Origin of the sequence: Sphingomonas sp. ABOLE (genome assembly GCF_003950455.1) — a bacterium.
Lineage (GTDB): Bacteria > Pseudomonadota > Alphaproteobacteria > Sphingomonadales > Sphingomonadaceae > Sphingomonas > Sphingomonas trueperi.
In genome coordinates, this window is sequence record NZ_QQWY01000001.1 from 1 (window position 1) to 56,964 (window position 56,964).

Consider the following 56,964-nt stretch of genomic DNA (forward strand, 5'->3'; position numbering starts at 1 on the left):
ATACGCAGGCTGGGCGAATCATCGACGGTGAGGATCGAGGCGGTCATTGGGCACGTTCTCCGTGAAACCAGAAGTCGAGATCTTGGGGGGTGGCTGCGGCGAGAAAACCGGCACGCTCCAGCAGCGCAGCAACCGCCGCAGGGGCGGGGCTGCGCAGGCGAACCTCGCGACCCGTCTCCGCCGCGGCCGTGCGCAGCGCGCAGAGGATCTGGACGAAACTAAGATCAGCGTCCGTTACGCCTGCGACATCAATGTGGATCGTGCCTTCTTCTGCCAGTGCATCGATGCATTGCTGACGAAGATCGGCAGCACTGCGCATGACGGCGGAAGATGCGACGTGGAGTTCTATTTCCATTTATCCCCCGGTAAGATTTCTTAGCGCGAGCTTCATGGTCCGCACCGGCGGTCTTGGATCCAACCGCGACATGGGAATTATAGGCAGAATACCGGAGGAACGTTCTGTTCAGGGAGCAAAAAATTCGCAGGATCCGGTCGTTCCCGCGTGTTGCTGCCGCCGATCGCCCCGCCGCGACCGCACTTTTTCAAAGACGCACTAGGTAGTTACACAGGGGGAACAAACCTTTGCACCGATCGCTTTTGGCGCCGCGCTATGGCTGGCCCTGACGCGCCGCATCGGCTAGGCGCTGGCCGATCATGCTCAATCTGACCGACATCACGGTGCGCCTGGGTGGCCGCACGATTATCGACGGCGCCACCGCCAAGCTGCCGCCGCGCGGGCGCATCGGCCTGATCGGCCGCAACGGCGCCGGCAAGTCGACGCTGGTGAAGGTGATCGCCAGCCAGCTCGAACCCGATGGCGGCAGCGTCGACATGCCGCGCGGCGCCAAGCTCGGCTATATCGCGCAGGAAGCCCCCGGCGGCACCGCGACGCCGTTCGAGACGGTGCTCGCCGCCGATCTCGAGCGCGCCGCGCTGCTCGAGGAAAGCGAGACCAGCCACGATCCCGATCGCATCGGCGAGATCCACGAGCGGCTGATCGCGATCGACGCGCATGCCGCGCCCTCGCGCGCCGCGCGCATCCTCGTCGGCCTCGGCTTCGACGAGGAGATGCAGCATCGCGAGCTGGAGAGCTTCTCGGGCGGCTGGCGGATGCGCGTGGCGCTCGCCAGCCTGCTCTTCTCGCAGCCCGATCTGCTGCTGCTCGACGAGCCCTCGAACCACCTCGATCTCGAGGCGGTGCTGTGGCTGGAGGACTTCCTGAAGTCGTACCCGGCCACGATCGTGCTGGTCAGCCACGAGCGCGACTTCCTCAACAATGTCGTCGATCACATCCTGCACCTGGAGCGCGGCAAGCTGACGCTCTATCCGGGCGGCTATGACGCGTTCGAGCGCCAGCGCGCCGAGCGCCAGGCGCAGCTCGCCGCCGCGCGCGCCAAGCAGCAGGCCGAGCGCGAGAAGCTGCAGGATTACATCGCCCGCAACTCGGCCCGCGCCTCCACCGCCAAGCAGGCGCAGAGCCGTCAGAAGGCGCTCGCCCGGATGCAGCCGATCGCCGAGCTGGTCGACGATCCCTCGCTCAGCTTCGACTTCCCCAATCCGGACGAGCTGCGCCCGCCGCTGATCACGCTCGACATGGCGAGCGTCGGCTATGGCGACACGCCGATCCTCCAGCGGCTCAACCTGCGCATCGATCCCGACGATCGCATCGCGCTGCTCGGCCGCAACGGCAACGGCAAGACCACGCTCGCCCGGCTGCTCGCCGCGCAGCTGACGCCGATGGACGGCGCGATCAACAGCAGCGGCAAGATGAAGGTGGGATACTTCACCCAGTATCAGGTGGAGGAGCTCGACCGCGACGACACGCCGCTGCAGCACATGACGCGCAACATGGCGGGCGCCAGCCCCGGCGCAGTGCGCGCGCAGCTCGGCCGCTTCGGCTTTTCGGGCGACAAGGCGACCACCAAGGTCGGCAAGCTTTCGGGCGGCGAGCGCGCGCGGCTTGCCCTGGCGCTGATCACCCGCGACGCGCCGCATCTGCTGATCCTCGACGAGCCGACCAACCACTTGGACGTCGATGCGCGCGAGGCGCTGATCCAGGCGCTCAACGGCTATTCGGGCACCGTGGTCGTGGTCAGCCACGATCGCCACATGCTCGAGATGACCGCCGATCGGCTGGTGCTGGTCGACCAGGGCACCGCGAAGGAGTTCGACGGCAGCCTCGATGATTATATCGCCTTCGTGCTCTCGAAGGATTCGAGCGGCAGCGGCAAGGGCGGTGCCTCCAAGGCGGATCGCAAGGAAGCCCGCCGCGCCGCCGCCGAGGCGCGCGAAAAGGGCACCGCGCTGCGCAAGGCGGCAAAGGCGGCGGAAACCGAGCTCGCCCGGCTCCAGGCGCAGCTTTCGGCGCTGGAAAAGGCGATGTTCGATCCGGCCAATGCCGATGCGGCGCTCACCAAGCTGACGATGACCGATCTGATGAAGCGCCGCGCCGAGGTGAGCGCGCAGATCGAGACCGCCGAGCTGACCTGGATGGAAGCGAGCGAGGCGCTGGAAGGGCTGGGGGGCTGATAGCCTGAAGTCCTTCCCTCCCCCTGGCGGGCAGGGCTATCGCATTTGAACCCGAAGGATATCGGTGCATCGAAAACCATCGTCATCCCGGCTTCCGCCGGGATGACGGGAGTCCTTGGCCATATGCGATTGCCCTCCCCTGGCTGGGGAGGATCTCAATCTTGCCTCACGCGATCGTGGGCACGATTCCGCCTTCGACGCGGATCGCCGCGCCATTGGTGATCGCCCCCAAGGGACTCGCGAGCAGCGCCACCTGCGCGGCGATCTCCTCGGCCTCGATCAGCCGGCGGATCAGCGACAGCGGGCGCAGCTTGGCGAAGAACGCGGCCTCGCGCTCGGCTTCCGGCGCATCCCTGTTGTCGACCACCGAGCGGATGAACTCGACGATGCCTTCCGAACGCGTCGGCCCCGGCAGCACCGCATTGACCGTCACGCCCGTGCCGCGGGTCTGCTCGGCAAGGCCGCGGGAGATGGCGAGCTGCGCCGTCTTGGTCATGCCATAGTGGATCATCTCGCTGGGGATCACGAGCGCGCTTTCGCTGGCGATGAATAGTACCCGGCCCCAATCGCGCGCCAGCATCCGCGGGAAATAATGCCGCGCCAGCCGTGCGCCGCTGACCACGTTGACCTCGAACAGATGGTGCCAGTCTTCGTCGCTGATCTCGGTGAAGGGCTTGGCTTCGTAGATGCCGAGATTGTTGACGAGGATGTCGGTGTCGGGAACCGCCGCGATCAGCGTCGCCGCGCCTTCGGCCGTCGCGGGGTCGGCGAGGACGGGGTTTACGGTGCCGAGCTTGGCGATGCGCGCGGCGGCCTCGTCGAGCTTGGCCTGGCTGCGGCCGGTGATCGTCACCGCCACGCCTTCCTGGGCGAGCCGTTCGGCGATGGCGAGGCCGATGCCGGCGGTGGAGCCGGTGACGAGGGCGGTCTTGCCGGTAAGCTGCAGGTCCATGGGAGTATCTCCTTCCAATGTCGGAACGAGAAGTAGGCGTCGCCCGCATTGCTGAGTAGATTGCCAGGCAGCATCACAGAAGTGCATCGGAATCATGGATGGACAATCGGCTTGGCGAGATGGAGATGTTCCTGGCGGTGGCGGCCGAGGGCAGCCTTGCGGGTGCCGCCAAGGCGCTGCGCATCACCCCCTCCGCCGTCAGCCGCGGCATGACCCGGCTGGAAGCGCGGCTCGGCGTCCAGCTCGCCACCCGCACCACCCGCGCGCTGGCGCTGACCCCCGAGGGCCAAGCCTATCATGCCCGCGTCGCCGGGCTGATGGCGGAGATCGACGCGATCGAGCACAGCTTCGAGCGCGACCAGGTCCCGCGCGGGCCGCTCCGGGTCAATGCCTCGGTGCCGCTGGGCATGCAGTTCCTGATCCCGATCCTGCCCGCCTATCTGCGGGCGCATCCGGGGGTGACGGTGGACCTCACACTATCCGACGCGCTGGTCGAGCTGGTCGAGGAGCGTGCCGATGTCGCGATCCGCGTGGGACCGTTGCGCGATACCGGCATCAAGGCGGCGAAGCTCGGGCGCAGTACGATGGTGGTGGTCGCGAGTCCCGACTATCTCGCGCGCTGCGGCACGCCGCGGCACCCGAACGATCTGGATGCGCACACCTGCCTGCGCTTCAACTTCCGCCGCTCGATCGACAGCTGGCCGTTCCGCATCGACGGCGCCGTGGTGCAGCGGACGATGGACGGGCCGTTCCTCGCCAATTCGGGCGAGGCGGTGCGGCTGATGGCGCTGGCGGGCGGCGGCATCGCGCGCATGGGCCGCTTCCATGTCGCTGCCGACCTTGCCGCCGGGCGGCTGGTCGAGCTGCTCGCGGCGTTCAACCCTGGGGACGGGGAGGACATCCATGCGCTGTTCGTCGGCCATGCGCGGCTGGCGCTGCGGGTGCGTTCGTTCGTCGATTTCCTCAAGGCGGAACTGGTGCTCTGAGGCACGCCTAACCCGCTGTTAACCTTGCCCCTGTAAGCCGCAACGGCCCTGCCGGGCGTGGTGCAAGGACCGGCCAGTTGAACGACATTCGCGTACTCGACAATTTCCTCGGCGATGCGCGCCGCCAGCGCGTCTGGGACTATCTCGACCAGCCGGGCTGGGCGCACGGCGCCTATTCCTCGGGCGCGCCCGATGCGCCGCGCTATTTCTACAAGCATTTCGCCGGCTATCAGAAGAGCGCGCAGGAGGATCGCGATCCCAATGCGATCGGCAACGAGCTCCAGGCCGCCGCGCCGCTGATCGCCGAGGTGTGGGACATGCTGCTGCACAAGCCGCTCCGCGCCCAGCGGCTGTCGCGCTGCTATGCCAACCGCATGCCGGCGGGGGTCGGCGGCGGCGTCCATCTCGATTCGGACTGCAAGGAACACCTCACCGCGATCTATTATCCCCAGGCGGGGTGGAACGCCGACCAGGGCGGGGAGACGCTGTTCTTCAACCGCAGCGGCAGCGAAGTGGTGAAGGCGGTGGTGCCCAAGCCCGATCGGCTGGTGATCTTCCCCGGCACCATTCCGCATGCCGCACGGCCGATCTACGCCGCCGGCCCCGATGCCGCGCGGATCACCCTCATGTTCAAGACGCTGGGGCGTCGCGCCTGACAGATTGCTCCCCCGTGCGACTCCTGTAGAAGCACAGCGAGACAGGCGGGGGACATAGAGGATGGCCGACGAGGTTTGCGAACCGAGCGCCAGCGAGATGCGGATGGTGATCGGCGCGTCGTCGCTGGGCACCGTGTTCGAATGGTATGACTTCTTCATCTGGGGCACGCTGACCGCCACCGGTGTCCTCGGCCGCACCTTCTTTCCCTCGGGTAACGAGAATCTCGCGACCCTGCTCTCCTGGGCGACCTTCGCGATCGGCTTCGGCTTCCGCCCGCTCGGCGCGGTGCTGTTCGGCTATCTCGGCGACCGGATGGGGCGCAAATATACCTTCCTCGTCACCATCACGGTGATGGGGCTGGCCACCGCCGGCATCGGCCTGATCCCCGGCTATCGCGAGATCGGGGCGACCGCGCCGATCGTCATCCTGGTGCTGCGCATCGCGCAGGGGCTGGCGCTGGGCGGCGAATATGGCGGCGCGGCGATCTTCGTCGCCGAGCATTCGCCCGAGGGGCGGGCGGGGCACTATACCAGCTTCATCCAGGCCAGCGTGGTCGGCGGCTTCATCCTCAGTCTCGCGGTGGTGCTGCTGTTCCGCTTCGCCGCCGCCGGCGTGTGGGAAAGCTGGGGCTGGCGGCTGCCCTTCCTCTTCTCGCTGCTGCTGCTTGCCATCTCGGTGTGGATGCGCGTGCGCCTCTCCGAAAGCCCGGTGTTCAAGGCGATGAAGGAAGCGGGCGAGACCGCGCGCAACCCGTTCGTCGAGAGCTTCACCTATCCGGGCAACAAGAAGCGGCTGCTCGTCGCCTTGTTCGGCATCGCCGGCGGGCTGACCGTGGTGTGGTACACCGCAATGTTCTCGGTGCTCGCCTTCCTCTCGGGCCCGATGCGGCTCGACCAGACCGCGGCGCAGCTGATCACCGGCGCGGGCGCGGTGATCGGCGTGGGCTTCTTCATATGGTTCGGCAAGCTGTCGGACCGGGTCGGCCGCAAGCCGCCGATCGTGATCGGCTATGCGCTGACCCTGGTGCTGCTCTTCCCCTGTTTCTACGTGATCGGCAGCGCCGCGAACCCCGGCCTCGCCAAGGCATCGAAGCGGGAGCCGGTGATCGTCGCCGGGCCGCGCTGCGCCTATGACCCCTTCGCTACCACCCAGGCCGACGAATGCTGGCGGATGCTCGACCATCTCTCGCGGCTGGGAGTCAGCTACAAGACCGCCGAGGCGCCCACCGTGGTCGTCACCATCGGCGGCCAGGTCGTCGAGAGCAACGACCCCAAGGCGGTGACGGCCGCGCTCGAATATGCCGGCTATCGCTTCGATCGCATCGTGCCCGAGCCGATCGACATCGCGATGATCCTGGTGGCGATGACGGTGCTGATGGCGCTGTGCGGCGCCACCTATGGTCCGGTCGCGGCGCTGCTGAGCGAGATGTTCCCCAGCCGGATCCGCTATTCGTCGATGTCGATCCCCTATCATATCGGCACCGGCTATTTCGGCGGCTTCCTGCCCTTCATCAGCCACTACATCGTCGCGCGCACCGGCAACCCCTATGCCGGGCTGTGGTATACCTTCGCGGTGGTGGCGATGGCGCTGGTGGTGACCGCGTTCGGGCTGCGCGAGACGGTGGCGCTTCGCGCGGCGCGGCGCTAACCGACGGGGGATGACCGACTCCCCCCTCCGCCTCCGCCTCGATGCTGCCGCCCTCACCGCCAACTGGACGCTGCTGTCGCACCTGAGCGGTGCGGCGGCGTGCGGCGCGGCGGTGAAGGCGAACGGCTATGGGCTGGGCGCACGCGGCGTGGTCGCGCGGCTGGCGGCGGCGGGCTGCCGCGACGTCTTCGTCGCCACCTGGGCCGAGGCGCGGGACGTCGCCGGTCTGGGCGTATCGATTTCGGTGCTGCACGGCGTGCGCGCCGAGGACCTGGCCGAGCGCCCGGCCAACGCGCGGCCGGTGCTGGCGAGCGTCGAGCAGGTCCGGCGCTGGCGCGACGCGGGCGGGGGCGCGTGCGACGTGATGGTCGATACCGGCATGAACCGGCTGGGCGTGTCCCCGCAGCACGTGGCGGACGGGCTGCTCGACGGGCTGACGATCGACACGCTGATGAGCCACCTCGTCTCCGCCGACGAGGACGTGCCGCTCAACGCCCGCCAGCGCGACAGCTTCGCTGCGCTCGCCGGGCGGACGTCAGCACGACGGATGAGCCTCGCCAACAGCGCGGGCATCGCCTTGGGACCGGACTATCATTTCGATCTCACCCGCCCCGGCATCGCGCTCTATGGCGGCCGCCAGCGGCAGGCGCATGCCGGCATCCGCCAGGTGGTCACGCCCGAGGCGCAGATCCTCCAGCGCCGGCGGGTGCCGGCCGGCGAGACGATCGGCTACAACGCCACCTACACCGCGCCGCACGACATGGAAGTCGCGATCCTCAACCTCGGCTATGCCGACGGCTATCTGCGCTGCTTCTCGAACAAGGGGGGCGCGCACGCTGGAGACGCTGTGTTGCCGGTGGTCGGCCGCGTCTCGATGGACCTGACCGCGCTCTGCGTCGATGCCGCGCCCGATCTCGCCGAAGGCGACTGGGTGGCGATGGACTATGCCCTGCCGCAGACCGCGGCGCTGAGCGGATTGTCGCAATATGAGCTGCTCACCGGGCTCGGCGCGCGGTTCGATCGGGTCTGGGCCTGATCAGCCCGCGGCGAGCGTCCAGGGATCGACCGGCGCCTGCCGGATCCAGCGCGTCGCGATCCATTTCGCCCCGGCTCGGACCGGCTCGCCGCTGTGCACCAGCTGCGGATCGGGTGACCCATCCGGCAGCAGCGTCTCGAACAGGATGGCATCGCCCGCACGCGGCTGGACGGTGACACCGATCGCCGGGAAGCTTGTCTCGCCGCCGGCAAAGCCCTGGTTGAGATAGAGGATCAGCGTCGCCATCCGCTGGTTGGCGGCCCCGGCGATCGTATCGAGGTGGCGGCGATATTGCTGGCCGGGCGCATAGCGCAGCACGGTCAGCGGCTCGCCGTTCTGCACGTCGGTGCCGGTTGCCGCCGCGATACGCAGGTTGATGGCGCGCACGACCAGATCCTCGCGCGTCGGCCCGATCGCGCCGCCGTCCGAGGTGCGGATCGGGTGCGGCATGGGCCGCCCGCTGCGCGGATCGAGCACGAAGGAAGGCTCGAGCAGCGGCTGCGCCGTCGTGGCGAGGTGGGCGCATTCCTCGGGGGTGAGCAGCCTTGGGAAGCGCTGCAGCCGGGGCGCGTCGTGGAGTATTTCGCCGACGGGTGTGGCCAGCGGGGTACCGTCGGGCCGGAGCGCCATGTTCGCGAGCAATGCCCGCTGTGCCGCCGCGACCGGATCGTTTTGCGCGGCGATGTCGAGCGCCCGCAGCGCGCGCGGCCAATCGGGCGCAGTCTGGCCGCCATTGCCGTTGGCGAGCAGCGCGATTTCCATCAGCGCACCGTCGACATGGCCGATCGCCACCGCCTTGGCGAGGCAGGTGCGCGCGCGATCGAGGTCGCGCGGAACGGGTGCGCCGATCAGGTACCAGACGGCCAGTTGCATCCAGGCCTCGGCGCTGCCCTGCGCACCGGCATCGGCGAGGAGCGTGCAGGCCTGCTCGGTCTTGCCGGCACTGGCGAGGGACAAGGCGAGGTCGATTGGGTTGCGGTGCATGGCTGCTTCTAGCCCGGCGGGGCGGCCAAAAAAAAGGCCGGAAGGATTGCTCCTTCCGGCCCGATGCTGCGGTTTCCGCGATCAGAAGTTGGCGCGGAAGCCCATGTAGAAGAAGCGACCACGGTTGTCGTAGAGGCCCGAGCCCGTGCCCACGCCGGTGAGGCCGTAGGGCGGGTTCTTGTCCGCAACGTTGTTCACGCCGCCATAGAGGTTGAAGCTCTTGTTCACCTCGAGCGCAAAGCGGACGTCGTTGTAGACGACCGAAGGATACATGCGGATGTCCGCATAGTCCGGGTTCTGCGGCGGCTCGCCGTTGACGCTGTTATAGTCCTCGAACGTGTTCAGGTACATGCCGCTGATGTAGCGCAGCGTGTGGCCAATCGTGAACTTGCCGAACGTCACATCGGTGTCGACGGTGAAGCGGTCCTGCGGATCGTTCAACTCGCCGGTGATGACGTTCGCGTAGTTCGGACGCGACGGATCGGTGAAGTTGTCGCGCTGGATCACATGGGTCCACTCGCCCCGCATCCGCACCAGGCCCCAGTCGAACCGGTGGTTGTAGGTGACGTTCGCGTCGATGCCGCGCGCCTTGTAGCGGGCATAGTTCTGGGGCGCGTCCTGATACGAACCCTCGATGATGCGGAACGGCTGCTCGCCGTTCGGACCACCATTGGCACCCGCACGCTGGAAGAGACCGCAGAACTGGTTGTTCAGCGACGGCGCGTCATAACAGGCGTTCAGTGCGGCCTGCACCGACGGCGACGTGATCACGTTCTTGACCGTGATGTCGTAATAGTCGCCCGAGATCGACAGACCCGGCACCCAGTGCGGCTCGAAGATGCCGCCCAGCGTCCAGGAACGCGAGCTTTCTTCCTTCAGGTTCGGATTGCCGCCGCTGAGAATCTGTAGCGACGAGGTGTAGACATAGTCGTACGAGGCCGGGATGCCAGCCGCAGCGCAGTTCGCCTTGCGGTTGGCCGACCCGGTGTTGATGTTGCGCAGCGAGCAGGGATCCGCCGGGGCGGGGGTGAAGTTCTGCCCCGCGACCGCGTAAAGATCGCCCACATACGGCGCACGCACCGCACGCGAATAGCTGCCGCGGAAGCCGAAATCGCGCACCGGGCGCCAGATCGCGTCGCCGCTATAGGTGAACACGGTGCCGGTCGCGCCACGATAGTCCGAGACACGGCCCGAACCGCTCGCGGTCAGTTCCTGGAAGAACGGCACGTCCTTGAGGATCGGGATCGAGATTTCGCCGAAGGCTTCCTTCACTTCGAACGCCGGCGAACGGAAGGACGGGATCGCGTTGTAGAACGCGTAGCCGGCCTGGGTCAGCGGATCGAGGTCGTAGCGCAGCGTCTCGCGACGATATTCGCCGCCGACCGCAAGGCTCACCGCGCCGCCGGGCAGTTCGAACAGGTTGCCGGCGACGTAGCCGTTGGCGACGAACTGCGTCGCGCTGCCGGTGGCGGTGGTGTTCATCAGCAGATAGTTGCGCGCTGCGCTGCTCACCGAGCCTTCGCCGAACGGATTGAGCGGCACGCAGGCCGCGACGTCCGCCGCGAGGACCGCCGGGTTGCCGGCGCGATCACTGCCGGCATAGGCCGGGGTGACCTGCGAACGGCAGACGATGTTGCCATTGGCATCGCGGGTCGTGTCGTTCGCGAGCAGGAAGCGCTGGCGATTGACGTTGCCCTGGATGACGTTGGTTTCGCGATGCTCGCTGTATTCGGCCGACACTTCATAGTGCCAGCTGCTGGCGATCTCGCCGCGGACGCCGCCGACGAAGCGGTACACCTCGCGCTTGATGTTCTCGTCGCGCGTACCGAGATCGACCCAGTTGCGACGCAGCGAGAAGCGATAGGTGCCCGCCGCGACCTGCGCCAGCGACGCCGCCTGCTGCGCAGCGTTGATCGCAGCGCCGGTGTTCGGATTGACGCCCGTTGCGATCGCTGCCTGCAGCTGTGCGGCGATCGTGCTCCGCGCGGCACTGTTGAGGTACGGGTTGTCGAGGCGGATGCCTTCGCGGTTCACGCGACCGTTGCTGAAATAGGACAGGTCGCTGAGGCCGGTGCCCGCGACCTGATCGCTGAGCGTCTGGCCCTGCGAGAAGAACGGTCCGCTCTGCGAACCGAAGGCTTCGGTGCGGACATACTTCGCTTCGAAGAACGGCACGAACGCGCTCGACACTTCGAAATGGCCCAGCGCATTGAACGCGTAGCGCTTCACGTTGGGCGACAACACCAGCAGCTTGCCTTCGCGGCTGGTCGAGCCGTTGCCGCCGACGAAGCTGCCGTTCGGGCCGAGGCCGACGCGCAGGCCGGTCTGCGGCGTGAGGGTACCGCCCGGCTGGAACAGATAGGCGCAGGTGAAGGCATTGCCGACCGCGTCGGTGCCGCACGGGCGGCTGCCGGCGTTGCCGTAGCGGAAGCCCAGCTGGCCGCCCAGCGAGATGGTGGTGCTGCGCAGATCACGGAAGAAGAGGCGATCCGGCACGTCGTCGGACGAGGCGCCAGTGTCGGTGTCGACCACGACGAACCCGTCGTTGTGGCGCAGCGCCGGACGGTCGGAAGCATAGTAATCCGACTGGTGCGAATATTCCGCAGCGACGACGATGTTGCCGCGGCCCTCGGCGAAGTTCTTGCCCGCCAGCAGCGAAACGGTCTGGTTGCCGGCATCGCCATAGTTGCTCACGCCGGCGCGGGCATTGAGCTGGAGACCGTCGAAATGATCCCGCAGGATGAAGTTGACGACGCCCGAGATCGCGTCCGAACCGTACACGGCGGACTTGCCGCCGGTGACGATCTCGACGCGCTCGATCAGGTCGAGCGGAATCGTGTTCACGTCGACGGCGTTGCCGTTGTTGATGATGTCGCTGGTGACCTGGCGACGGCCGTTGATCAGCGTCAGCGTGCGCGAGGTGCCCAGGCCGCGAAGATCGAGGAAGTTCTGGCCGCGGCGGCCGAGGCCCGAAGTCGAGTTCTGCGAACCGACGGTGCTGCGCAGCTGCGGCATCGTGTTGAGCACGTCGCCCACCGAGATGCGGCCGCTGTTGGCGATCTGCTCGGCGGTAACCGTGGTGATCGGAACCGGCGAATCCTGATTGGCCGAGCGCAGGCGCGAACCGGTCACGACGATCGACGTGTCTTCGTCGGCAGCGGCTGCACCGCTTTCATCCTGCGGCGTGGTCTGCGCCAGTGCCATGGTCGGGATCAGCATTGCGCTTCCGACCAGCGCCGTCGCGCCCAATAGCTTGGAAAATTTCATGAGTTGCCCCTCACAGGCGGGATGCCTGACGGGGCTTTGATCCTCTCCGGCACGATTCTTACAAGGGGTTTGGTTGCGAATTTTACATCTTTGTTACGGGCTGTTGCAGTGGTGCCACAGCTTGCAACGAATTGTTGCCAAAATGTCTAAAGGGGACGTAATTAAATTTCAAACACTTGCTTAAGAAATGGCGCACGTGTCGCCCGGCCGTGCCGCAACGAAAACAGCCGGGGCTTTCGCCCCGGCTCCATGCTGCTCGGTGCGGCGCTGAAGGCTCAATCGCGCTCGACGCACATCGCGATGCCCATGCCGCCGCCGATGCACAGCGTCGCCAGGCCCTTCTTGGCGTCACGCTTGTTCATCTCGTGGAGCAGGGTGGTGAGGATGCGCGCGCCCGAGGCGCCGATCGGGTGGCCGATCGCGATCGCGCCGCCGTTGACGTTCACCTTGTCCGCATCCCAGCCCAGCTCCTTGCCGACCGACAGCGCCTGTGCGGCGAACGCCTCGTTGGCTTCGATCAGGTCGAGGTCGGCGATCGTCCAGCCGGCCTTTTCCAGCGCCTTGCGGCTCGCGGTGACCGGGCCGATGCCCATGATCGACGGGTCGACGCCGGTGCTCGCCCAGCTGCGGATGGTGGCGAGGATCGGCGCGCCGCGCTTCTCGGCTTCCTCGCGGCGCATCAGCACCAGCGCCGCGGCGCCGTCGTTGAGGCCCGAGGCGTTGGCGGCGGTGACGGTGCCGTCCTTCTTGAACGCGGGCTTGAGGCCGGCGACGCTGTCCACCGTCGCGCCGGCGCGGATATATTCGTCGTCGGCGACGATCGTCTCGCCCTTGCGGGTCTTGACGGTGACCGGCGCGATCTCGTCCTTGAAGCGGCCGTCTGCACGCGCCTTCTCGGCGAGGTTCTGCGAGCGCACCGCGAAGGCGTCCTGCTCGCTACGGGTGACCTGGTACTGTTCGGCGAGATTCTCGGCGGTGATGCCCATGTGATAGCCGTTGAACACGTCGGTCAGGCCGTCCTTGATCATCGTGTCGACTAGGCTCAGGTCGCCCATCTTGGTGCCCGGGCGCAGCGACTGGGCGTGGGTGCTCATCGACATCGATTCCTGGCCGCCCGCGACAATGATGTCGGCGTCGCCGTTGCGGATCGACTGGAAGCCGAGCGCCACCGCGCGCAGGCCCGAACCGCAGACCTGCTGCACGCTCCACGCCGGCACTTCCTTGGGCACGCCCGCGTGCATCGATGCCTGGCGGGCGGGGTTCTGGCCCTGCGCGGCGGTGAGCACCTGGCCGAGAATGACTTCGGAGACTTCCTCGCCCTTCACGCCCGATTCGGCGAGGGCGGCCTCGATCGCGACGCGGCCAAGCTCGTGCGCGGGGGTGGCGGCGAAGGCACCGAGAAAGCTGCCCACCGGGGTACGCTTGGCGGCAGTGATCACGACGTCGGTCATGCTGGTCTCCTGGGGTGTGTTTGCTCGCTATCTAGTGCGGGGAAGCGCGGTTAACCAGTCGGCAAGCGGCGCCCACACCGCCTTTCGCGCGCGGCCGCCGACGATCATGCCGACATGGCCGAGCGTCATCTCGCGCACCTCGCCCAGCCGCGCGGCGCTGGCGGCGGGAACGATGCGATCGGTGGTGGAGATCAGCGAGAGGGCGGGGACGGTCAGCGTCTCGGGCCGCGCGGTGATGCCCGCGACCTCCCAGCGGCCGCTGCCGGGCAGGTCGGCCGAGAGGAAGTCGTCGAACAGCTGGCGACCGGCGCCGAAGCTGAGCGGCGCGCCGGCATTGGCCCAATCCTCGAGCACGACGAAGGCGCGCGCTTCCGGGTCGCGCGGGCGGAGGCGGCCGAAGCGCTCGTACTTCACGATCGTGCGGCGGGGGTCGAGCTGCCAGAAGCCGGCCTGCAGTACCTCCATCGGCACCACGCCCAGCCGCTCGCAGGTGGGATAGGCCCCGTCCCAGAGCGCCGCGAACCGCTCCAGTGCCGCGCCATAGCCGGCGAAGTGCCAGGGCGCGGCGATGGTGACGAGGCCGGCGGTCTCGATCGCCTGCGCCGCCGCGATCGCCATGGTGCCGCCCAGGCAATAGCCCGCCAGCACCGGCGGGCGCCGCAACTGCTGCAGCAGGGGGAGCAGCAAGCGCTCGACATGGCCGTTGACGTCGAGCTGGGCTTCGTCCGGCGCCGGGCTCCCCCAATCGACCAGCAGCGGGCGCACGCCCTGGCGCGAAAGCCAGCGCAGCAGCGAATTGCCGCGGGCGAGATCGAGCACCACCGGCGGGTTGATCAGCGAGGGGACGAACACGACGGGCTGCCCATGCCCGCCATAATCGCGCAGCACGGCGCGGCCGGCGCGCGCAATGATGGGCTTTTCGGGGCGCGGCGCGGGGCGCGGGGCACGCTGATAGGCGGCAAGACCTGCCAGTGCGGCTGCCCGCCTTTCCGGCGATGCTGCCGTTTCGTTGCGCAGCAATGCGAGAAAAAGCGGCAAAGGGCGCGGTCCGTGTTGCGGCGCGTCAGAAACTGTAGTTAGGTGCGCATCTGTCACGCGCGGGGTTCCCCATGAAGAAAGCTGCACCTGGAAGCGGTCCGGTCATTATCAAGAAATACGCGAACCGCCGGCTCTACAATACCGAGACTTCGTCCTACATCACGCTCGAGCATCTCGCAGCGATGACGCGCGAAGGCCGCGACTTCAAGGTCGTCGACGCCAAGACCGAGGAGGACATCACCCATAACGTCCTCACCCAGATCATCATGGAAGAGGAAGCCCGCGGCCAGACGATGCTGCCGGTGAACTTCCTGCGCCAGCTCATTTCGCTGTATGGCGATTCGATGCAGGCGATGGTGCCGGGCTATCTCGAAGCGTCGATGGACAGCTTCCGCCGCAACCAGGAACAGTTCAAGTCGGCGGTCGAGGGCGCCTTCGCCAACTCCCCCTTCGCGGAGATCGCCAAGCGCAACATGGCGATGTTCGAAGCGGCGGCGAGCGCCTTCCAGCCGGGCGGCGCGGCGAATCCGACGCCCGGTGCTGCGCCTGCCGCAGCGCCGGCTGCGCCCGAGGCGAGCAGCGACGGCGACGTGTCGTCGCTCAAGGCCGAGCTGGCCCGGCTGCAGGAAAAGATCGAGAAGCTGGGGAAGTAAGGGCAGCGCGGGCGTGGTGCCACGCGCGGTCCCGCGCCCATCAAAATCGGGAGTAGCGATGCATGACGCTATGGCTCGGTGCGCTGGCAACGCTGCTGTTCGGGGCGCCGGTCGTGCCGGATGACCCACGGGAGCGCGTGCATCAAGCCAAGGAACTGGTTTTTGCCAGAGCCAATGCTGAAATCGCGTTGAAGACCGAAGTCTTCCAGCACATGGTGGGTCGAGAGGCGTTCGACTGGAGCGTCGACCTCGACGAAGGGTTCATTCGCTTCACTGCCCCAAGTTATGTCGCCAGCGCGCCGGTTCAGGTCATCGGCACCTACAACACGCGCGACGGCACCTTCCTGTGGGCGTGGGACCATCCCTCGATACCGGAAAGCCGGCGCGCCGATGCGAAGCTGGCGCGGCAGTTCGGCGAACTGCAGAATCTTTCGCAATACACCACACGCAAGGTGTCGTGCACCGAAGGAGAGGCGTGGCAGTTTACCGCGGTGGCCTCGTACCTGGCAGGCGCAACGGGTACGTATCGCGGAAAGTCGGGGCCCACGCTGATCTACATGACCTTCGGGAAACTCGCGGTCAGCCCGAAAAAACCTTCTTAGGCATGCCGCTACGCCATCCGCCGTTGCGGATGGCGTAGCGTGCAGCATCAGGGCTTGCGGAACTTGAGCGTCATGCGGTCGCTTTCGCCGATCGCGGCGTATTTGGCCCGGTCCTGGTCCTTCAGCGCATAGCTGGGCGGCAGCGTCCACACGCCGTTCGGCCAGTCGGCGGTATCGGCCTTGTTGGCATTCACTTCTGACGCGCCGACGAACTTGAAGCCCGCCGCCTCGGCGAGTCGGCGCACGGTCGAGACCTTGATATAGCCGCTCTTGGTCTCGCGCTCGTCGCTGGCGCTCTCGGGCAGGCGATGGTCCTCGATGCCGAGCGTGCCGCCCTTCTTGAGCATCGCGTACATCTGCTTGAACGCCTCGGGCGAATAATCCTGGCCGCTCTGCTGATAGCCCATCCGCCAGTTGTGCACGTTGCGGAAGGTGAGGACCACGTCCGCCGTGCCGTCCGGCACCTTGGCCTGGCCCGCGGCGGCGGGGAAGCTCACCACGCGAATCGGGCCGTACAGCGCGGCGTCCTTCGCCTTCAGCGCCTCGACGCCCTTGGCGTTGCCGCTCGGCACCGCCGCATAGAGCGTGCCCTTGCCCTTGGTGAGCGGGGCGAGGATCTCGGTATACCAGCCGCCGCTCGGCCAGATCTCCACGACCGTGTCGCCGGGCTTCACGCCGAAAAAGGCGAGCGTTTCGGCGGGGTGGCGATATTTGTCGCGCGCGCTATTGGCGGGGGTGCGGCTGGGCGCCGCGACCGCGGCGTCGATCGCCTGGCGCAGCGACGCGGGTTGCTGCGCAGCAACGCTGGCGACGGCGGCGAGGGTGGTGATGGCGGCGACGGCTACAAGACGATGGCGCATACGCGATGGCTCCCTGCTATCGATGTGCGACTGTGACGCAACAAGGTGACGATGCAACTACAATTCTGGATCGCTGCGGGGGTTGCGTTGCTGATCGCGATTGTCGCCGGGGTGGCCGAGCATCGCCGCCGCACGCGGCGCAACCTCGAGCAGGTCGGCTGGGTGCCGTGGATGGCGATCCAGATGGCCGGACTGTTCGCCGCGCTGGTGCTGGTCAGCGTCGCCTTGCACGCGGGGTGAGGCTTCTGTCTCCCCTCCCGCAAGCGGGAGGGGGATTTTCAGAGGCACGCCTCGAGCAGCGCTTGATCGAAGCCGAACTGCTTGGCCTTGTCGAGCGTATAGGGGCGCAGGCCCATCGAGCGATACTCGCCGATGATCTTCCCGTCGGTGCCCTCGTCGAGATATTCGAACTTGAACAGCTCCTGGGTGACGATCACCGGGCCTTCCATGCCGATCACTTCGGTGACGTTGGTCACCCGGCGGCTGCCGTCGCGCAGGCGCTTCACCTGGATGATCAGGTCGACCGAATCGGCGATCTGGCGGCTGATCGCTTCCTTGGGCACCTTGATGTCCGACATCATCACCATGTTCTCCATCCGCGCCAGCGCCTCGCGCGGGCTGTTCGAGTGGAGGGTGCACATCGAGCCGTCGTGACCGGTGTTCATCGCGGCGAGCATGTCGAAACACTCGGCGCCGCGGATTTCGCCGAGAATGATGCGATCGGGGCGCATGCGCAGCGCGTTCTTGACGAGGTCGCGAATCGAGATCTCGCCCTGGCCTTCCAGATTCGCCGGCCGAGTCTCCAGCGGCAGCCAGTGCGGCTGCTGCAGGCGGAGTTCGGCGGCGTCCTCGATCGTCAGCACGCGCTCGCCGGGGTCGATCATCTTCGAGATCGCGTTGAGCATCGTCGTCTTGCCCGAGCCGGTGCCGCCCGAGATGACGATGTTGAACCGGCTGGCCCCCGCAATCTTGAGCGCGGTCGCCATCTTCTCGGACATCGATCCGCCCTTGGCCATCATGTCGAGCGTGATCGGCTTGGCGGAGAATTTACGGATCGAGATCGCGGTACCGCGCAAGCTGAGCGGGGGCACGATCACGTTGACGCGGCTGCCGTCCTTGAGGCGCGCGTCGGCGAGCGGGGTGGTCTGGTCGACGCGGCGGCCGACCGAATTGCAGATCCGCTGGGCGATCTGGAACAGATGCTCCTCGTCGCGGAACTGGATGTTGGCCAGCTCCAGCTTGCCCTTGCGCTCGACATAGGTCTGCTCGGGGCCGTTGACCATGATGTCGGTGACGGCGGCGTCGGCGAGCAGCTCTTCCAGCGGGCCTAGGCCGAGCAGCTCGTCGACCAGCACCTTTTCCAGCGCGAACTGCTCGCGCCGGTTGAGGGTCAGCTTGAGCTCGGCGAGCACCTCGCCGATGATCGGGCGGAATTCCTCGGCGAGCTCGTCCTTGCTCAGCGTCGCCGCCGCCTCGGGATCGACGCGCTCGAGCAGGCGCGGCAGCACCTGTTCCTTGATGCGGTGGATCGAGGCCTCGAAGCCCTCGTTGCGCGAGCTGCCCTGGTCGGCGGGCGCGGCCTGGCGATCGGCGAGCCGCTGCATCGCGTCGGCGCTGGCGGCGCTGGGGCCGAGCGGGTCGCGCTCGAGCATCGGGTCGGCGAAGTGCTGGCCGGGCAGGGGGACCGAATCGAGCGGGGGGAACTGCTCACCGCCGAGCGGCAGCGGCTCGGGGCGCTGGAAGCCGCCGCCCTGCATCGGCCGCGCGACGCCAAAGGTCGGACGTCCGCCGGTTCCCCCCCCAATGCCGCCACGACGCCCGAACGCGCTCATCGAACTTCAGTCCTCCAGAAGACACGGGGACTAAAGGAGAAGCCTTGCGATTTGGCTAACTATGCGCGGCGCCCCAAACGCAAACAGCCCCGCTCGCGCGGGGCTGTTGCAGGCCGGCGACTGGGTGCCGGGCTTATTCGGCGCGTTCGGCGAGAACGGTCAGGCCGCGCTCGTTGACCTCGGCGAAGCCGCCTTCGACGCGGATCAGCTCGGGCGTGGTGGCGCCTGCCTTGTACAGCTCGATATTGCCGTCGCGGATCGTCGACATGATCGGCGCATGGCCTTCGAGCACGCCGAAATCGCCCTCGCTTCCGGGGACGACGACCATATGGACGTCTTCCGAGCGGACGAGACGTTCCGGGGTGACGAGTTCGAAGTGCAGCATCTCGGTTCTTCCTAAGCCCCTCTCCTTTAGGGGAGGGGTTGGGGTGGGGGCTGTTCGCCTCCGACGTCGGTATTCGCTGGGGCTACGGGACGCTCGCTTGCGCTCGCGCCCCACCCCAACCCCTCCCCTAAAAGGGGAGGGGCTAGTCGTGGTAGTCTTACGCCTCGTCGGCGAGCTTCTTGGCCTTGGCGATCGCGTCGTCGATGCCGCCGACCATGTAGAAGGCCGCTTCCGGCAGATGGTCATATTCGCCGTCGACCACCGCCTTGAACGAACGCACCGTGTCTTCCAGCTGCACGAAGGCGCCCGGAATGCCGGTGAACACTTCGGCGACGTGGAACGGCTGCGAAAGGAAGCGCTGGATCTTGCGGGCGCGGGCGACGGTCAGCTTATCCTCTTCGGAAAGCTCGTCCATGCCCAGGATCGCGATGATGTCCTGCAGCGACTTGTACTTCTGCAGGATCGCCTGCACCGCACGTGCCGTCTCGTAATGCTCCTGGCCGACGACGCGCGGCTCGAGCACGCGGCTGGTCGAGTCGAGCGGATCCACCGCCGGGTAGATGCCCAGTTCGGAGATGGCGCGGTTGAGCACGGTCGTCGCGTCGAGGTGGGCGAACGACGTGGCCGGTGCCGGGTCGGTAAGATCGTCGGCGGGCACGTACACGGCCTGCACCGAGGTGATCGAACCCTTGGTGGTGGAGGTGATGCGCTCCTGCAGCGCGCCCATGTCGGTCGACAGGGTCGGCTGATAGCCCACCGCCGAGGGAATACGGCCGAGCAGTGCCGACACTTCCGCGCCCGCCTGGGTGAAGCGGAAGATGTTGTCGACGAAGAACAGCACGTCCTGGCCTTCGACGTCGCGGAAATATTCGGCGATCGTCAGGCCCGACAGCGCGACGCGGGCGCGGGCGCCCGGCGGCTCGTTCATCTGGCCGTAAACCAGCGCGACCTTCGAACCTTCCGAGATCGCGTTGCCGTCGGCGTCCTTGGCGATGACGCCGGCGTCGAGGAACTCGTGATAGAGATCGTTGCCCTCACGGGTACGCTCGCCCACGCCTGCGAACACCGAGGTGCCGCCATGGCCCTTCGCGATGTTGTTGATCAGCTCCTGGATGAGCACGGTCTTGCCCACGCCGGCGCCGCCGAACAGGCCGATCTTGCCGCCCTTGGCGTAGGGCGCGAGCAGGTCGATCACCTTGATGCCGGTGACGAGAATCGCGCTGTCGGTCGACTGCTCGATGAACTCGGGGGCCTTGGCGTGGATCGGCGCCTTGAGGTCGGTGGCAACCGGGCCGCGCTCGTCGATCGGCTCGCCGACGACGTTGAGGATGCGGCCGAGCGTCGCCGGGCCGACGGGCACCTGGATCTGGTTGCCGGTGTCGGTCACGGTCTGGCCGCGGGTCAGGCCTTCGGTCGCGTCCATCGCGATCGTGCGGACGGTGTTCTCGCCCAGATGCTGCGCGACTTCGAGAACCAGGCGGTTGCCGTTGTTCTGGGTCTCCAGCGCCGAAAGGATCGCCGGCAGGTTGTTCTCGAACGTCACGTCGACGACCGCGCCGATCACCTGGCTGATGCGGCCGACATTGTTGGTGCCCGTGGTCGGGGTGGTGTCTACAGCGGCGGTTGCCATTGTTGCTTTCCTTGCTTCGTGCAGCTTTTAGAGCGCTTCGGCGCCCGAAATGATTTCCACCAGCTCGGTCGTGATCGCGGCCTGGCGGGAACGGTTATACTGGATCGTCAGACGGTTGATCAGGTCGCCGGCGTTGCGCGTGGCGTTGTCCATCGCGGTCATCGACGCACCCTGCTCGCTGGCCTGGTTCTCCAGCAGCGCCTTGAAGATCTGCACCGTCAGGTTGCGCGGCAGCAGATCGGCGAGGATCGTCTCTTCGTCGGGCTCATACTCGACCGACGCACCCGCGCTCGCCACCGTCGTCTCCGGCACCGAGACCGGGATCAGCTGCTGCTCGGTCGGCACCTGGGCCAGCGCCGAGCGGAAGTGCGAGTAGAACAGGGTCGCCACGTCGAACTCGCCCGCGAAGAAGCGGTCGGTCACGTCCTTGGCGATCGCACGCGCCTCGTCGTACCCGGGGGTCCGCACGGCGGTCGTGTCGAACTGGCCGACGATCATGCCGGGGAAGGTACGGGCGATCACCGCGCGACCCTTGCGGCCGACGAGGTAGAACTTCACCGTCTTGCCCTCGGCGATCAGCGTGCGCGCCTTGAGGATCGCCGCCTTGACGATGTTGGCGTTGAACGCGCCCGACAGGCCCTTGTCGCCATTGGCGACGATGAGCAGCTGCGTGTCCGCCTTGCCGGTGCTGGCGAGGAGACGCGGCGCATTGTCGCTGGCCCCCACCTTGCTGGCGAGGCTGGCGACCACGCCCTCAAGGCGCTGGGCATAGGGGCGCGCGGCTTCTGCGGCGGCTTGCGCCTTCCGCAGCTTTGCCGCCGCGACCATCTGCTTGGCCTTGGTGATCTTCTGGGTCGACTTGACCGAGGCGATCCGGCCCTTGAGTTCCTTGAGGTTGGCCATCCGGCGGCAGTCCCTTAGGCGAAGGTCTTGGTGAAGGCGTCGAGCACGCCCTTCACCTTGTCTCGCGTACCGTTCTCGAAAGCCTTGGTGTCGCGGATCTCGGCGAGCACATCGGCATGCTGCGAACGGAAGTGCGCGAGCATCGCGGCTTCGAAGCGGACGACGTCCTTGACCGCGACATTGTCGAGGTAGCCGTTGGTGCCGGCGAAGATCGAGATGGTCTGCTCTTCGAACGACAGCGGGCTGAACTGCGGCTGCTTGAGCAGCTCGGTCAGGCGCGCACCGCGGTTCAGCAGCTTCTGGGTCGAGGCGTCGAGGTCCGAACCGAACTGCGCGAACGCGGCCATTTCGCGATACTGGGCGAGCTCGAGCTTGATCGAGCCCGACACCTTCTTCATCGCCTTGGTCTGCGCCGACGAGCCCACGCGCGACACCGACAGACCGACGTTGATCGCCGGACGGATGCCCTGGTAGAACAGGTTGGTCTCGAGGAAGATCTGGCCGTCGGTGATCGAGATCACGTTGGTCGGGATATAGGCCGACACGTCGCCTGCCTGGGTCTCGATGATCGGCAGCGCGGTCAGCGAGCCCGAGCCGTTGGCGTCGTTCATCTTCGCGGCGCGCTCGAGCAGGCGGCTGTGGAGATAGAACACGTCGCCCGGATAGGCTTCGCGGCCCGGCGGACGGCGGAGCAGCAGCGACATCTGGCGATAGGCGACGGCCTGCTTGGAAAGATCGTCATACACGATCACGGCGTGCATGCCGTTGTCGCGGAAGAACTCGCCCATCGCGCAGCCGGTATAGGGCGCGAGGAACTGCAGCGGCGCCGGCTCCGAGGCGGTGGCGGCGACGACGATCGAATACTCCATCGCGCCATTCTCTTCGAGCTGGCGGACGATCTGCGCGACGGTCGAGCGCTTCTGGCCGATCGCGACGTAGATGCAGTAGAGCTTCTTGCCTTCGTCGCCCGAGCTGTTCGGGCCCTTCTGGTTGATGAAGGTGTCGATCGCGACGGCGGTCTTGCCGGTCTGGCGGTCGCCGATGATCAGCTCGCGCTGCCCACGGCCGATCGGCACGAGGGCGTCGATCGCCTTCAGGCCGGTCTGCACCGGCTCGTGCACCGACTTGCGCGGGATGATGCCCGGGGCCTTCACTTCGACGCGGCGACGCTCGGTATATTCGATCGGGCCCTTGCCATCGATCGGGTTGCCCAGACCGTCGACGACGCGGCCGAGCAGGCCCTTGCCGACGGGGACGTCCACGATCGTGCCGGTGCGCTTGACGGTGTCGCCTTCCTTGATCTCGGCGTCCGAGCCGAAGATCACGACGCCGACGTTATCGGCCTCGAGGTTGAGCGCCATGCCCTGCACGCCATTGGCGAATTCGACCATCTCGCCGGCCTGGACATTGTCCAGCCCGTGGATGCGCGCGATGCCGTCGCCGACGGACAGCACCTGGCCGATTTCCGAAACCTGCGCTTCGGTGCCGAAATTGGCGATCTGGTCCTTGATGACCTTCGAGATTTCTGCGGCGCGGATATCCATCTTCTTAGCCTTCAGCCTTTCATCGCGTGCGCGAGGGAGTTCAGTCGGGTCTTGATCGACGAATCGATCATCTGGCTGCCGATCTTCACGACCAGGCCGCCGAGCAGCGAGGGGTCCACCGACAGGTCGACCGAGACCTCGCGGCCGATACGGGTGCGGAGCTGCTGCTTGAGCGCATCGACCTGTTCGGCATCGAGCGGGTGTGCCGAGGTCACTTCCGCGGTCGTCTCGCCGCGGTGGCTGGTCGCCAGCGTGCGGAAGGTGCGGATGATCGCGGGCAGCTGCGCCAGACGGCGGTTCTCGGCGAGCACGCCGAGGAACTTGGTCGTCGTCGCATCCAGGCCCATCGCGCCCGCCGCAGCGGCCACGGCCTTGCCGGCGTCCTTGCGGCCGATCAGCGGGCTGGTGGTCAGCGCCTTGAACTCGGGCGACTCGTCGAGCGCCGCCCGCACGGTCGCAAGGCTGGCTTCGACGGCCTCGATGGCCTTGGCGTCACGTGCCAGCTCGAACAGCGCGGTTGCGTAGCGTCCGCTTAGACTGGCCTGAATACCGCCGGAATTCTCCACGCGATTCGTTTCCTCTCGGAGGGTCGGAAGTGACCCCATGCACAAAAGGGGGGCGACGCATACTGCGCCCCCGATGGGTTGCCGGGCTGCTAGCATCGCGGTTGAAGGGATGCAACCCGAGTCGCCGAAACGTCACACGCTCGTTTCATCTTTGTGGTTCGGCGTGTCTGGATGCGGGCAAGAAAAAGGGCAGGCGATGCGCTCGCCTGCCCTGAAATCATGCACATAGAAGCTGTCAGGCGATGCGGGCGACCGCCGAGCGCTTGCGCCGGAACATGCCGCCGACCAGCGCGAAGCCGCCGATCATCGTTGCCCAGCTGGAGGGTTCCGGCACCGCGCTCAGGAACACCTGGCTCTGCTGGTCCTTGGAGAAGAGCAGCTGCAGCTTGTGCCCTGCGATCGCGGTCCAGCCGCCCGTGGTGATCTGGGTCAGGTACGAATTGGCGAGCGCGCGCGCATCGTCGCTGTTGCCGCCGACGGTGTAGAACTGGCCGCTGGTGGTGTCGTAGCTGCCGCCATGCTCCTCGAGAATCTCCCACACCGCGAGCTGGGTGGCGGCGGAGATCGTCTTGCGGGCGAGCAGGTCCTGTTCGTTGCCGAGCAGGACGTCCGAGTGGGTGAGCAGGGTGAGCAGCTGCTGCTGGCGAGTGGTGTCGCTCAGCACGGCGGAAATGCCCGTGCGCTCGAAGCTGCCGGTGCCGATCGCGGTGAAGGCATCGGCGCAATAGGTGAGGAACGCCACCGCCTGGCCGTTTTCGGTGCCAGTGAAGCGGAAGCGGCTCATGCCCGGCCAATAGCCGACAAAGCCGGTGGGGGTGTAGACCATCGCGTCCGCGGCGAGATAGCCGGGATCGTCGTCATAGCCGGTGATCACCACCGTGGCATGGGCGGCTGCCGGCACCACCGCGCCGAGCGCCAGGGCTGCGGCCATCAGGGCATTGCGCATTATCGTCTGTTCCCACCTGTTGTGGGGACCAGCGCTAGCGGGCGCGCGGGGGAGGCCGCCAGCTTATCGAAATTGGTGAATGACCGGCTTTGGCACAGCCGTGCCGGGTTGGGACGAACGGCATTGCCTGCGCCCTAAAAGTCGTCATCCCCGCGGAGGCGGGATCCATTTGCCAGGACGAGTCAGCAAACGCCGCGCCGTCTCCATCAATGGATCCCCGCCTTCGCGGGGATGACGATCGTCTAGGTGGACGCCGTCACCTGCAGCAGCAAGCGACGGCGCCCTTTGTCCTCAGCTCAGCGCGAGCGGCCGGCGCCGCCGCCCTGGCCGCGATTGCCGCCGGGGCGACCCTGGCCGCTGCTGGCCGGACGCGCGTTGAACTTGCGCTTGGGTGCACCCGGACCGCGACCCGCGCCGGCCCCGGCACCGGCATGGCCGGCACCTTCCTGGCGACGCGGCTGGTCGCTGCGCGGACCGCCTTCGGCCCGGCGCAGCTCGCCACCGCGCGGCGCATCGCTGCGCGGACCGCCACGCCCGCGACCGCCCGGCTGGCCGTCGCCGCGACGACCCTGGGCATGCTGCATCGCGCGGCCGTTGCGGCCGTTCTGCTCGTCGCGGCTCGCCGGCATCGGCGAGCGGGTCGACTTGATCTTGTCGGCCTCGGCCATGAAGTTCTCCGGCAGCGGCTGCACGGTGAGCTTCTGGCGGGTCAGCCGCTCGATGTCCTTCAGATACGGACGCTCGTCATCGGCGCAGTAGCTGATCGCGATGCCGTCCGCCCCGGCACGCGCGGTGCGGCCGATGCGGTGGACATATTGTTCCGGCACGTTCGGCAGCTCGAAGTTGAACACATGGCTCACCCCCGACACGTCGATGCCGCGCGCGGCGATGTCGGTCGCCACCATCAGCTTGACCTTGCCCGAGCGGAACTCGCCCAGCGCCCGCTCGCGCTGCGGCTGGCTCTTGTTGCCGTGGATCGCATTCGCCGCGATGCCGTTGCCGGCGAGCAGCCGCACGACGCGGTCGGCACCATGCTTGGTGCGGGTGAAGATCAGCGCGCGGTCGATCTCGAGGTTGCGCAGCTGCATCGTCAGCAGCGCCTGCTTCTCGGCCTGGTTCACATAGGTGACGAACTGCTCGACACGCTCCGCCGTGGTGGCGACCGGGGTCACCTTCACTTCCACCGGGTTGTGGATGAACTGGCTGGCCAGCTCGCGGATCGACTTGGGCATGGTCGCCGAGAAGAACAGCGACTGGCGCTTGGCCGGCAGCTCCTTCACGATGCGGCGCAGCGCATGGATGAAGCCGAGGTCGAGCATCTGGTCGGCTTCGTCGAGCACCAGGATCTCGATGCCGAGCAGGATCATGTAGCACTGGTCGAGCAGGTCGACGAGGCGGCCCGGGGTGGCGACGAGGATGTCGACGCCGCGGGCGAGATCGGTCTTGTTCTTGTGGACCGAGGTGCCGCCGAACACGGTGGCGATGCGCAGGCCGGTGCCGCTGGCATAATGCTTGGCATTGTCGGCGATCTGCGCGGCGAGTTCCCGCGTCGGCGCGAGGACGAGCATGCGGCAGCCGCGCGGCTGGGCACGCTTGCCGCTGGCGACGAGGCGGTCAATCGAGGGGAGCATGAACGCGGCGGTCTTGCCGGTGCCGGTCTGGGCGATGCCGAGCAGGTCGCGGCCTTCGAGCAGCGCGGGGATCGACTGCGCCTGGATCGGCGTGGCTTCATTATAGCCCTTCGCCGCGAGCGCAGCGAGGACGGTCTCGGAAAGGCCGAGGTCTTTGAACAACATGGGAATACCTTACGAATAGATGCCGGCGCACGCGCATCTTCGAAAGGCGCGGGCGTAGGCGGGGTCAACAAGTGACGCCCCGCGTGATTTGGGAAGCCGGTAAGAACGAGGCAGAGCCGAGCGGCGCTTTTTCCCTTTCGGGCCTGCGCCGCCGATCACGCTGCAAGTAAATGCCTCGTCGTGATGGTGCATATGGCAGCGATGCTGCGGCGCGTCAAGAAGCGCGGCGGCGTTGGTCAGGCGTTAACCCCGTTTGCGGTAGAAGTCCGGGTCTGGGGCAAGGGAACAGGCACGAGTGCTCGTCGCGAGACTGGAAGTGTGGGGAAGCATGGATGCGCGCGGCGCGGTGCGCTTCCTGGTGAATCGGGAAACCACGGTGCGCGGCATGGACGGCCGCCCGTTCGACGCGGTGGTCGAGAATTTCTCGCGCACCGGCTTCCTGTTCACCGCCGATGTCGACTTGCCCGAGGGCACGCTGATCTGGATCGGCATGTCGGGCGCCGGCGCGCGCGAGGCGCGGGTGGTGTGGCGCGAAGGCCAGCGCCATGGCTGCGAATTCCTGATGCCGCTCGGCCAGCGCGACCTGCAGCATGCGTTTCGCAGCCGGGAGCGCATGGTGGAGGATCTGGAGGCGCGGCTGCGGCGGGCGAGCATGTTGCGCGAGGGGGAGTAGTGGGTTGGGTCGTCGAGGTTGAGCATCCAGAGGGAGCGCTCCTCTATGTCGTAGCCGTCGATGAGCCATCCGACGCCGAGGACAGGCTTCGTGCACTATTGGCCATCCCGGCTGATCGAGACGTTTGCGTGCACCGCCGCTTGGCGACTCTGCCGTTCGACATGGAGGCCGATGCTATCAAGGGGCCGATGTAGGGCCGCAAATGTTCCGGGCGAGGCCTGCTGTGATTTATCCCGAGCCTACATAGGGACGTTGTCCCGAGACCTTTCGAAGAAGCCGGACATCTCGAAAAGGTACCTCGAAAGCGCCTCCACATCGCCGGAGAGATCCACGATCATCCGCACATCGCCCCACCTGCTGACGGCATACGCCCAGTCGGCCAGTAGCGACTGCTCCGGCGGGACCGAAATGTCCTTGGCCCGAAAGAAGAACCAGCAGTTGGGTGCTTCTGCATGTTCCTCACGGAGATATGCGTCACGATTCCCGGCGACGCTCCGCAGGCAGCCGCGAGCGTGCGCCTCGGCAAGAGCGCGCGCAGAGGCGATCTCGATAGCCATGATCTAGCTTATAGCCGGATCCACCACGAACGCCCGCTCGCGATACGCAAACCAATCGAAATCCGCCGGTGCGCCCGTGCCGCCCATGTCCTGGCAGGCCATGCCGATGAACGCGCCGGTGAAGTTGGGCAGGCCGGGGGCGCTCGCCTCGTCGGAGAGGATCGAGGCGTCGAACAGTTCGGGGAGCCAGTGCCAAGCCTCGCTGCCCGCCGTCCGCCAGCCGAAGCGCAGCCGCTCGTAATCCACCTCGCAGCGTAGCTCGACCGGCCCCGCCGGCAGCGGGATCGGCGCGGTGAAGGCGTCGCCCTGGGGCGCGTCGGGCAGCGCTGTCATCACGCGGAGATGGCGGCCCACGTCCTCGTCATGGCTGACATGCAGGTAGTGGAACTTGGTGCTGTTGTAATAGACCACCAGCCCCGCCGCCTGCTGGAAGTCTTGCGGCTCGAAGTCGAGCACGCAACTGGTCGAGGTGCAGAAGGCCTGGAGCCGCCGCGCGACCAGCGCCTGGGTGAAGACGCTGCCGATCGTCTCGCGCCCGAACAGGCGGAGATGGCCAGGCCGCGCGGTGAGGCTGAAGATCCGGTCGGGCTCGGGAGTGCGCAGCCATTGCAGATCGATCGGCAGCGTGGCCGAGTCGAAGTCGTGCCGCTCCTCGGTCTGCCGCCGCGGCGAGGGGGTGTTGCTGAGCGCGGGCACCTCCAGCTCGGGCAGGCCGCGGCCGTCGCGGGTGTAGAGCCAGCCGTCTTCGGCCCAGCGCATCGGCTGGATCGCGGTCTCGCGGCCGAGCACGCAGCGCCCGCGCCCCGGCAGCGGGCGCCCGCACAGATAGGCGAGCCAGGGTTCGCCGTCCGCCGTGTGGACCAGATCGGCATGGCCCGCGCGCGCCAGTACCGCGTCGGGGCGGGTGCGGCTGGAGAGGATATAGGTATCCGGGTGGAGCTCGTACGGCCCCGTGATCTCCCGCGACCGCGCCATGGTGACGGCATGATTCCAGCCGGTGCCGCCCTCGGCGGTGAGGAGGTAGTAGAACTCGCCGCGGCGATAGAGGTGCGGGGCCTCGGTCAGCCCCAGCGCGGTGCCGGGGAAGATGTTGGTGCGTGTCCCCACCAGCTTCTCCGCCGCAGGATCATATTCCTGCAGCACGATCCCGGCGAAGCGGTTGCGGCCGGGGCGGTGGTCCCAGAGCTGGTTGACCACCCATTTGCGGCCGTCCTCGTCGTGGAACATCGAGGGGTCGAACCCGCTCGAATTGAGGTGGATCGGATCGGACCACTCCCCGTCTATCGTGTCGCAGGTGACGAGATAATTGTGGAAGTCGCGCAGCGACGCGCCCGAGGCGCCGCCCATCGTGGTGCGGCCATAGCGCTTCACATCGGTGTAGAGCAGGTGGAAGCGCGCGCCGTCATGGGTGAGGCACGGCGCCCACACGCCGCAGCTGTCCGGATCGCCGCGCATGTCGAGCTGGGAGGCGCGCACCAGCGGCCGGGCGACCAGCGTCCAGTTGGCGAGGTCGCGGCTGTGGTGGATCTGCACGCCGGGGAACCACTCGAAGGTCGAGGTCGCGATGTAATAATCGTCGCCGACGCGGCAGATCGACGGATCGGGGTTGAAGCCGGGAAGGATCGGATTGCGGATCATCGGGGCGCCTTGACGAGGGTCCAGAGAAGAAGGGCGGCGACGAGGTCGAGCAGCCCGAGGGCGATGAAGAAGGGGCCATAGCCGAGCGAGGCGACCAGTCCACCGATCAGCAGCGAGAAGATGAGGATGCTGCTGTTGGCGAAGGTGCCGGCAAGGCCCGCGACGGTGCCGAGCTCGTTGCGCGGGAACAGGTCGCTGGCCATGGTGATGACGGTGACCGAAAGGGTCTGGTGCGCGAAGCCACCGAGGCAGAGCAGCGCGACCGCCAGCCAGGCGCTCTCGACGCTGGCGACGAACACCATGCCGGTCATCAGCAGCGCGCCGAAGGTGAAGGTCCAGCGCCGCGCGTTGATCAGGCTGATGCCGCGCCGCTGGAGGAACAGCGCCAGCGCGGGTCCGAACATGCAGCCCAGGTCGGCGGCGATGAACGGCAGGAAGGCGGAGACGGCGATCTCGCCCAGGTTGAAGCCGCGCACCTTCACCAGATAGAGCGGCATCCAGAAGGTCAGCGTTCCCCAGGTCGGGTCGGCGAGGAAGCGCGGCAGGGCGATGCCCCAGAAGTTGCGCTGGGCGAGCAGGCGGAGCGGCGAGGGGCGCTCGGCGCGTTCCTGGATATGCGCTTCCTGGCCGCTGAGGATCAGGTCGCGCTCCTGCCCCGAGATGCCCGGATGCGTCTGCGGCGTGCGATAGTTGGCGAGCCAGAGCAGCGCCCAGAGCAGTGCCAGCACGCCGGTGACGACGAAGGCCGCGCGCCAGTTCCACAAGGCGATCGATCCCGCGACCAAGGGTGCCGCCAGCGCCGCGCCCGCCGAGGCGCCGAGATTGTAGATGCCGCCGGCAAAGCCGCGTTCGCGCGCCGGGAACCACTCGGAGACGACCTTGAGGCCGCCGGTGTGCGAGGTGCCCTCGGCAAAGCCCAGAAGCCCACGCAGCGCGAACAGCCACTGCCAGCTGAACGCCAGGCCGTGCGCCATGCTCAGCAGGCCCCAGCCGGCGGCGAACAACGCCATGCCCGAGCGCAGGCCGACCACGTCGAGGATGTATCCCACCACCGGCTGCAGCATGATGCCGGCCTGGAAGGCCGCGGTGATGTAGGAATATTGCTGCTCGTCGATGTGGAGATCGACCATGAAGCTCGGCGCCGCGACCGCCAGCGTGCTCCGCGTCAGATAGTTGAGCATCGTGCCCAGCATGACGATGCCGATGATCCACCAGCGCAGCGCGCTCGTGCGGTGCCAGAAGGACATGCACTCTCCCTTTTCCGCGCCAGCACGCGTGTTAACGTTAACGTTGCCAGCAAAGCGCGCCGACTGCAAGAGCCCGGGCGGCTTTGCGCGCAAGCAGCGGGATGCTTCAACTACGCCAATGGGCGTATAGCGCTTGCATGACCGATATCGCTGCCATCCACGATGCCCGCTGGAACGCCTTCGCCGCGCGCGACCGGGCGCAGGACGGGCGCTTCGTCGTCGCGGTGACCACCACCGGCATCTACTGCAAACCGAGCTGCCCGGCGCGGCGACCCCGGCCGGAGAATGTCCGCTTCTTCGATGCAGGGGCGGAGGCGGCGGCGGCGGGCTTCCGCGCGTGCCTGCGCTGCAAACCGGACGAGGCGGCGCGCGATGCCACGGCGGTGGCGCGGGCCACCGCGCTGCTCGATGCGGCGGAGGAGCCGATCGGGCTCGAGGCGCTGGCAGCGGCGGTCGGCTATGCGCCGCACCATTTCAATCGGCTGTTCAAGCGCGCGACGGGCGTGACCCCCGCCGCCTATGCCCGGGGCTTGCGCGCACGCCGGGCGGCGGCGGCACTCGACGCGGAGGACAGCGTGACCCAGGCGATCTACGCCGCCGGCTATTCGGCCCCCAGCCGCTTCTATGCCGAGGCGGGCGCGCGGCTGGGCATGGTGCCGAGCGCATGGCGTGCCGGCGGGGCGGGGGTGACGATCCGCTGGACGCTTGCCGACACCAGCCTCGGCCCGCTGCTGATCGCCGCGACGGACAAGGGCCTGTGCCGCATCGCCTTCGACGAGGATGCCGCGATGCTCGCCCGCCGCTTCCCCGCCGCGACGGTGGTGCCTGGCGACGCGGACTTCGCCGCGCTCGCGACGCACGTGGTGGCGCTGGTCGAGGACCCCAACCGCCAGCGCGACCTGCCGCTCGACGTGCAGGGCACCGCCTTCCAGGAGGCGGTGTGGCAGGCGCTGCGCACCATCCCGCCCGGCGAGACGCGCAGCTACGCCGAACTCGCGGCGATGGCGGGAAATCCAGCGGCGGTGCGGGCAGCGGGCACCGCGTGCGGGGCGAACCCGGTCGCGCTGGCCATTCCCTGCCACCGCGCCCAGCGCGGCGACGGCAGCATGGGCGGCTATGCCTATGGGCTGGAGCGCAAGCGGGCGCTGCGATCGCGCGAGGGCGTGCGCGAGCGGAAATAGGCGGCCGTGGTCGGTTTGGTAAAGCCATCGGCCGCACCATACCCTTCGTCATCCCCGCGAAGGCGGGGATCCATTGGCGCTGTTGCCGCGGTTCTCTCCCCAGCGTCCTGGCAAATGGATTCCCGCCTTCGCGGGAATGGCGATCCTCTGTGAAGTCCGCGCGCGCCTGTCCGGGCCGCGCTTACTCCGCCCCGCCAGGCGCGCAGTGATAGACCAGCTTCTCGTTATAGGCCGGCGGCAGCGTCGCGCGCATCAGCTGCTGGAGGCTGGCGAGGCTCGCCCGCTTGGCCTGGTCGGCGGTGCACTGGGCGACCGGCACCACCGGCTTGACGTCGCGCACCTTCTGCATGTCGGCCGCCGAGAGGAAATAGCGCGTGTCGGTGAGCGTACCGCTGTCGGGATCGAATTCGCGCACCGTCACCGTCTGCTCGTCGGCGGGGACGAGCACGCGCTGCCAGCGGCGGCCGGATTCGGCATATTGGGTGCCGCCGTCGAAACAGCCGTCGGGCCCGACATTCACCTTCACCGCTTCGCCCGGCGAGACGGTGATCCGGCTGCGATCGGGCTGGAGGGTGCAGACCAGCGGGCCTTCCGCAGCATCGGCCGGTAGCCTGGCCTCGGCGGTCTGGTTGCCCTCGCCCGGCGTAGCGATGCTCGCCTCGTCGAAGCTCGGGCGCAGCACGAACAACGCGACCGCGCCGAGCAGCAGCGCCCCGCCGCCGACCGCGGTCCAGATCCCCGGCCGCTGCTGATCGCGCGAGAGCAGCAGCCCCGCCGCGCCCAGCGCCAGCGCGCCGAACACCAGCAGCACCGCCGCCCCCGCCATGTAGGTCTCGCGCGCGGACTCGTTCGCCGCGCGCGCCTTGTCGATCGCCGCCTCGCGGGCACGCGCCGCCGCGGATTCGGCCTGGGCGTTGCGGTTGGCGATATCGGCGCGGTCCTTCTCCTCGGCCGCCTTGTCGAGCGCATTGCGCTGCTCGACGCTGATGCACGGCGCCGCGATCGACACGAAGGGCTGCTTGGCCTGGGTGAGGAAGGCGGTCAGCTCGGGATAGGCAATCGCAAACGCAAAGGTCGAATCGCCTTCCTCGCTGTTGGTGATCGCCGAGTTGACGCCCAGCACCCGCCCGCAGGCATCGAGCAGCGGTCCGCCCGAATTGCCGCGGGCGATGTTGGCGGTGTGGAGCAGCACCGAAATGCCCTCCAGCGTCCGCGTGCCGGCAAAGCCGCCCTGCGAGCGGACCGGCGATTGCGGCGTAATGAAATCGGCGGCGGAGCGCGCCGTGGCGATGTCGACATTGCCGGGATAGCCAAGCGCGAACAGCGTCTCGCCATCGGTCACTGCCGCGCTGGACAGCGCGAGCGTCGGCAACTTGGCGCCGCTGAACTCGATCAGCGCGAGGTCGCGCTTGGTGTCGATCGCAATCAGCTTGCCCTGGAACGACTTGCTGCCCTCGGACGGCACCACCCCGATGACGACGTTGCCGGGATAGCGCGAGGCGAGCTCGACGACATGGGCGTTGGTGACGATGCGGTTCGGCGCCACCGCGAAGCCGCTGCCATGGCCGAAGCCGACCACCTCGTCATCGGCGACCGCGATGGTGACGATCCGCACCACCCCGCGCCCAGCCGCGGAGATGTCGTCGGCACGCGCCGGCACACTCCAGGCGAGCAGCATCGCCACCAGCATGATCACCTGCCGCATGCGCGGAAACACCCCGGTTCTAGCCATGGCCCGCGCTTTCGGCGAAAAGCGCCGCAGGTTCAAGCGGGGCGGCACCAGCGCTGCTAATTCGTGCGGGTAGGGGTGGGCGATGGCGAGGGGGCGGACGCAGGCGCCGCACCGGCCTTCGTCTGCGCGTCGATCGTGTCGATCATCTTGGAGGCAGCCGCGCCGATGCCGGAGGCGTGCGGATCATAGGTGAGCACCAGCAGCATCGCCCGCGCCTCGGCCAGCTTCTTCTCGCCGACCAGCATACCGGCGACCTGCATCCGCAAGCCCCGATCCTGCGGCGCCAGGGCATAGGCATGCATCAGGCCGTCGCGCGCGATCTGCGGCGGCCACTGGCGGCGCTCGGCATAGCTGCGGTAGAACAGGATCAGCGGGCGCGGATCCTCGGTATTGAGCCGGTTGGCGCGGCCGATCGTCTGGCGGATCGCGGTCCAGGTCTCGGGCTTGTCGTCCTTCGCAGCCGCGGCGAGGGCCATCTGCGCCATCGCGCGGTAGCAATGCGCCTCGACCAGCTTCGGGTCTGCGGCGATGGCGCGATCGGCGGCGGCGAGCGCGGCGGCATAGTCGCCTGCGTCATAGGCAGCCTCGGCCAGCGCGCGCTGGACCGCGGGATCGTCGGGGAAGCGCGTCGCGATCTTCTTCGCCTCCGCATAGACGCCCGGCGCGGTCTTTTCGTCCACACCCGCATCGGATCGGATCCGCAACGGCAGGATTGCGGCTTCGCCCGGCCGCAGCAGTCGGAGCGTCACGGGCGGGATGGCGAGGTTTTCCGCCCGGATGCGGAAGCCGGTGATCTTCGGCTGCTGGAGGAAGCGCCCCAGTTCCTTGTTCAGCGCGCCGAGATCGCCGAACGCGGCCGCAGCCGCTTCGGGCGATTTCCGTTCCTTGGTGATCGCGTCGAGATAGGCACTCAGCTGGCCTTTGCGGCTCGGCGCGAAGGTCAGGTAATGGACCAGCGCCCAGCCGCGCCCATAAAGCGCGTCGCGCTGGTCCGCGCGCAGCTTGCCCGCCGCGCCGGCGAGGATCTGCTGGATCGGCAGCGGATTGCCGGTCAGCAAGCCATGGGCGCGATAGAGCGGAGCCCCGCCGAACTGCAGGTTGCCCTCGCGATCGAAGCTGGCGGTGGCGTGAAACTCGGCCCAGCCTTCGGACACCCAGGACGGGAAGGCCGCATTTGGCCAGGTGGTGGCCATGAAATGATGGGCATATTCATGCTGCAGCACCTGCTGCGAACCGAGCGCGAGCGGCCCGTCGCCGAAAAGATCGTCCGGCACGAATGCCACCGAGGCCCCGGCGCGCGGAATGTAGAAGCCGGCGACATTGGCGGTGCCGGCAAGGGCGGCGACGCGATGCTTGCTGCCGACGAAATAGACCGTCAGCCGCCCCGCCTTGCCCAGCGACGGTTCCAGGATCCCGCGCGAGACGCGCAGTGCCTTGTCGAACTTCTCCAGCCGCTCGGCGTTGCGGCGCAGCGCCGCTTCGGACGCGTTGGCATAGACGATGAAATGCGCCGTCTCGGCGACCCGCCAGTCGGCATGCGCCGGTCGCGCGGCGAGAACCGCCAGGAACAACGCCAGCAAGGCCAAGCACCGCATCCACGGCTCCTCCGTCGCCCCCAGCCGCCACGATATCGTGCGGCGGGGGGATGGCAAACCGAATCGGCGGGATCAGACGAAGCTGTAGGGATCCACGTCCACCGCCACCCGCACCCGGGGGCTCCAGCTCAGCCCGCCCAGCCAGTCGCGGATCACGTCCTGCACGTCGAAGCTGCGCTTGGCGTGGACGAGCAGGCGGAATCGATGCCGCCCGCGCAGCATCGCCAGCGGGGCAGGCGCGGGGCCGTAGACGTGCATCTCGGCAAGCTCGGGCGCCGATCGGCCGATCATCCGCGCGGTTTCCTCCGCCGCGGCCTTGTCCTCCGAGGAGACGATGATCGCCGCATAGCGGCCGAAGGGCGGTGCATCGGCCTCGCGCCGCGCCTCGGTCTCGGCGGCGTAGAAGGCCTCGGCATCGCCCGAGACCAGCGCCTGCATCACCTGCGCCTCGGGGGCGTGCGTCTGGATAAACACCGTGCCCGGCTTCTCGCCGCGCCCGGCCCGGCCCGACACCTGCATGATCTGCTGGAAGGTGCGCTCGGATGCGCGCAGGTCGCCGCCGTCGAGCCCGAGATCGGCATCGACCACGCCGACCAAGGTCAGGTTGGGGAAGTGATAGCCCTTGGTGACCAGCTGGGTGCCGACGACGATGTCGATCGCGCCATGCTCCATCCGCGCCACGAACTCGGCCGCCTTGGCCGGGGACCACAGCGTGTCCGAGGTGACGATGGCGGTGCGCGCCTCGGGCCACAGCGCCGCGACCTCGTCGGCGATCCGCTCGACGCCGGGGCCGCAGGCGACCAACGTGTCGTCGGACTTGCACTCGGGGCACATGCTCGGCGTTGGCATGGTGTGGCCGCAATGGTGGCAGGAGAGGCGGTGGAGCAGCCGGTGCTCGACCATCCACGCCGTGCAGTTCGGGCACTGGAAGCGGTGGCCGCAATGGCGGCAGAGCGTCAGCGGCGCATAGCCGCGCCGGTTGAGGAACAGGAGCGACTGTTCGCCGCGCTTCAGCGTCTCGTCGATCGCCGCGACTAGCCGGGGGGCGAGCCAGCGGCCGCGTTCCGGCGGCTCGCGGATCAGGTCGATCGCCTCGATCCTGGGCAGCTCGGCGGCGCCGTAGCGACCGGGCAGCTTCAATTCGGCATAGCGGCCGACCTCGACCTGGTGCCTGGTCTCGATCGCCGGGGTGGCGGAAGCGAGGACGACCGGGCAGCGCTCGAACATGCCGCGCATCACCGCCACGTCGCGGGCATGGTAATGCACGCCCTCTTCCTGCTTGAAGCTGGTCTCGTGCGCCTCGTCGACCACGATCAGGCCGAGCTTGGGATAGGGCAGGAACAAGGCCGAGCGCGCGCCTACCGTCACCAGCGCCTCGCCCCCGGCGATCGCGCGCCAGGCGCGACGGCGCTCGGAACTGCGCAGGCCGGAGTGCCAGGCGACCGGCTCGCAACCGAAGCGGCGGGCGAAGCGGGTGAGGAAAGGTTCGGTGAGCGCGATTTCGGGGAGCAGCACGAGGGTCTGCTTGCCAGCCGCGATCGCCTCGGCGACCGCCTCGAAATAGACTTCGGTCTTGCCTGATCCGGTGACGCCGTCGAGCAGGAACGGCTGAAACGCGGCGGTCTCCACCGCGGTACGCAGGCCGCTCGCCACCGCCGCCTGGGCGGGGTTCAGCTCGGGGGGCGCGAAAGCCGGGTCGGGGAGCGGGTAGGGCGCCTGGGTGTCGACCGTCACCGCCTCGATCGCGCCGGTCTTCACCAGCCCGCGGATCACCGCGTCGGAGACCTCGGCGATCGCGGCGAGCTCGCGGACCAGACCCTGGCGCTCGCCGATCCGCTCCAGCGCCTGGGCGCGCTGCGGGGTCAGGCGATCGGGAACCTGGCCGGTCGCGCGATATTCGGTGATCGTCGGCGCCGCCTCGAACGCGGCCGAGGTGCGCAGGGTCATCGCCAGCACCGAGGAGGGCGGGGCGAGATAGTAATCCGCGGTCCACTCGATCAGCCGCCGGACGGGGGCGGGGATCGGGGGGGCGTCGGCGACGGCGAGGATGGCGCGGAGGCGGTTGTCGCCGATCTCCTCGGTGGGCAGGCGTTCGGGCTCCCAGACGACGCCGGCGAACTGGCGCGGGCCGATCGGCACGATGACGATGCTGCCGGGCTCGACCGCCATGCCGTGCGGCACGCGATAGTCGAGCGGCCCCAGAGCCGGATGGAGGACGAGAATGCGCGCGCGGGACATGATCGGCCCCTCATATGGGCATTTTCGGCGGAACGGGAATCCCGTATCGCCGGTTGGTCGCGTGAGGAGACCCGCCGATGCTGTTGCTCGCCCTGCTGCTCGCCCAGACCGTGCCCGCCCAGGCGACCACCGCGTGCAAGGCGCCCGACGCCAGCCTGCCGGTGGCGCTCGCGGGCTGGAGCACGCCCGGCGACGAGATGGTGGCGGACAAGGCGGTGTCGCTGGCGACGGTCGACGCGTCGACGCTCAAGGGCCTGCCCAAGAGCGCCAAGCCGGGGCGCGCGGCGATGATCGAGTTCCGCATCGCCAAGGCGGGCACCTATGGCATCGCGCTCGACCAACCGGGCTGGATCGACGTGCTGCCCGGCGCCGCGGGCGGCGCGCCGCTCACCTCGGTGGCGCATGGGCACGGGCCCGATTGCTCGACGATCCGCAAGATCGTGCGGTTCGAACTGGCGCCGGGAACGTACCGCGCGTTCGCCAGCGGTCTTGCCCAGCCCAAGGCCAAGCTGATGCTGGTGCCGAATTGAATCGGCTTGTTCTGTGGCTGGAACGAATATAGAACGGCGACTCGCTGAACAGGGGAGTCGGCGATGCTGATACTGATAGCTGGACTGGCCATGACGGTGCCGCAATGCGCCGAGCTTCCGCGATCCCTGTCGGGCTGGGAACGCAGCGCCGATGGGCTCGATACCCGCCACGCCACGACGATCCTTGCGAAGAACGGCGTGGCGGAAACGCAGGTGACGATCCGCAAGGCCGGCACCTTCGGCATCGCGGCGGATCAACCGGCCTGGATCGACGTGGCCAGGGGAACCGGCCGCCCCTTGCGCATGGCCGCCCGCGCGCCGGGTGTCACATGCGCGAAGATCGCAAAGATCGTCTATTACCGCCTCGAACCCGGCACCTACCGCGTCTCCATCGGCAAGCTGCAGAAGCCGCAGGTGAAGCTGATGCTGGTCTACGGCAACCCGTCGCAGGGGTTTGCCCGGCGCGGCCGCGTCGGCTAGGCGGGCGGCGACACTCCAGTGGAAGGTTCTGCCATGAAGTTCTTCGCCGACACCGCCATCATCGACGACATCCGCGACCTGGCCGATGCCGGGCTGCTCGACGGCGTCACCACCAACCCGTCGCTGATCGCCAAGTCGGGCCGCAACTTCCTCGAAGTGGTGGCGGAGATCTGCGAGATCGTCGAAGGCCCGGTCTCGGCCGAGGTCGTCGCGCTCGATTTCGAGGGCATGATGCGCGAGGCGGAGATCGTCCGCAAGATCGCTGACAATGTCGCGGTCAAGCTGCCGTTGACGATCGACGGTCTCAAGGCGTGCAAGGCCCTGACCGACGATGGCACGATGGTCAACGTGACGCTCTGCTTCTCGGCCAACCAGGCGCTGCTCGCCGCCAAGGCGGGCGCCACCTTCATCTCGCCCTTTGTCGGCCGGCACGACGATATCGGCTTCGACGGCATGGACCTGATCGAAGACATCCGCCTGATCTACGACAATTACGATTTCGGCACCGAGATCCTGGTCGCCAGCGTCCGCCATCCGATCCACGTGCTGCAGGCCGCCAAGATCGGCGCCGACGTGATGACCGCCCCGCCGGCGGTGATCAAGCAGCTGGTCAAGCACCCACTGACCGACAAGGGCATCGAGTCGTTCATGGCCGATTGGGCCAAGACCGGCCAGACGATCGGCTGACGCTGATTTGACGCGCAAATCCCCCTCCCGCTCGCGGGAGGGGTTAGGGGAGGGACTGACGTGGAAGTTTCGGACTCCGCTGCGGCCTTCCTCTCCCCCGTCCCCTCCCGCGAGCGGGAGGGGTGCGCAGGGAGCGAGCGCCGGGCAGCACCATGACCGACCTGCCCCTCCCGCGCCGCTTCGCCGAGCATCTCGGCCGCGACCGGCGGCGCTCGGTGCACACGATCCGCGCCTATGAGGCGACCGCGATCCGCCTGCTCGGCTTTCTCCAGCAGCATTGGGGCGGTCCGGTCGCGCAGGACGGGCTCGCCAACGTGGGCGCCGCGGACCTCCGCGCCTATCTCGCGCATCGCCGCGGCGAGGGGCTGTCCAATGCCTCTGCCGCGCGCGAGCTTTCCGCGGTCCGCGCCTTCCTGAAGTTCGCCGGGGGCGACGATGCCCAGCTGCCCCGCCTGCGCGGCCCCAAGGTGAAGAAGGGCCTGCCGCGCCCCATTGCCCCGCACGAAGCCGTCGCGCTTGCCGAATGGGCGTCGGACGAGGCGAGCGAACCCTGGATCGCCGCGCGCGACTGGGCGGTGTTGTTGCTGCTCTACGGCGCGGGCCTGCGCATCGGCGAGGCGGTCGCGCTGACCGGCGCGGCCTTGCCGCTCGGAGCGACGCTGCGCGTCACCGGCAAGCGCGACAAGACGCGTGACGTGCCGCTGCTGCCGGAGGTCCGCACTGCGATCGAAGCCTATGTCGAAGTCTGCCCCTGGGGCACCGCGCGCGACCTGCCGCTGTTCCGCGGTGCCAAGGGTGGGCCGCTGCCGCCGGGGGCGATCCGCAAGGCGGTGCGCTCGGCGCGGACCAGCCTGGGGCTGTCCGATCGCACCACCCCGCACGCGCTGCGCCACAGTTTTGCGACGCATCTGCTGGGGCGGGGCGCGGATCTGCGCGCGCTGCAGGAACTGCTCGGCCATGCGAGCCTGAGTTCGACCCAGGTCTATACCGGGGTCGATGCGGCGCATCTGCTCGACGTCTACCGCGCCGCACACCCGCGCGCCTGATCGCGGGAAGGTTGGAGATCAGGCTGGGGCAGGTCCTGCCCGCCCCAGCCCGAACAACTCAGCGCTTGGCCGAGTCGGCCGCCTCGCGCTTGGCATAGTCGCTGGCGAGCACGTCGAAGGCGAGCTTGTGTTCGCCGGTCTCGGAGATCAGCCCCTTACGGTTCCAGCCCTGCTGGTAGATCGGGTGCTGGCGCCGCGGCGAGCGGAAGTCCTTGAGGATCCAGGGGCTCATCCCGCGCAGGAACGGCACCTTGGCGGCCATGGCGAGCGTCGCGCGGTAATAGTCCGCCTGATATTCCTCGCTGTACTTGTGCGGGCTGGCGACCGGATCGTGGTAGCCGGCGCGCGCGTCCGCCCCGAATTCGGAGAAGATCAGCGGCTTGTTCGCCGGCCCGCGCCATTCCTGGCTGGCGAGGTCCTCGAGCGCGTCGTCGGTGTACCAGCCATTATAGGTGTTGATCGCCATGACATCGAGATCGGCGGCGAGCGGATCGTCGATCTTCATGATCTTGTTGCCCTCGCGTCCGCTGAGCAGCGCGGCGGTTACGAGGCGACTCGAATCGAGGCTGCGGACATCGCCGATCATCGTGCGCAGGAAGGCATTGCGCGCATCGTTGGTGGGCGTTTCGTTGGCAACGCTCCACAGCACGATCGACGAGCGGTTGCGATCGCGGCGGATATTCTCGGCGAGGATGCGGCGGGCATCGGCCAGCGTATCCGGGTTGTTCCAGTTGACCAGCCAGTAGAGCGGGATCTCGCTCCACACGAGCAGGCCCATCTCGTCGGCGAGGCGGGTGGTCAGTTCGCTGTGCGGATAGTGGGCGAGGCGCACGAAATTGCCGTGCAGGCCATATTTGATCTCGCTCAGCAGCGCGCGGGCGGCGGCGGGCGTCATCGCGCGCACCGGGTTGGCACCCAGCTCTTCCTCGTGCATCGAGATTCCGCGCAGGAAGATCGGCTTGCCGTTGAGCAGGATGTCGGTGCCCTTCACCGCGATCGTGCGGAAGCCCATCCGGTCGGCGAAATGATCGGCGCCGGCATCGATGCTGATGTCATAGAGCTTGGGGTTCTCGGGCGACCAGCGGACGAGATTGCGCGGCACCGGCAGCGTCGCTTCCCACTTGCCCGCGTCATCGGTCTTGCCGTCGAGCGTCGCGCCCAGCGTCGGGATGCGGAACTTGAGGGCGGTGTTCGCCGCCTTCGGCCCTTCGAGTTTCACCGACACGGCGATATGGCTGCCGTCGGGCGTCAGGCGCACGAACGCATCGTCGACATAGGTGTCGGGCACCGTCACCAGCGTGATGCTGCGGGTGATGCCGCCATAGGTCTCCCAGTCGGTCACCGGCGGCGGCACGTCATTGGCGGTGCGCACCGAATCGACGCCGATGGTGATCTGGTTGCGACCCGGCCGCAGCAGCTTGGTCACCTCGAAGGCGAAGGGGGTATAGCCGCCGCGATGCTCGCCCAGCGGCTTGCCGTTGAGATACACGTACGAGCGATATTCGGCCGCGCCGATGCGCAGGAACACGCGGGTCCCGGGCTTGGGCGCCGTCGCGGGGAATTCGCGCTGGTACCAGACCAGCCCCTGATACAGCCGCATCTCGGGCGAATGGCCGATCCACGAGCCGGGCAGGCTCACCACCGGCGATAGCTGCATGTCTTGTTCGAAGAAGGTGCGCGGCTTGGCCTGCATCACGTCGGCAGCGATCACGTCGGCGGCGCGGTTGGTGCGCGCGTTCGGGGGTTCACCGTGGAAGCCCGCGAGGCCGTCGCGATACGGGTCGATCGACCAGTGCCACGGGCCGTCGAGGCTTTGCTGCTGGCGCATGTCCGCCGCGACGAGCACGGGCTGCGCCCAGGCCGAGGATATTCCGAGAACCGCGAGCCCCATGGCCGCGAGCAGGCGCAAAGGCCGCATGATTGTCTCCCTGTTCCTCCGGGAAATCCCGGAGCCCAAGGGCATTTTAGAAGCGCGGAGTTGGACTTACAACGTGGTCTGATCAATCTGCTCCGTGGCCCTTGGCGAGATAGTCGTCGGATTGCATCTCGAGCAGGCGCGAAACGGTGCGGTCGAACTCGAAGCGGCCGTCGCCGCTTTCGTAGAGATGCTCGGGCACCGCATCGGCAGCGGCGAGCAGCTTGACCTTGTGCTCGTACAGCGCATCGACCAGCGTGACGAAGCGCGCCGCCTCGTTGCGATTCTCCGGGCCCAGCTTGGGGATGCCGACGAGGATGACGGTGTGGAAGCGCCGCGCGATGGCGAGATAGTCGGGGGCGCCCCGCGCCTCGCCGCACAGCCGCTTGAACGAGAAGACCGCGACGCCCTTCACGCATTTGGGAACCAGGATCTCGCGCCCCCCGGGGATCGGCACCTCGCAGGTGGGGACGCGGGCGCGGTCCTCCACCGGATAGTCGGTGAGCCGGAAAAAGGCGGCGGAGAGCGTCGCGGTCGCCTCAGGGCCATTGGGCACGAGCCAGGTGTCGACGCTGCCCAGCCGATCGCGGCGATAGTCGACCGGGCCGTTGAGCGCGAGCACGTCCATCCGCTCGCCGATCAGGTCGATGAAGGGCAGGAACAGCTGGCGGTTGAGCCCGTCCTTGTAGAGATCCTTGGGCGGCCGGTTGGAGGTGGCGACCACGGTGAGGCCATGCGCCATCATCGCGGTGAACAGCCGCGAGAGGATCATCGCATCGGGCGGGTTGTTCACCACCAGCTCGTCGAAGGCGAGCAGCCGCGTGTCGCTGGCCAGCGCATCGGCGACCGCGACCACCGGATCGGCGGTATCTCTCTGGCGCTCGACGTTGAGCCGCTCGTGCACTTCGAGCATGAATTCGTGGAAGTGGACGCGGCGCTTCCGGCGGATGTCGAGGCTGTCGAAGAACAGGTCCATCAACATCGACTTGCCGCGCCCGACCCCGCCCCACAGGTACAAGCCCTGCGGCACCGCCGGCTTTCGACCGGTGAGCTTCCACAGCACGCTGCCCTTGCGCGGCGCAGCCTGCAACTCCTGCGCCAGCGCATCCAGCCGGGCGGCGGCGGCCTCCTGCTCGCGATCGGGGCGAAGCTCGCCGGCGGCGACGAGGGCGCGGTAGCGATCGAAAACGCGGGTCATGGGGCAGGTCTACCAACGAAAACGAGCTGCCGGGCGGGAAGGCCAGGCAGCTCGGTATCTCTCAAAATCGTGAAGAAACGGCGTTCAGAGGACGCGCTCTGCCGCCATCTTCTTCACTTCGGCGATCGCCTTGGCCGGGTTCAGGCCCTTGGGGCAGGCGTTCGCGCAGTTCATGATCGTGTGGCAGCGATACAGGCGGAACGGATCCTCGAGCTGGTCGAGGCGCTCGCCGGTCATCTCGTCGCGCGAGTCGGCGAGCCAGCGATAGGCCTGGAGCAGGATCGCCGGGCCGAGGAACTTGTCGCTGTTCCACCAGTAGCTCGGGCACGAGGTCGAGCAGCAGGCGCACAGGATGCACTCGTACAGGCCGTCGAGCTTCTCGCGGTCCTTGGGGCTCTGCAGCCGCTCCTTGCCCGAAGGCGTGGTGGTGACGGTCTGCAGCCACGGCTTGATCGAGGCGTACTGCGCGTAGAAGTGCGTGAAATCGGGGACCAGGTCCTTGATCACGTCCATGTGCGGCAGCGGGGTGATCTGCACCTCGCCCTTGATGTCCTCGATCGCCGTCGTGCAGGCGAGGCCGTTCTTGCCGCCGATGTTCATCGAGCAGGAGCCGCAAATGCCCTCGCGGCACGAGCGGCGGAAGGTCAGCGACGAATCCTGCTCGCCCTTGATCTTGATCAGCGCGTCGAGGACCATCGGGCCGCAATCGTCGAGGTCTACCTCGAACGTGTCGTAGCGCGGGTTCTCGCCCGAATCGGGATCGTAGCGATAGATCTTGAACTTCTTCACCCGCGTGGCTCCGGGGCTCGCCTTGTGCTCCTGGCCCTTGGTGATACGGCTGTTCTTGGGCAGGCGGAATTCGGCCATTCCTGAAACTTCCTCTTTCGCTTCGGCGCGACGCGTCTTTGGGGGGCGAGCTATGCCTTTCGCATCCGCAGCGCAAGTGCCCTTTGGGCCGCGCCCCTCAGATCACGTCGAGCACAAGCCCCAGATCGCGCGCCTCTTCGGCCTCGATATACCAGTTATAGGGCGCGCGGCGGCGCAGCTCCTCGAAATCGACGCGCGAGCCAGCGACGAGGGCGCGGAAGCCCTCTTCCTCGATCGCGATCGAATGCTCGATTTCATTCAGTTTGGCCTTGAGGATCGCCGGCAGCATCCGCAGCGGACCGGACAGGTCGATGCTGGAATGCATCTGCCGCTCGTGCAGCATCAGCCGCGTGCCGCGGGTGAGGAAGCGCTTGTCGGCCGGGAATCCCGACATGAAGGTGGCGCCGGCGGAATAGACTGCGACCTTGCCGAGGAACAGCAGTTCGCGCCCCGTCGCCTCGCGGAGCAGCCGGAGCTCGTCGGCCATGAGCCGCGCGACTTCGGGATCGCCGCCGAGCGTGGAGAGCGCGATCACCAGCGGGCCGTCGCTCGGTGCCGCCAGCAGCTGGTCGCGGAAGCTTTGGTACATCGCGTCATCTACGGTGCCCTGCAGCCGCAGATGCGGGGTGGCGAGCAGCGGGTAGCGCTGAAGCGGGCTCTGGGAATCGGACATCCGCCGCCAACCGGCGAGGGGCAGGGGAGTTCCGCTATTCCCAACTCCCCCTCCCGCTTGCGGGAGGGGGGTAAGGTTCAAGGTTTCAGCGCATCCGTTGCCGGTGCGCCCACCGGTGCCGTGGCCGTCTGCGGCATCCGCGCCTCCAGCGGTGCCAGCCATGCGCCCACGCCCTCGCCGATCGTCACCTGCGGCATCGACGGATCGAGCCGGCCCGCGCGCTCCCAGCCGATGATCGTCTTGCGCGCCTCCGAAGCCGCGTCGGCGAGCGGCTGGGGTTTGCGCAGCGCATGGTTGACCAGCGCGTCGCCGAAAAAGGTCCAGTCATTCTCGGCGCGGCAGCCGAAGGACGAGCGCGTCGCCGAGGCGGCGGTGAGGATCGCGGTGGTGTCGCTCATCAGCCGCTTGACGAAGGTGCCCGAATAGCAGGCGGAGACCAGCAGCAGCCGGTTGCGGATGCCGAGCCCGTCGAGCAGTTCGGCGAGCCGCTTCGGCGGCAGCACGCCGAAGCCCTGGTCGCCGTCATGATAGGCGATTCCCGCATCGGGGGCGCCATGCGCCGTGACGTAGAGGACCAGCACGTCCTGGTTGCGGTCCATCAGCTCGGCGACGCGGGCGAGCGCCAGCGTCAGCGCGGTGAGGCTGCCGGCGGGGAGGATCGCGCCGCCGCGCCCGTCGGCTCCCGCCAGCACCAGCGTCCGCCCCTCGGCATCATAGCGGCGGGTGAGCACGCGTCCGCTCTCGCGCGCCTCGCGGGCGAACACCGGATCGCTGTCGAGCGCGACGCTCAGCACATAGGCGTCGACCACATTCTTGCGCTCGGGCTGGAGGGCGGCAAGCGCGGTGTGCAGCCGGCGCTGGTCCGCCAGCATCGCCCGGGGCTCCCGGCCGCGCTGCAGCTCCGGGCCGCTCTCCAGCCCATCGATGCCGTCGTCGCCGGAAACGAGCCCAGGCCATTCGGTGCGATGCTCGGGCGGCTGTTGCTGCGCAAAGGCGGGAGAGGCGCTGGACAAGGCCAGCATCACGGCAGACGCACGCAACCAGAACCGCATTCGGGCCGATCCCCCCGGAACAGGTGAGCCGATACTCTTGCTTGGCGCGAAGCGAAGTCAAGCACCGCCCGCAGAATCGCATTGGATTCACGCGTGCTGCCCCCTATCGCTGGCGGCATGCTCAAGCGCCTCCTGATCGCCCTCGCCCTTCTGATCGTCGCCGGTGGTGCCGCCTGGTACTGGCTCAGCCGTCCGGACATCGCCACGCTTCCCGAGATCGCCGTGACCGGTCGCGCGCCGGAGATCAGCGAACCGCGCTACCAGAGTATCCCAACGATTGGCGTCGCCAAGGCGGTCGGCTGGCCGGCGGGGGCGACGCCGAAGGCGGCGGCGGGCCTGAAGGTACAGGCCTTCGCCGAAAAGCTCGACCATCCGCGCTGGCTGTACCAGCTGCCCAATGGCGACATCTTGGTGGCGGAAAGCAACTCGCCGCCGCGCGACAAGGGCGGGATCACCGGCTGGGTGATGGGCATCCTGATGGACAAGGCGGGCGCGGGCGGTGCCTCGGCCAATCGCATCACCCTGCTGCGCGACAGCAACGGCGACGGCGTCGCGGACATTCGCACCGTGTTCCTCACCGGGCTCAACTCGCCGAGCGGCATGACTCTGGTGAACGGCGCGCTGTACGTCGCCAACACCGATTCGCTGGTCCGCTATCCCTATCTGGAGGGGCAGACCAAGATCACCGCCAGGCCCGAGAAGATCCTGTCGCTGCCCGGCGGCGGCAATCACTGGGCGCGCAACGTGGTGGCGTCGCTCGACGGCAAGCACCTCTATGTCAGCATCGGCTCGGCCTCGAACATTGCCGAGGACGGGCTGGAGGCGGAGGGCCCGATCTACACCGCCGAAAGCCCTGCGCAGCTGGCCGCCGCCGCTGCGCAGCCGACCAACCGCGCGGTGATCCTCGAGGTCGATCCCGCGACCAAGACCAGCCGCATCTTCGCCTGGGGTATCCGCAACGCCAACGGCATGGCGTTCGAGCCCAAGACCCAGGCGCTCTGGGCAGTGGTCAACGAGCGCGACATGCTCGGCTCGGACATGCCGCCGGACTATATGAGCCGGGTCGATCTCGGCGGCTTCTTCGGCTGGCCCTGGCAATATTGGGGCGGGTATGAGGACAAGCGGGTGGAGCCGGGCCGCCCGGACCTGCGCGAATATGTCCGCCGTCCGGACTTTGCGCTCGGCGCCCACACCGCGCCGCTGGGGCTGACCTTCGCCGATGGCGCGCGGCTGGGCGGCGCCTACGCCAATGGCGCGTTCGTCGGCTTGCACGGCTCGTGGAACCGCCAGCCGCCGTCGGGCTACAAGGTCGTGTTCGTGCCGTTCGGCGACAATGGCTTCCCCGCCAAGGGCGCCAAGCTCCAGGACGTGCTGACCGGCTTCCTCAACGCCAAGGGTGAGGCGCAGGGCCGCCCCGTCGCGGTGATCACCGGCGCGGGCGGCGCGCTGCTCGTGGCGGACGATGTCGGCAACACCGTGTGGCGGGTGAGCGCGGGCCGCTGACCCGCAAGGCCCTCAGGCGAGCAGTCGGGGGCCTTCCTTCGCCAGCATCTCGCGGACCTTGCCGGCGAACAATGCGAGCATGCCGGGCAGCGCGATCTCGGCATGGACCTGCGCGTCCTGCACGTCGAGCCGGCTGACCACCTGCTGGCCCATCGCCGCGACGGTGAAGTGCAGGCTGTCGCCTTCCCAGCGATGCTCGACGGTGGCGCCGCCGGGGATCTTGTCGGCGAGCCGGCCGATCTTCGAATCGATCCGTGCGCGGGCGCCCTCGCGGCCGAGTTGGTGCGGAATGTCGACGCTGATCGTCTGCGGAATCATTTTGCGAATACCATGGCGTCATCGGCGAACGCCTTGAATTCCAGCGCGTTCCCGCTGGGGTCGCGGAAGAACATCGTCGCCTGCTCGCCCACCTGGCCCTGGAAGCGGATATGCGGCGCGATGCCGAAGGCGACCCCGGTGGCTTCCAGCCTCGCGGCGAGGGCGTGCCAGTCGTCCATCGCCAGTACCACGCCGAAATGCGGCACCGGCACGTCATGGCTGTCGACCGGATTGGTCGTCGCGACCGGCTTCGCGGCGGGATCGAGATGCGCGACGATCTGGTGACCGAAAAGATCGAAGTCGATCCAATGGTCGGAGGAGCGCCCCTCGGGGCAGCCGAGCAGTTCGCCGTAAAAGGCGCGTGCGGCGGCGAGGTCGTGGACCGGGAAGGCGAGATGGAAGGGGCGTGGCATGGACTTGGCTTAGCCGCCTGCAACGGTACCGACAACGCTCAGGCGTCTGCCGCGATCTCGCCGCGATGCCACCGCCGCAGGTTCGCCCGAGCTTCCTGCACGAACGCCGAGCGACGCAGCACGCCGAGCAGCGTGTCGGCGATCCAGCGGCCGGGATTGCGCAAGGGGCGGCGGAACTGGATCAGCAGCACGATGCGGGTATGCGCGCTGTCGTTCCACACCTCATGATCATAGGTGTCGTCGAATACCAGCGTCTCGCCCTCGGCCCAGCGGACGGTGCGGCTGCCGATCCGCATCCGCACGTCGCCGTCGCGCGGCACCACCAGTCCCAGATGGCAGGTGATCAGCCCCTTGGTGACGCCGCGATGCGTCGGGATGTGGGTGCCCGGCGCGAGGATCGAGAACATCGCGCTGTTGAGCCCGGGCACCTGCTCGATCAGCCGCGAGGTATGCGGGCAGCGCGCGAGGTTCTCGTCGACCCGGTAGCCATAACCGCACAGGAACAGGCTGCGCCATTTGCCGAGCGGCGCGATCGCGCGGTGATCGGGGGAAATGGCGGCGAGCGACGGCGCCCCCGGCTGGGTGCCGATCGCCGCGATCGCCTCGTCGCGGATCGCTTCCCAGTCTGCCCGCAGCGCCGCGGTCCAGGGAAAGGCGCGCATGTCGAGCACCGGCGTGTTGGGCACCAGCGAGGAGGTGGCGATCAATCGATCGCAGGTGCCGCGGAGATGCTTGCCCCAGCGCAGCAGCAGCGGGCGGGGGCGCGGGCGAGAGTCGGGGAGCGGGACATTGTCGCCCATCCGCCCGACCGGCGCCTCGCTGGTGGCAATGTCCACGCGCAACTTCCCCGCAGCTTCCACGTTACGCCCGAAGTTCGGTGCTGCAACGCAACAATCCATGCCCTGGGTCTAGGCCGTCACTTGGGTCCAAAACATGGCGGGTCCATGGATTCTTGTGGCGTACATCCGGCAGAAAGGTTGCCGGTGGCATGCCGCGCCACTCGCCTCTAGAAAGGGCTACATGTTCTCACGTCCGCGCATGCCGCGCTTCGCCCTGCTTCTCCTCGCACTCGCTGCCCCGTCGCTGCCCACCCCGGTGCTGGCGCAAGGCCGGCCCGAGGGTGTCCAGACCGCCGAGGATCCCTGGCTCTACAAGGGCAGCGACCTCGTCCATGACGACAAGTGGAAGTTCGGGCGGTTATCCAATGGCGTGCGCTATGCGGTGCGCAAGAACGGCGTGCCACCGGGGCAGATTTCGATCCGCGTCCGCATCGACGCAGGCTCGCTGATGGAGCGCGACTCCGAACGCGGATTCGCCCACCTGCTCGAGCATCTCAGCTTCCGCGGCTCGACCTATGTGCCCGACGGCGATTCGAAGCGGATCTGGCAGCGGCTGGGCGTGACCTTCGGCTCGGACAGCAATGCCGCCACGACGTTCATCAGCACGACGTACAAGCTCGACCTGCCCAATGCGACGCCGGAGGGGCTGGACGAGAGCTTCAAGATCCTCTCCGGCATGATGGCCAATCCGGCGATCACCCAGGCCTCGCTCACTGCCGAGCGTCCCGTAGTGCTCGCCGAAGGCCGCGAGCAGCCTGCGCCGCAGAAGCGGATGCAGGATGCGCTCTACCAGCTGATCTTCGCCGGCCAGCCGCTCGCCGATCGCGAGCCGATCGGCACGGTGGAGGCGCTCAACGCCGCCACGCCTGCCAGTGTGCAGGCCTTCCACGACCGCTGGTACCGCCCCGAACGCGCCACGGTGATCGCGATCGGCGACGTCGACCCGGCGGTGCTCGAGGCGATGATCAACAAGTATTTCGCGAGCTGGCAGGGCAAGGGCGAGGCGCCCAAGACGCCCGATTTCGGCAAGCCCGAGGCCGATCACCCGATCGCTGCCAGCATCGTCGAGCCGGCGTTGCAGCCGGTCGCGCTGATGGCGATCGTGCGGCCCTGGACGGTCTATGCCGACACGGTGATCTTCAACCAGAAGCGCATGATCGACATGGTCGCGATCCGCATCCTCAACCGTCGCCTCGAATCGCGCGCGCGCTCGGGTGCCTCGTTCATTGGGGCGGGGGCGGATCTCGACGACATCGCCCGCTCGGCCAACGTCACCACGCTCACCGTGCTGCCCACCGGCGACGATTGGGAAAGCGCGCTGCGCGACGTCCGCGCCACCGCCGCCGAACTGATGGCCGCGCCGCCGAGCCAGGCGGAGATCGACCGCGAGCTCGGCGAGATCGACGCGGTGATGCGCAACCGCATTTCCACGGCGCCGGTCGAATCGGCGGTGTCGCTGGCGGACGACCTTGTCCAGGCAGTCGACATCAACGAGACGGTGACCACGCCCGAGGCCTCGTACGCGATCTTCAAGGGCGCGATCGCGGCGCGGATGTTCACGCCGGCGGCCGTCCAGGCCTCGGCCAAGAAGGTGTTCGAAGGCACCGCGACGCGCGCGCTGGTCAACACCCATGCGCCTGATCCCGACGTGGTCCGCAAGGTGACTGCCGCGCTGCAGGCAGACGTCAAGGCGGCGGTGATGAAGCGCCGTTCGCTCAACGTGAAGTTCGACCAGCTGCCGCGCATCGGCGCGCCGGGTAAGGTTGTCGAGCGCAAGCGCGTCGACCCCGATCTCGCGATCGACGAGGTCACCTATGCCAACGGCGTGAAGCTGCTGATGCGCGAGGACACCTCCGAGACCGGCAAGGTGTGGGTCAATATCCGCTTCGGCCGCGGCCTGCGTGCGCTGCCGGGCGACAAGCGCGTGCCGGGCTGGGCGGGCAAGACCGCGCTGATGGCCAGCGGCATCGGCAAGTTCGGCCAGGAGGAGCTCGATGCGCTGACCGGCAACCGCCAGATCGGCCTCGGCTTCGACATCGAGGAGGACGCTTTCGTCTTCCAGGCGCAGACCAACAAGGACGATCTTGCCGACCAGCTCCGCCTATTCGCTACCAAGCTGGACGCGCCGGGCTGGGATCCCAACCCGATCACCCGCGCCAAGGCGGCGACGCTCGCCTCTTATGCGGGCCTCTCGGCTTCGCCCGACGCGGTGCTCGGCCGCGACCTCGATGCCCTGCTCCACGACGGTGATCCGCGCTGGGGCGTGCCCAGCCGCGAGGAAGTGGCGGCGCTCACCCCGAAGGCGTTCCGCGCACTGTGGGAGCCGCTGCTCCAGACCGGCCCGATCGAAGTCGAGATCTTCGGCGACATGAACGCCGATGCGACGGTGCAGGCGGTGGCGGCGAGCTTCGGCGCGCTCAAGCCCCGCGCCGACGGCAAGGAAAGCGGTGCGCCGGTGCGCTTCCCGGCGCATGTCGCCACCCCGGTAGTGCGCACGCATACCGGTGCGGTCGATCAGGCCGCGGCGGTGATCGCCTGGCCGACCGGCGGCGGCAGCGCCGGCGTCGCCGAGAGCCGCAAGCTCGAGATCCTGACCGCGGTGTTCCGCGACCGGCTGATCGAGCAGCTGCGCATCCAGGCAGGGGTGAGCTATTCGCCCAATGTGCTGAGCGACTGGCCGCTGGGCCTGCCGACCGGCGGCAAGATCGCCGCGCTGGGCATGGTGCCGCCGGACAAGACCGACTTCTTCTTCAAGCTCGCCCGCGACATCGCGGCGGACCTGGTGGCGAAGCCGATCGACGCTGACGAGCTCAACCGCGCGCTGACCCCGCTCAAGCAGCAGCTGCTGCGCATGTCGAGCGGGAACATGTTCTGGATGAACCTGGTCGAGGGCGGCACGCAGGATCCGGCACGGATCGCGGGCATGCGCAGCCTCGCCCGCGATTATGCCGCGACGACGCCGGCCGAGCTGCAGGCGCTGGCGGCCAAGTATCTGCGGCCGGACAGGGACTGGACGATGGTGGTGCTGCCGGAGAAGGCGGCGAAGTAACGCCGGCGATGCGAAGATAGGCCGGGGGCGAGCGGATCGCCTCCGGCCTTTTTCGTGTCCGTTGTTGGTGCGCGGCCCCCACCATCGTCATTCCGGCGAAAGCCGGAAACCATTGGGGTCTCCGTCGCCGCTCCTGCTGTAGCGGAGAGGCGAATGGATCCCGGCTTTCGCCGGGATGACGGATGTATGGCTTAACCCCGCGCAAAACCCACGATATCGGGCAGCGCGCCGGCCAGCCGGTCCATGTCGGCCATGCTGTTGAACAGCGCAGGCGTTACGCGCACGCAGGCGCCGGCCGCGATGCCGTCGCGGTGGACGGTGAAAATCCTGTGCTGGTCGAGCAGCCGCGCAGCGAGCCTGGCATTGGCCTCGCTGCTGGTCACGCCGCGCACCCGGAACGAGGTGATCGCGCCGTGCGAGGCGGGATCGTCGGGCGTCAGCACCTCGATTCCCTCGACCTGCCGCGACCGCGCTACCCAGCGATCCCGTAGCGCCCGCAGCCGCGCGGCACGATGCGCGCCGCCGATCGCCTGCTGGAAGGCGAGCGCCGCCGGCACGGTGAGGCTCGCGGCGAAGTCATAGGTGCCGAGATGCACCTTGGAGAACAGCGTGTCCGGCCCGCCCGCCGCGTTGGCCGGATGGCGATCGATCTTGCCGAGCGCCGCCTTGCGGACGTGGAGGAAGCCGACGCCCAGCGGCGCCCCCAGCCATTTATGGCCGTTGATGGCCACGAAATCGCAGTCGAGATCGGGTACGGCGAAGTCGATTTGGCACCAGCTATGTGCGGCATCGACGATCACGTCCGCGCCTTGCGCTCGTGCCAGCGCCGCGATCTCGCGCACGGGCAGCACCAGCCCGGTGCGGTGGCTGAGATGCGTCAGCAGGATCAGCTTGAGCCGCGGGTTTGCCGCCAGCGCGGCGGCATAGGCGTCGATCAGCCCTTGGCGGCTGGCGGGCTCGGGCAGCGCGATCTTCACCAGTTGCACGCCGCGCGTACGGACAAGGCTCGCCATGCACGCCTGCGCGCTGTCGTAATCGAGATCGGCGATCAGCACCGCATCGCCCGATTGCAGCCGGTTATAGCCGAGGATCAGCGTTTCCAGCGCCTCGGTGGCGTTGCGGGTGAGGACGAGTTCGTCCGGCGCCACGCCCATCGCCGCCGCGGCTTGGTCGCGCACCGCGACCAGATCCTTGGTGAGGCCGCGCCGGGCATAGAAGCTGGTATCGCGGTTCACCCGCGCGAGCTGTTCCTGATAGGCGGCGAAGACCGGGCCGGGCATCATGCCCCAATTGCCGTTCTCGAGCTGTATGACGTCCGCCGGCGGCGTGAACTGCGCCGCGATGCCGCGCCAATAGGGATCGTCGTCCATCGCCCATGCTCCGCTGGAGAGACCGAGGGCGGGGAACGCAAGGCCCCCCGCCAATATCGAACGACGATCCATGCGGTGCATCAGAAGCGCAGCTCCACCCGGCCATAGTACTGGCCGCCATCGGTATCATAGGGGGCGTTGCGCGAGTAGATCAGGCCGCGATTGGCCTGATTGGTCGCCTCCGCCGGATAGGTGTCGAAGATATTCTCTGCGCCGCCGCGCAGCGTCAGCATCTTGGTGACGCGGACGCTCACCGAAGCGTCGAACAGCGCGATGCCGCCGAAGCGCTGGAACAGCTCACCGGTGGCATTGCCGGTCACGTCGGTCCAGGCGCCGTAATAGCGGCCGCGCACCATCACGCCGACCTTGCCGAGATCGTAGTTGAACGTGCCGGTGGCGTTGTGCTGCGGAAGGCGCTCCTGGAAGATCCGGCGCTGGGTGGCATTGGCGATCGACGCGCTGTTGCCGCCGCGCACCTTCGTCTCGTTATAGTTGTAGGCGAGGCTGAGGTTCGCCTTGCCGGGCCCGACCTGCCGCGCATAGCTCACCACCACGTCGACGCCGCGCGTGCGCGTGTCGAAGTCGTTGGTGAAATAGCTGACCGAGGTGAAGCGATCCGGGTTCGCGAAGGTCGCCGGCACCGCGAAAGTGGCCGACTGGCCGAAGCGATCGTCGACGTCGATCTGGTAGAGATCCACCGTCGCACCCAGGCCGAAATCGGTCTGGCCGACCAGGCCCGCGGTCAACGTGCGCGACTTCTCGGGCTTGAGCGGCTTGGCGCCGAGCGCCACCGCGATCGGATCGGTCGGCGACAGGCGGCCCTGGTTGAACACCTGCAGCGTGCGGGTGTCGAGGCCCTGGGTCACCTGGCGGGTATTGAGCTGCGCCGGCGTCGGAGCGCGGAAGCCGGTCGAATAGGTCAGCCGCGCGGCGAGGCCGTGCACCGGCTCGAAGCGGCCGGCGAGCTTGTAGGTGAAGGTGTCGCCGAACGCCGAGAAATCCTCGTAGCGCCCGGCGGCGCCGAGCGTCACCTTTTCGACCGGCGCCCATTCGAGATCGACATAGCCGGCATAGCTGCGCTGGCTCCACTGGCCCGCCTGTGCGGGGCTGAAGCCGGGGAAGCCGTTCGAATTGGGCGCGAGGCCGGTCGCCGCACCCGGACCGACCGCATAGGACGCCGGGTCGCCGGTGCCGACGCGATAGGTCTCGACGCGGCGCTCGCCGCCGAACGCGACGTTCACCGGATCGCCCAGGCCGACCGGCAGGCGGTAGACGAAGTCGGCGTTGAGGTTGAATTCGCGCTGAGTCAGCCGGCCGAGATAGAAGCTGGTCGGGCTGTTCGGGCCCAGAGAGGCGTTGAGGCTTTCGCCCAGCGTATAATCGATCCGGCTCTCGCCCTGCGAGACGCTGAGGTCATAGTGGAAACGGTCGCTGGCGTCGCCGCGCAGGCCGCCCACCGCCTGGTGGTCGGCGAAGCGCGTGCCAAAGCGCGGGGTGAAGCCCGCCGGGTAGAGCTTGGTGAAGGAGAAGCCGGGGAAGGCGCTGCTCGCGCCGTAGACCGAGGCGGTGCCCACCGGGTTGCGCCAGTTGAAGTCGGTCACGCCTTCGCCGCTCTGCGCGGTACCGAAGGCGTAGAGCGTCGCGCCCTCGACCAGGTCGACATGCGCGTTGACCGATCCGGCGATCCGCTCCTGATCGGGCTGGCCCCAGCGCTGCACCGGGTTGGGCACGGCGAGGGTCGGGTTGGCGGCCTGGAAGGCGATCGCATCGGGGCGCTGGCGGGTGCGCGAGGTCGCCTCGGCATGGTCATACTGGCCGGTGAACACGATCGAGCCGCGGTCGCCCAGCGCGATGCCGCCGCGCAGGCCGCCCTGATATTCGTTGCCGTCACCGGCATAATAGCTGGAGGCCTGGCCGAACACCGCCATGCCCGGCTTGTCGTCGAGCAGCAGGTTGATCACGCCGGCGATGGCATCCGAGCCATACTGTGCCGAGGCGCCGTCGCGCAGCACCTCGACGCGGCCGATGCCGTGGGCGGGGATCGCGGCGAGGTCGGGCGCCTGGGCGCCGCGCGTGCCGAGCAGCGCCGAGCGGTGGAAGCGCTTGCCGTTGACGAGCACCAGCGTCTGATCGGCGGAGAGGCCGCGCAGAGTCGCGGGCCGGACGAACGCCTGGCCGTCGGCGGCGGGGAGGCGCTGGACGTTGAATGAGGGCAGCAGCTGCGCCAGCGTATCGTTGAGGTCGCCCGAGACGCTCGATTCGAGCATCGCGTTCGACAGCACGTCGACCGGGGCCAGCGTATCGAACTGGGTGCGGGCGCGCTCGCGGGTGCCGGTGACGACGATCTGCTCGCCGCTATCCGGTGCGGCGGCGGGATCGGTCTGCGCCTGGGCGAAGGCGGCGGGCATGCAGGCGAGCTGCAGCGCGATCAGCGCGCCGCCGGTGCGGAAGTTCATCGGTTTCCCCTTGGTGGCCGGGGCGTCCTGCCGGACGCTTCTCAACCCCGGCCGCTAGGCGTGCGCGATGACGCGGAAGCGACAATACCAAGACGGTTCGATGAAAATACCAATTCATACCCAAGTTGGGACGGATGCTCAATAAAGCGCGTCGAGACGCTCCGCATAGACGGCTTTCAGCACGTGCCGCCGGATCTTCATGCTCGGCGTCAGCTGCTCGTTCTCGATGGTGAAGGCCTCGTCGGCGAGGATGAACTTGCGCACCCGCTCGATCACCGAAAGGTCGCGGTTTACCCGTTCCACCGCCGCGCCGATCGTCGCCTTGAAGTCGGCGTCGCGCGAGAGGTTGCGGAACTTGCACGGCGTCGCGGTCTTGGCGCAGAATTCCTGCACCCAGTCGGGATCGGGGACGATCACCGCGGTCATGTAGGGCCGCTTGTCGCCATAGAGCATCGCCTGCAGGATCTCGGGCTGTAGCGTCAGCATGCCCTCGATCTTCTGGGGCGAGACATTGTCGCCCTTGTCGTTGACGATGATGTCCTTCTTGCGATCGGTGATCTTGATGCGGCCCTTGGCGTCGATCTCGCCGATGTCGCCGGTGTGGAGCCAGCCGTCCTTGAGCACCCGCTCGGTCTCGGCCTCGTTACGCCAATAGCCGTGCATCACCAGCTCGCCGCGCACCAGGATCTCGCCATCTTCGGCGATGCGGACCTCGACGTCGTCCATCGGGGGGCCGACCGTGTCCATCTTGAGGCCCACCTTGGGCCGGTTGCACGAGATGACCGGCGCCGACTCGGTCTGGCCATAGCCCTGGAGGAAGGTGAGGCCGAGCGATTCGAAGAAGATGCCGACTTCGGGATTGAGCGGCGCGCCGCCCGAGACCAGCGCCTTGATCCGCCCGCCGAAGCGCTTGGCGAGCTTGGGCCGCAGCGTGGCGTTGAGCAGCAGGTTCATCGGCGCGTCGGCGATGCCGGACTTGCCCGCCGCCTTGCGCCCGCCGATCGCCACGGCCTTTTCCAGCAGGTAGGTGGCGAAGCTGCCCTGCTTCTCGACCTGCTTGGTGATGCGGGTGCGCAGCACCTCGAACAGCCGCGGCACGACGACCATAATGGTGGGGCGCACTTCCTCGATGTTCGAGGCGAGCTTTTCCAGCCCCTCTGAATAGTAGATCTGGCCGCCCAGCGCGATCGGGAAGAACTGGCCGCCGGTATGTTCATAGGCGTGCGAGAGGGGGAGGAAGGACAGGAACACCTCGTCCGCCCAGCCGAAATCCTCCGAAATGATCGCGGTGCAGCCCTGGCAATTGTGCAGGATCGCGCCGTGATGCTGCATCACCCCGCGCGGCGACCCGCCGGTGCCGCTGGTGTAGATGATGCAGGCCAGATCCTCGCGCTTGAACGTGGCGTGCGCGGCGGCGGTGGCGGCATCGGTGGCGTGCGCGGC

At 67.9% G+C, this 56,964-nt stretch carries 48 protein-coding genes (1 of these 48 only partly in view); 16 read left to right on the top strand and 32 right to left on the bottom strand.

Features of this window, described 5'->3' with window-relative positions; genetic code table 11:
• Positions 1-43: 43 nt before the first annotated feature.
• Positions 44-355 carry an STAS domain-containing protein gene (locus tag CA234_RS00005; protein ID WP_125977468.1) on the bottom strand — a complete coding sequence of 104 codons (312 nt, stop codon included), beginning with the start codon at positions 353-355 and terminating at the stop codon, positions 44-46.
• A gap of 299 nt (positions 356-654) precedes the next feature.
• Here CA234_RS00005 and CA234_RS00010 point away from each other — a divergent pair, with 299 nt between their 5' ends.
• Complete coding sequence (locus CA234_RS00010; RefSeq protein ID WP_125977469.1) at positions 655-2,529, top strand: ABC-F family ATP-binding cassette domain-containing protein; 1,875 nt, start codon at positions 655-657, stop codon at positions 2,527-2,529.
• Between the two features lie 166 nt (positions 2,530-2,695).
• Here the strand turns inward: CA234_RS00010 and CA234_RS00015 are convergent, their stop codons facing one another.
• Positions 2,696-3,481, bottom strand: a complete 786-nt coding sequence (locus tag CA234_RS00015; RefSeq protein WP_126000582.1) for an SDR family oxidoreductase — start codon at positions 3,479-3,481, stop codon at positions 2,696-2,698.
• 98 nt (positions 3,482-3,579) lie between these two features.
• Here CA234_RS00015 and CA234_RS00020 point away from each other — a divergent pair, with 98 nt between their 5' ends.
• The 4 genes from CA234_RS00020 to CA234_RS00035 all read left to right on the top strand — a co-directional run bounded on the left by CA234_RS00020 (position 3,580) and on the right by CA234_RS00035 (position 7,807).
• Complete coding sequence (locus CA234_RS00020) at positions 3,580-4,467, top strand: LysR family transcriptional regulator (protein ID WP_125977471.1); 888 nt, start codon at positions 3,580-3,582, stop codon at positions 4,465-4,467.
• 77 nt (positions 4,468-4,544) lie between these two features.
• Positions 4,545-5,123, top strand: coding sequence for a 2OG-Fe(II) oxygenase (locus CA234_RS00025; RefSeq protein WP_126000583.1), 579 nt, complete (start codon positions 4,545-4,547; stop codon positions 5,121-5,123).
• Positions 5,124-5,184: 61 nt separating this feature from the next.
• Entirely contained in the window at positions 5,185-6,771 is a 1,587-nt protein-coding gene (locus tag CA234_RS00030) for an MFS transporter (RefSeq protein ID WP_126000584.1), read from the top strand.
• Between the two features lie 10 nt (positions 6,772-6,781).
• Positions 6,782-7,807 (top strand): alanine racemase, encoded by a 1,026-nt coding sequence (locus CA234_RS00035; protein ID WP_125977474.1) that lies wholly within the window; start codon positions 6,782-6,784, stop codon positions 7,805-7,807.
• Here the strand turns inward: CA234_RS00035 and CA234_RS00040 are convergent, their stop codons facing one another.
• From CA234_RS00040 to CA234_RS00055, 4 genes are all read right to left on the bottom strand, one after another.
• On the bottom strand, positions 7,808-8,791 hold the full coding sequence (locus CA234_RS00040) for a 2OG-Fe(II) oxygenase (protein WP_126000585.1): 984 nt from the start codon (positions 8,789-8,791) through the stop codon (positions 7,808-7,810).
• Positions 8,792-8,872: 81 nt separating this feature from the next.
• Positions 8,873-12,058: a TonB-dependent receptor gene (locus CA234_RS00045; RefSeq protein ID WP_125977476.1), complete on the bottom strand. Its 3,186-nt coding sequence runs from the start codon at positions 12,056-12,058 to the stop codon at positions 8,873-8,875.
• A gap of 275 nt (positions 12,059-12,333) precedes the next feature.
• Complete coding sequence (locus CA234_RS00050) at positions 12,334-13,509, bottom strand: acetyl-CoA C-acetyltransferase (protein WP_126000586.1); 1,176 nt, start codon at positions 13,507-13,509, stop codon at positions 12,334-12,336.
• A gap of 27 nt (positions 13,510-13,536) precedes the next feature.
• Positions 13,537-14,547, bottom strand: coding sequence for an alpha/beta fold hydrolase (locus CA234_RS00055; protein WP_125977478.1), 1,011 nt, complete (start codon positions 14,545-14,547; stop codon positions 13,537-13,539).
• Positions 14,548-14,618: 71 nt separating this feature from the next.
• Here CA234_RS00055 and phaR point away from each other — a divergent pair, with 71 nt between their 5' ends.
• Both phaR and CA234_RS00065 read left to right on the top strand, forming a co-directional pair.
• Positions 14,619-15,200: a polyhydroxyalkanoate synthesis repressor PhaR gene (gene phaR / locus CA234_RS00060; RefSeq protein WP_125977479.1), complete on the top strand. Its 582-nt coding sequence runs from the start codon at positions 14,619-14,621 to the stop codon at positions 15,198-15,200.
• A gap of 62 nt (positions 15,201-15,262) precedes the next feature.
• Entirely contained in the window at positions 15,263-15,802 is a 540-nt protein-coding gene (locus CA234_RS00065; RefSeq protein ID WP_126000587.1) for a DUF6882 domain-containing protein, read from the top strand.
• Positions 15,803-15,849: 47 nt separating this feature from the next.
• Here the strand turns inward: CA234_RS00065 and CA234_RS00070 are convergent, their stop codons facing one another.
• Positions 15,850-16,662: a class I SAM-dependent methyltransferase gene (locus CA234_RS00070; RefSeq protein ID WP_126000588.1), complete on the bottom strand. Its 813-nt coding sequence runs from the start codon at positions 16,660-16,662 to the stop codon at positions 15,850-15,852.
• 51 nt (positions 16,663-16,713) lie between these two features.
• Between CA234_RS00070 and CA234_RS00075 the strand changes: the two genes are divergently transcribed.
• Positions 16,714-16,902: a hypothetical protein gene (locus CA234_RS00075; RefSeq protein ID WP_125977482.1), complete on the top strand. Its 189-nt coding sequence runs from the start codon at positions 16,714-16,716 to the stop codon at positions 16,900-16,902.
• 38 nt (positions 16,903-16,940) lie between these two features.
• On the opposite strand, the gene CA234_RS00080 is transcribed toward CA234_RS00075, so the two are convergent.
• The 8 genes from CA234_RS00080 to CA234_RS00115 form a co-directional block, all read right to left on the bottom strand.
• Complete coding sequence (locus tag CA234_RS00080; RefSeq protein WP_125977483.1) at positions 16,941-18,494, bottom strand: CpaF family protein; 1,554 nt, start codon at positions 18,492-18,494, stop codon at positions 16,941-16,943.
• A gap of 133 nt (positions 18,495-18,627) precedes the next feature.
• A complete protein-coding gene (locus CA234_RS00085) occupies positions 18,628-18,879 on the bottom strand; it encodes an ATP synthase F1 subunit epsilon (protein WP_126000589.1) in 252 nt (83 codons plus the stop codon).
• A gap of 157 nt (positions 18,880-19,036) precedes the next feature.
• On the bottom strand, positions 19,037-20,509 hold the full coding sequence (gene atpD / locus CA234_RS00090; RefSeq protein WP_125977484.1) for a F0F1 ATP synthase subunit beta: 1,473 nt from the start codon (positions 20,507-20,509) through the stop codon (positions 19,037-19,039).
• A gap of 27 nt (positions 20,510-20,536) precedes the next feature.
• Entirely contained in the window at positions 20,537-21,412 is an 876-nt protein-coding gene (locus tag CA234_RS00095; RefSeq protein ID WP_126000590.1) for a F0F1 ATP synthase subunit gamma, read from the bottom strand.
• A 14-nt stretch (positions 21,413-21,426) separates the two neighbouring features.
• Positions 21,427-22,956, bottom strand: a complete 1,530-nt coding sequence (gene atpA / locus CA234_RS00100) for a F0F1 ATP synthase subunit alpha (RefSeq protein ID WP_125977486.1) — start codon at positions 22,954-22,956, stop codon at positions 21,427-21,429.
• A gap of 11 nt (positions 22,957-22,967) precedes the next feature.
• Positions 22,968-23,522, bottom strand: a complete 555-nt coding sequence (locus CA234_RS00105) for a F0F1 ATP synthase subunit delta (RefSeq protein ID WP_126000591.1) — start codon at positions 23,520-23,522, stop codon at positions 22,968-22,970.
• Between the two features lie 235 nt (positions 23,523-23,757).
• Positions 23,758-24,468, bottom strand: a complete 711-nt coding sequence (locus CA234_RS00110) for a PEPxxWA-CTERM sorting domain-containing protein (protein WP_126000592.1) — start codon at positions 24,466-24,468, stop codon at positions 23,758-23,760.
• 296 nt (positions 24,469-24,764) lie between these two features.
• Positions 24,765-26,264 (bottom strand): DEAD/DEAH box helicase, encoded by a 1,500-nt coding sequence (locus tag CA234_RS00115; protein ID WP_126000593.1) that lies wholly within the window; start codon positions 26,262-26,264, stop codon positions 24,765-24,767.
• Between the two features lie 295 nt (positions 26,265-26,559).
• Here CA234_RS00115 and CA234_RS00120 point away from each other — a divergent pair, with 295 nt between their 5' ends.
• Positions 26,560-26,937, top strand: a complete 378-nt coding sequence (locus tag CA234_RS00120; protein ID WP_126000594.1) for a PilZ domain-containing protein — start codon at positions 26,560-26,562, stop codon at positions 26,935-26,937.
• A gap of 239 nt (positions 26,938-27,176) precedes the next feature.
• Here CA234_RS00120 and CA234_RS00125 read toward each other — a convergent pair whose 3' ends face one another.
• The 3 genes from CA234_RS00125 to CA234_RS00135 are packed head-to-tail and all read right to left on the bottom strand — an operon-like array spanning position 27,177 to position 30,379.
• Complete coding sequence (locus tag CA234_RS00125) at positions 27,177-27,494, bottom strand: hypothetical protein (RefSeq protein ID WP_125977490.1); 318 nt, start codon at positions 27,492-27,494, stop codon at positions 27,177-27,179.
• A gap of 3 nt (positions 27,495-27,497) precedes the next feature.
• Positions 27,498-29,132, bottom strand: coding sequence for a glycoside hydrolase family 43 protein (locus CA234_RS00130; protein ID WP_125977491.1), 1,635 nt, complete (start codon positions 29,130-29,132; stop codon positions 27,498-27,500).
• Positions 29,129-30,379, bottom strand: a complete 1,251-nt coding sequence (locus CA234_RS00135) for an MFS transporter (protein WP_126000595.1) — start codon at positions 30,377-30,379, stop codon at positions 29,129-29,131. The genes CA234_RS00130 and CA234_RS00135 overlap by 4 nt, the downstream gene beginning before the upstream one ends.
• A 137-nt stretch (positions 30,380-30,516) precedes the next feature.
• On the opposite strand from CA234_RS00135, the gene ada reads away from it, so the two are divergent.
• Positions 30,517-31,560, top strand: a complete 1,044-nt coding sequence (ada, locus tag CA234_RS00140; RefSeq protein ID WP_125977493.1) for a bifunctional DNA-binding transcriptional regulator/O6-methylguanine-DNA methyltransferase Ada — start codon at positions 30,517-30,519, stop codon at positions 31,558-31,560.
• 181 nt (positions 31,561-31,741) lie between these two features.
• Here the strand turns inward: ada and CA234_RS00145 are convergent, their stop codons facing one another.
• The 3 genes from CA234_RS00145 to CA234_RS00155 form a co-directional block, all read right to left on the bottom strand.
• Positions 31,742-33,292, bottom strand: coding sequence for a serine protease (locus CA234_RS00145; RefSeq protein WP_241213110.1), 1,551 nt, complete (start codon positions 33,290-33,292; stop codon positions 31,742-31,744).
• Positions 33,293-33,348: 56 nt separating this feature from the next.
• Entirely contained in the window at positions 33,349-34,887 is a 1,539-nt protein-coding gene (locus CA234_RS00150) for a hypothetical protein (protein ID WP_126000596.1), read from the bottom strand.
• Positions 34,888-34,959: 72 nt separating this feature from the next.
• On the bottom strand, positions 34,960-37,125 hold the full coding sequence (locus CA234_RS00155) for a primosomal protein N' (protein ID WP_126000597.1): 2,166 nt from the start codon (positions 37,123-37,125) through the stop codon (positions 34,960-34,962).
• Between the two features lie 77 nt (positions 37,126-37,202).
• On the opposite strand from CA234_RS00155, the gene CA234_RS00160 reads away from it, so the two are divergent.
• The 4 genes from CA234_RS00160 (at position 37,203) to CA234_RS00175 (ending at position 39,868) form a co-directional block, all read left to right on the top strand.
• Positions 37,203-37,655, top strand: coding sequence for a hypothetical protein (locus CA234_RS00160; protein ID WP_126000598.1), 453 nt, complete (start codon positions 37,203-37,205; stop codon positions 37,653-37,655).
• Positions 37,656-37,718: 63 nt separating this feature from the next.
• The gene (locus CA234_RS00165; protein WP_125977808.1) at positions 37,719-38,135 is read left to right on the top strand and encodes a hypothetical protein; all 417 of its coding nucleotides are present in this window, start codon (positions 37,719-37,721) and stop codon (positions 38,133-38,135) included.
• A gap of 33 nt (positions 38,136-38,168) precedes the next feature.
• Positions 38,169-38,822: a fructose-6-phosphate aldolase gene (gene fsa, locus CA234_RS00170; RefSeq protein WP_125977806.1), complete on the top strand. Its 654-nt coding sequence runs from the start codon at positions 38,169-38,171 to the stop codon at positions 38,820-38,822.
• Between the two features lie 152 nt (positions 38,823-38,974).
• The gene (locus CA234_RS00175; protein ID WP_126000599.1) at positions 38,975-39,868 is read left to right on the top strand and encodes a tyrosine recombinase XerC; all 894 of its coding nucleotides are present in this window, start codon (positions 38,975-38,977) and stop codon (positions 39,866-39,868) included.
• Positions 39,869-39,926: 58 nt separating this feature from the next.
• Here CA234_RS00175 and CA234_RS00180 read toward each other — a convergent pair whose 3' ends face one another.
• From CA234_RS00180 to CA234_RS00200, 5 genes are all read right to left on the bottom strand, one after another.
• Complete coding sequence (locus CA234_RS00180) at positions 39,927-41,786, bottom strand: glycoside hydrolase family 2 TIM barrel-domain containing protein (RefSeq protein ID WP_241213111.1); 1,860 nt, start codon at positions 41,784-41,786, stop codon at positions 39,927-39,929.
• Positions 41,787-41,868: 82 nt separating this feature from the next.
• Positions 41,869-42,981 (bottom strand): cell division protein ZapE, encoded by a 1,113-nt coding sequence (zapE, locus tag CA234_RS00185; protein WP_126000600.1) that lies wholly within the window; start codon positions 42,979-42,981, stop codon positions 41,869-41,871.
• A gap of 84 nt (positions 42,982-43,065) precedes the next feature.
• On the bottom strand, positions 43,066-43,848 hold the full coding sequence (locus CA234_RS00190) for a succinate dehydrogenase iron-sulfur subunit (protein WP_126000601.1): 783 nt from the start codon (positions 43,846-43,848) through the stop codon (positions 43,066-43,068).
• 97 nt (positions 43,849-43,945) lie between these two features.
• Positions 43,946-44,521 (bottom strand): ATP-dependent Clp protease proteolytic subunit, encoded by a 576-nt coding sequence (locus CA234_RS00195; protein ID WP_126000602.1) that lies wholly within the window; start codon positions 44,519-44,521, stop codon positions 43,946-43,948.
• Between the two features lie 77 nt (positions 44,522-44,598).
• The gene (locus CA234_RS00200; protein ID WP_126000603.1) at positions 44,599-45,573 is read right to left on the bottom strand and encodes a C13 family peptidase; all 975 of its coding nucleotides are present in this window, start codon (positions 45,571-45,573) and stop codon (positions 44,599-44,601) included.
• Positions 45,574-45,690: 117 nt separating this feature from the next.
• On the opposite strand from CA234_RS00200, the gene CA234_RS00205 reads away from it, so the two are divergent.
• Positions 45,691-47,076 carry a sorbosone dehydrogenase family protein gene (locus CA234_RS00205; protein ID WP_126000604.1) on the top strand — a complete coding sequence of 462 codons (1,386 nt, stop codon included), beginning with the start codon at positions 45,691-45,693 and terminating at the stop codon, positions 47,074-47,076.
• A 12-nt stretch (positions 47,077-47,088) separates the two neighbouring features.
• Here the strand turns inward: CA234_RS00205 and CA234_RS00210 are convergent, their stop codons facing one another.
• Genes CA234_RS00210 through CA234_RS00220 form a run of 3 tightly spaced genes read right to left on the bottom strand, consistent with a single transcriptional unit; the run spans position 47,089 to position 48,643 of the window.
• Positions 47,089-47,394, bottom strand: a complete 306-nt coding sequence (locus CA234_RS00210) for a polyhydroxyalkanoic acid system family protein (RefSeq protein WP_206431061.1) — start codon at positions 47,392-47,394, stop codon at positions 47,089-47,091.
• Entirely contained in the window at positions 47,391-47,807 is a 417-nt protein-coding gene (locus CA234_RS00215) for a VOC family protein (protein WP_125977790.1), read from the bottom strand. The genes CA234_RS00210 and CA234_RS00215 overlap by 4 nt, the downstream gene beginning before the upstream one ends.
• A 38-nt stretch (positions 47,808-47,845) precedes the next feature.
• Complete coding sequence (locus CA234_RS00220) at positions 47,846-48,643, bottom strand: aspartyl/asparaginyl beta-hydroxylase domain-containing protein (protein ID WP_206431062.1); 798 nt, start codon at positions 48,641-48,643, stop codon at positions 47,846-47,848.
• Between the two features lie 202 nt (positions 48,644-48,845).
• On the opposite strand from CA234_RS00220, the gene CA234_RS00225 reads away from it, so the two are divergent.
• Entirely contained in the window at positions 48,846-51,695 is a 2,850-nt protein-coding gene (locus CA234_RS00225; RefSeq protein ID WP_241213112.1) for a M16 family metallopeptidase, read from the top strand.
• Positions 51,696-51,886: 191 nt separating this feature from the next.
• On the opposite strand, the gene CA234_RS00230 is transcribed toward CA234_RS00225, so the two are convergent.
• The 3 genes from CA234_RS00230 to CA234_RS00240 all read right to left on the bottom strand — a co-directional run.
• Positions 51,887-53,065: an aminotransferase class V-fold PLP-dependent enzyme gene (locus tag CA234_RS00230; RefSeq protein WP_241213113.1), complete on the bottom strand. Its 1,179-nt coding sequence runs from the start codon at positions 53,063-53,065 to the stop codon at positions 51,887-51,889.
• Positions 53,066-53,145: 80 nt separating this feature from the next.
• A complete protein-coding gene (locus CA234_RS00235) occupies positions 53,146-55,521 on the bottom strand; it encodes a TonB-dependent receptor (RefSeq protein ID WP_126000607.1) in 2,376 nt (791 codons plus the stop codon).
• A gap of 138 nt (positions 55,522-55,659) precedes the next feature.
• Positions 55,660-56,964, bottom strand: partial view of an AMP-dependent synthetase/ligase gene (locus tag CA234_RS00240; protein ID WP_126000608.1) — the 3' portion only. The gene runs 480 nt beyond the window's last position; 1,305 of the gene's 1,785 nt are visible here — the last part of the coding sequence; its start codon lies off the right edge, out of view; its stop codon occupies positions 55,660-55,662.

Excerpts from the sequence above, each read along its gene's own strand:
- CA234_RS00095 (WP_126000590.1), bottom strand. The coding sequence starts at position 21,412 with ATGGCCAACCTCAAGGAACTCAAGGGCCGGATCGCCTCGGTCAAGTCG.
- CA234_RS00210 (WP_206431061.1), bottom strand. The coding sequence starts at position 47,394 with ATGATTCCGCAGACGATCAGCGTCGACATTCCGCACCAACTCGGCCGC.
- CA234_RS00085 (WP_126000589.1), bottom strand. The coding sequence starts at position 18,879 with ATGCTGCACTTCGAACTCGTCACCCCGGAACGTCTCGTCCGCTCGGAA.
- CA234_RS00110 (WP_126000592.1), bottom strand. The coding sequence starts at position 24,468 with ATGCGCAATGCCCTGATGGCCGCAGCCCTGGCGCTCGGCGCGGTGGTG.
- atpD (WP_125977484.1), bottom strand. The coding sequence starts at position 20,509 with ATGGCAACCGCCGCTGTAGACACCACCCCGACCACGGGCACCAACAAT.
- CA234_RS00150 (WP_126000596.1), bottom strand. The coding sequence starts at position 34,887 with ATGCGGTGCTTGGCCTTGCTGGCGTTGTTCCTGGCGGTTCTCGCCGCG.
- CA234_RS00015 (WP_126000582.1), bottom strand. The coding sequence starts at position 3,481 with ATGGACCTGCAGCTTACCGGCAAGACCGCCCTCGTCACCGGCTCCACC.
- CA234_RS00225 (WP_241213112.1), top strand. The coding sequence starts at position 48,846 with ATGCCGCGCTTCGCCCTGCTTCTCCTCGCACTCGCTGCCCCGTCGCTG.
- CA234_RS00030 (WP_126000584.1), top strand. The coding sequence starts at position 5,185 with ATGGCCGACGAGGTTTGCGAACCGAGCGCCAGCGAGATGCGGATGGTG.
- atpA (WP_125977486.1), bottom strand. The coding sequence starts at position 22,956 with ATGGATATCCGCGCCGCAGAAATCTCGAAGGTCATCAAGGACCAGATC.
- CA234_RS00020 (WP_125977471.1), top strand. The coding sequence starts at position 3,580 with ATGGACAATCGGCTTGGCGAGATGGAGATGTTCCTGGCGGTGGCGGCC.
- CA234_RS00065 (WP_126000587.1), top strand. The coding sequence starts at position 15,263 with ATGACGCTATGGCTCGGTGCGCTGGCAACGCTGCTGTTCGGGGCGCCG.
- CA234_RS00215 (WP_125977790.1), bottom strand. The coding sequence starts at position 47,807 with ATGCCACGCCCCTTCCATCTCGCCTTCCCGGTCCACGACCTCGCCGCC.
- CA234_RS00155 (WP_126000597.1), bottom strand. The coding sequence starts at position 37,125 with ATGTCCCGCGCGCGCATTCTCGTCCTCCATCCGGCTCTGGGGCCGCTC.
- CA234_RS00145 (WP_241213110.1), bottom strand. The coding sequence starts at position 33,292 with ATGGCTAGAACCGGGGTGTTTCCGCGCATGCGGCAGGTGATCATGCTG.
- phaR (WP_125977479.1), top strand. The coding sequence starts at position 14,619 with ATGAAGAAAGCTGCACCTGGAAGCGGTCCGGTCATTATCAAGAAATAC.
- CA234_RS00075 (WP_125977482.1), top strand. The coding sequence starts at position 16,714 with ATGCAACTACAATTCTGGATCGCTGCGGGGGTTGCGTTGCTGATCGCG.
- CA234_RS00190 (WP_126000601.1), bottom strand. The coding sequence starts at position 43,848 with ATGGCCGAATTCCGCCTGCCCAAGAACAGCCGTATCACCAAGGGCCAG.
- CA234_RS00045 (WP_125977476.1), bottom strand. The coding sequence starts at position 12,058 with ATGAAATTTTCCAAGCTATTGGGCGCGACGGCGCTGGTCGGAAGCGCA.
- CA234_RS00010 (WP_125977469.1), top strand. The coding sequence starts at position 655 with ATGCTCAATCTGACCGACATCACGGTGCGCCTGGGTGGCCGCACGATT.
- CA234_RS00125 (WP_125977490.1), bottom strand. The coding sequence starts at position 27,494 with ATGGCTATCGAGATCGCCTCTGCGCGCGCTCTTGCCGAGGCGCACGCT.
- CA234_RS00130 (WP_125977491.1), bottom strand. The coding sequence starts at position 29,132 with ATGATCCGCAATCCGATCCTTCCCGGCTTCAACCCCGATCCGTCGATC.
- CA234_RS00230 (WP_241213113.1), bottom strand. The coding sequence starts at position 53,065 with ATGGACGACGATCCCTATTGGCGCGGCATCGCGGCGCAGTTCACGCCG.
- CA234_RS00135 (WP_126000595.1), bottom strand. The coding sequence starts at position 30,379 with ATGTCCTTCTGGCACCGCACGAGCGCGCTGCGCTGGTGGATCATCGGC.
- CA234_RS00035 (WP_125977474.1), top strand. The coding sequence starts at position 6,782 with ATGACCGACTCCCCCCTCCGCCTCCGCCTCGATGCTGCCGCCCTCACC.
- CA234_RS00005 (WP_125977468.1), bottom strand. The coding sequence starts at position 355 with ATGGAAATAGAACTCCACGTCGCATCTTCCGCCGTCATGCGCAGTGCT.
- CA234_RS00195 (WP_126000602.1), bottom strand. The coding sequence starts at position 44,521 with ATGTCCGATTCCCAGAGCCCGCTTCAGCGCTACCCGCTGCTCGCCACC.
- CA234_RS00235 (WP_126000607.1), bottom strand. The coding sequence starts at position 55,521 with ATGAACTTCCGCACCGGCGGCGCGCTGATCGCGCTGCAGCTCGCCTGC.
- ada (WP_125977493.1), top strand. The coding sequence starts at position 30,517 with ATGACCGATATCGCTGCCATCCACGATGCCCGCTGGAACGCCTTCGCC.
- zapE (WP_126000600.1), bottom strand. The coding sequence starts at position 42,981 with ATGACCCGCGTTTTCGATCGCTACCGCGCCCTCGTCGCCGCCGGCGAG.
- CA234_RS00175 (WP_126000599.1), top strand. The coding sequence starts at position 38,975 with ATGACCGACCTGCCCCTCCCGCGCCGCTTCGCCGAGCATCTCGGCCGC.
- CA234_RS00180 (WP_241213111.1), bottom strand. The coding sequence starts at position 41,786 with ATGCGGCCTTTGCGCCTGCTCGCGGCCATGGGGCTCGCGGTTCTCGGA.
- CA234_RS00165 (WP_125977808.1), top strand. The coding sequence starts at position 37,719 with ATGCTGATACTGATAGCTGGACTGGCCATGACGGTGCCGCAATGCGCC.
- CA234_RS00160 (WP_126000598.1), top strand. The coding sequence starts at position 37,203 with ATGCTGTTGCTCGCCCTGCTGCTCGCCCAGACCGTGCCCGCCCAGGCG.
- CA234_RS00205 (WP_126000604.1), top strand. The coding sequence starts at position 45,691 with ATGCTCAAGCGCCTCCTGATCGCCCTCGCCCTTCTGATCGTCGCCGGT.
- CA234_RS00050 (WP_126000586.1), bottom strand. The coding sequence starts at position 13,509 with ATGACCGACGTCGTGATCACTGCCGCCAAGCGTACCCCGGTGGGCAGC.
- CA234_RS00070 (WP_126000588.1), bottom strand. The coding sequence starts at position 16,662 with ATGCGCCATCGTCTTGTAGCCGTCGCCGCCATCACCACCCTCGCCGCC.
- fsa (WP_125977806.1), top strand. The coding sequence starts at position 38,169 with ATGAAGTTCTTCGCCGACACCGCCATCATCGACGACATCCGCGACCTG.
- CA234_RS00080 (WP_125977483.1), bottom strand. The coding sequence starts at position 18,494 with ATGAGCGCGTTCGGGCGTCGTGGCGGCATTGGGGGGGGAACCGGCGGA.
- CA234_RS00200 (WP_126000603.1), bottom strand. The coding sequence starts at position 45,573 with ATGCGGTTCTGGTTGCGTGCGTCTGCCGTGATGCTGGCCTTGTCCAGC.
- CA234_RS00115 (WP_126000593.1), bottom strand. The coding sequence starts at position 26,264 with ATGTTGTTCAAAGACCTCGGCCTTTCCGAGACCGTCCTCGCTGCGCTC.
- CA234_RS00040 (WP_126000585.1), bottom strand. The coding sequence starts at position 8,791 with ATGCACCGCAACCCAATCGACCTCGCCTTGTCCCTCGCCAGTGCCGGC.